This is a genomic window from Mesorhizobium sp. RCAM 05104, assembly GCF_059683645.1.
On record NZ_CM185033.1, the window covers coordinates 999896 to 1055611 of the forward strand.

A 55716-nucleotide genomic window follows, 5' to 3' on the forward strand; every position below is an offset into this window, starting at 1 on the left:
TCGGCCTGCTTCTTCTGCAGCGCGCGATAGCGGGCGACGTTCTCATTGTGCTCGTCCAGTGTGGCGGCAAAGACGTGCCCGCCGGTGCCATCGGCAACGAAATAGAGGTCGTCGGTCTTCGACGGATTGGCGACGGCCTCCAGTGCCGCGCGACCCGGATTGGCGATGGGCGTCGGCGGCAGGCCGTTGATCACATAAGTGTTGTAGGGCGTCGGCTTCTGGATATCCGACTGGTAGATCGGCCGGTCCGCGGGTTTGCCCTTGCCGCCGAACAAGCCGTAGATGATGGTTGGATCGGACTGCAGGCGCATGCCCTTGGCCAACCTGTTCAGGAAGACGGCGGCAACCCGTGAGCGCTCGTCACCCTTGCCCGTTTCCTTCTCGACGATCGAGGCCAGCGTAACGAACTCTTCGATGTTGGCCAGCGGCAGATCCGGCGCGCGTCGCTGCCAGACATCCTCGACCAGCTTCTTCTGATCCGCCAGCAGCTTGTCGATCATCTGCTGGCGAGTCGCGCCGCGCGTGAAGCGCAGCGTGTCGGTGGCGAGACTGCCCTCGGGAAGAGTGGTCGCCGGCATGTCGCCGCTCAACGCGGGCTCGTCGGCGATGCGCTGCAGGGCCTGTTCGACCGTCAGCCCTTCTGGAATGGTCAGCGAATACATCACCGACTTGCCGCTCTTCAAAAGCTCCATGATGTCGCGCATGGAAGCCCTGGGCTTGATCTCGTATTCACCGGCCTTCAGCGCCGAATCGTTGCCGAAGGCACGCACGCCAAGGCGGAATACCCTGGCGTCGCTGATCAGTCCGCGGCGCTCGAGCTGGTCGGCAATATCCTGGACGCCGGTGTTCGGCTTGACCAGGAACGTGTCGCCATTGGCCGAGGGGCCGGGCTCGTTGAACGCCTGCTTGCCCAAATAGAGCGCGACGCCCGCAGCCAGAATCATCAGCATCACCGAGGTGATGACGAAGTTCATGAACACCACGACCTGGCTGCGTGAAGCACGCGAGCGCTTCGGCGGCGGCGTGCCTGCCTCCGGCCGCAGGGCCTCGCTGGCCGTCTTCGGCACGATCGGTCCGGCAGTTGCCGGCCGTTGCGCAAATTCTCCGTTGCCCACCGGATTTGTGTTCATCTTGCCCTACCGTTTGATTGCTCAACGAATCCCCAGCGGCAGAGTAGGGGTGAATATGGCAAAATTGACGGCACGCCCAAGCGTCGCCCGGTAGTCGGACGTTCAGCCATTGTAGCGCTGGAAGACGAGCGAAGCATTGGTGCCGCCAAAACCGAAGGAATTGGACAGCGCCACATCGATCTGGCGGGCCCGCGGCTTGTTCGGCACCAGGTCGATCGCGGTTTCGCGCTCCGGGTTGTCGAGGTTGATGGTCGCCGGTGCGACATTGTCTCTGATAGCGAGGATCGAGAAGATCGCTTCGGCGGCACCCGCCGCTCCCAAGAGATGACCGATGGACGACTTTGTCGACGACATCGAAATCCTGGAAGCGGCATTGCCGACCAGGCGTTCGACGGCGCCGAGTTCTATCGTATCGGCCATGGTCGAGGTGCCATGCGCGTTGATATAGTCGACATCGGCAGGCGTCAGCTTGGCCCGGTTCAATGCCGCCGTCATGCAGCGAAAGGCGCCGTCGCCATCTTCGGCGGGCGCGGTGATGTGATAAGCGTCGCCAGTGAGGCCGTAGCCGGTGACCTCTGCGTAAATCTTCGCGCCGCGCGCCTTGGCGTGCTCCAATTCTTCCAGCACAACGACACCGGCGCCCTCGCCCATGACGAAGCCGTCGCGGTCACGGTCGTAGGGACGCGACGCCGTTTGCGGCGCATCATTGCGATCGGTCGACAGCGCCCGGCACGCGGCGAAGCCGGCGATCGACAGCCGCGTCACCGGCGCTTCGGCGCCACCTGCGACCATCACGTCGGCATCGCCCCACATGATCAGCCGGGCAGCATCGCCAATGGCATGCGCGCCGGTCGAGCAGGCGGTGACGACGGCATGGTTCGGGCCTTTCAGCCCGTGCCGGATCGAAACCTGACCGGAGACGAGATTGATGATCTGACCCGGAATGAAGAAGGGGCTAATGCGGCGCGGGCCGCGTTCCTTGAGGATCATCGCGTTCTCGGCGATGCCCTCTATGCCGCCGATGCCGGAGCCGATCAGGACGCCAGTGGAGCACTGCTCCGCATGCGTCTTGGGTTCCCAGCCGGAATCCGCCAGCGCCTCGTCGGCGGCGGCAATCCCGTACAGGATGAAGTCGCCGATCTTGCGCAATTCCTTCGGCTCGAGCACGGCCTCGGGATTAAAGGTAGCATTGCTGCCGTCGCCACGCGGAACGACGTGGGCGATCTTGCAGGCAAGATCCTCCACCTCGAACTCGGTGATGCGCTTGGCGGCGCTGCGGCCGGTCAGAAGTTCCTTCCAGCTGTGCTCGAAGCCCATGCCGAATGGCGACAGCAACCCAAGGCCCGTGACGACGACACGCCTCATCGCAGGTCCTCCCAGGTGACGACTGCGGAAAGCGTCAGGCCGAAGCCTTGTCGATGTACTTCACCGCGTCGCCGACGGTCAGGATGGTCTCGGCCGCGTCGTCGGGAATCTCGACGCCGAATTCTTCTTCGAACGCCATGACGAGTTCGACCGTGTCGAGGCTGTCGGCGCCCAGATCATCGATGAAGCTCGCTTGCTCCGTCACCTTGTCGGCATCGACGCCAAGGTGCTCGATGACGATCTTCTTGACGCGCTCTGCGGTGTCACTCATTTGGGGCATCCTCGTCTTTTGTTTGTCTGTCTTCGTTAGCGGGCAGAATGCCGCTAATCAAGCTGAAAGATGGTCCTGCCGGAAACGCAACGGCCACGGACCGGTTTTTGCCCGAACCGCCGGGTTGCGGGCCGCATTACACGAAAATCGGCTCAGGTCCAAGGCGAAATGGTCTCTTTTCACAACCCGGCAGCGTTGCCGCCGGACCGCGTTCAGATCATCGCCATGCCGCCGTTTACATGGATGGTCTGGCCGGTTACGTAGGCCGCTTCGTTGGAGGCCAGATAGGCAACGGCAGACGCAACTTCGGCGCTGGTGCCCATGCGGCGCGTCGGAATCGCCGCCATGATCGCCTCTTTCTGCTTGTCGTTGAGCTTGTCGGTCATCGCCGATTCGATGAAGCCCGGGGCGACGCAGTTGACGGTGATGTTGCGGGTGGCGATTTCCTGCGCCAGTGATTTGGAAAAGCCGATCATGCCGGCCTTGGAGGCACAATAGTTGGTCTGGCCGGGATTGCCGGTGACGCCGACCACCGAGGTGATGTTGATGATGCGGCCATGGCGGCGGCGCATCATCGGATGGGTGAGTTCGCGGGTCAGCCTGAACACGGCAGTCAGGTTGACCTCGAGCACGCTATCCCAGTCCGCATCCGACATGCGCACGAACAGGCCGTCCTTGGTGATGCCGGCATTGTTGACCAGAATGTCGACGCCTTCGAGATCGGCTTCCGCCTTCTGGCCAAGCGCCTTGACCTCGTCGCGGTTCGACAGGTTGGCCGGGAACAGCTTGACCCGGTCGCCAAGCTCGGCGGCGAGCGCTTCCAGTTTCTCGACGCGCGTGCCGTGCAGGCCGACGATGGCGCCTTGCGCATGCAGGACCCTGGCGATCGCTTCGCCGATGCCCCCCGATGCGCCGGTGACGAGCGCCTTGCGGCCGTTCAATTCAAACATTTTTGTCTCCTGATTGAGAAGAGAACACCCTCGCACGGGTGAGGTCAAATCGCATCCAACTAGGCAAGCGCTGCCAATGTCGCCTCGACCTCAGCCGCGGTGCCGACCGACGCGGTGGCGATGTCGCGGTTGATGCGTCGCGCCAATCCCGAAAGCACCTTGCCGGCGCCGATTTCGTAAAGCGTGCCGACGCCGTTCGCGCCGAACCATTCAACAGTCTCGCGCCAGCGCACGCGGCCGGTAACCTGGTCGACGAGGCGTCGGGCGATCTGGTCGGGGTCGCTGGAGGGTGTCACCGACACGTTTGAGACGACGGGAACGACGGGCGCATTCCTTGCCACGCCAGCCAGGGCTTCGCGCATCACGTCCGCGGCCGGCGCCATGAGCGCCGAATGGAAGGGCGCCGACACCTGCAGCATCAGCGCGCGCTTGGCACCCTTTTCCGTGCACAGCCTTGCCGCCTGTTCGACCGCGGCCTTGGCGCCGGAAATGACCAGCTGGCCGCCGCCATTGTCGTTGGCGATCTGGCACACCGAGCTTTTGCCAGCCTCGGCGCAGGCGGCTTCGACATCAGCCTGTTCCAGTCCGATGATCGCCGCCATGGCTCCCTCGCCGGCCGGCACCGCCGCCTGCATGGCGTTGCCCCGGATGCGCAGCAGCCGGGCAGCATCGGCAACCGAAACGAAGTTGGCGGCCGCGAGGGCTGAATACTCGCCCAGCGAATGGCCGGCGACATAGGCGACCCTGTCCTTCAGCGAGAAGCCGCGCGATTCCAGCGCCCTGATGGCGGCCAGCGACACCGCCATCAGGGCCGGCTGCGCGTTGGCGGTCAGCGTCAAGGTTTCCTCCGGCCCTTCCCAGATCAGCCTGGACAGGCTTTCGCCGAGCGCGTCGTCAACTTCCTGGAAGACCCTGCGCGCCTCGGGAAAGGCGTCGGCGAGATCCTTGCCCATGCCGACAGCCTGGCTGCCTTGTCCAGGAAAGGTGAATGCAACGGCCATGCGAGGGCTCCCAACGGCTGGTTTTGCTTGCCTGATAGACGAGTTTTTCTTGCCTGTGACGCAAGGCAGGCCGCCAAGTCAAGCCCACTTCGGCCCTGCCCGGCGGCAGCATCGTCGGTCGAGTGCCTGTTCCAAAAGGCTTTTTGGCGATCACTCCTGATGAAAACCGCTCACGAATCGTTTGCTGGCTCTTCTTATTTCCGCCAGAGGCGCTAGCTTTGCGTGACAATTCCATGACAATCGAGTGACGAGTTTGTCGCTGGGCGGGGAAGTTAAAGTGGCAAAGAGTTCAAAACGCGCCGGCAAGGCCGCGCCACAGTTCCTGGAAGACGATCCGTCCACCGGCTACCTGCCGGGCAGGACGTGGCCGGTTGTGCGCTATGGTCTGATCAGCCTGGCGATCGCGGCCGTGCTGGTGTTCGCCATAGAGCTGATCGTGCGCGGCGATTTTGCCGGCACCGTCTCATTCTTCCTGCAACCTCTCAAGCCCGGCTGGACCACCATTGTCGTGTTTGCGCTGATCCTGATCGGCCTCGACGCCGTGCTCGGCCGCAGTCACCAGAGCCTGATGATCGTGGCGCCGCTGACCCTGTCTCTTGCCTTTGTCGGCCACCAGAAGTCGCACTATCTCGGTGATCCGCTCTATCCGACCGATTTCCTCTATGCACGCCAGATCTTCGCGCTGCTGCCGCTGCTCGTGCGTGACCGGCCGATGACCGCGCTCGCCATGGTCGCCGGTATCGTCGCCGGCCTGTCGCTGCTCGTCTATGGCTGGCGGCTGTGGCGCCGCAAGGTTCCATCGCTCAGCCATAAGGGCCGTGTTGCCCGGCTGACGCTGGCGGTGCCGCTGCTCGCCTTCTTCGTTTCGATCATGGACTATGCCACCTTCTCGTGGACCCGCGACCGGCTGCAGATCATCCCGATCATGTGGGACCAGAAGGAAAACTATGCCTCCAACGGCTTTGCACTGGCCTTCGCGCTGAATGTGCCGATGGCGCATGTCTCGGCACCGGCCGGCTATTCCGACAAGGCAATCGCGGCGATCGGCAGGTCCGATGTGACCGCCTCGGTACCCGATGAGAAGCCCGACATCATTGTCGTGATGAGCGAGTCCTTTTGGGATCCGACCAAGCTTCCCGGTGTCACCATCACACCCGACCCGATCCCCAATGTGCGGGCGCTGCGCTCGGGTTCGATGTTCTCGCCCGAATTCGGCGGCATGACCGCCAACATCGAGTTCGAGGCGCTGACCGGCTTTTCCAACGCGTTCCTGCCGGCCGGCAGCATTCCCTATCAGCAATATGTGCGCGCACCGACGCCTTCGTTGGCAACCTTCCTGAAGAGCGAGGGCTACCGGGCGCGCGCCATCCATCCCGGCACCAACTGGTTCTGGAATCGTGGCACGGTCTATGCCGATTTCGGCTTCGACGACTTCAAATCGGAAGAAACGCTGCCGCCGATGGAAAAGCGTGGGCCGCTGGCATCGGACGCGGCGATGACCGACGAGATCATCAGCGAGGCCGACGCCAGCGATCAACCGGTGTTCTTCTTCGCGGTCAGCCTGCAGAACCACGGCCCCTACGAGCCGAACCGCTATTACAATCCGACCCACACGGTGCAGGCGCCGATCAGCCAGTGGGCGCGCGCGTCGCTCCTGTCTTACGCCGAGGGCTCAGCCGACGCGGATCGAGGTCTTGAACGCCTGATCGAATGGGCCAAGAAGCGCGAGCGGCCAACCGTCATCGCCTTCTTCGGCGACCACCTGCCGCCATTGGGACCGGTCTATGTCGAGACCGGCTTCCTCAAGGACAATGTCGCGCCACGCAAGGAACCGACGCCGGAAGCCGCGCTTGAACATCACCAGACGCCGCTGATCATCTGGTCGAACCGCTCCGGTCCGGTCGAGAATCTGGGCGCGGTGAGCCCGGCATTCCTGCCCTATCATATCCTCACCGCCGCACGCATCACCCACCCCTACTACACGGGTTTCCTAGGCGAGGTACGGGAGCGCTACCGCGTTGTCGACCGCAACCTGCTGCTGACCCCGACTGGCGAGGCGACACCCGATTGGTCGCGGCAAAAGGAGATCGACCCGACGATCAACGATTTCCGACTGATCCAGTACGACATGATGTTCGGCAAGCGCGGTGCGGCGCCCGACTTCTTCCCCGAAACGGTCGACAAGGTTGTCGCCCATACGAGTTGAGCCGCTCCCGGGCCACAGGTTCAATTTGTCAATTGCAGCTTGGAGAACTCGTTGGCGATCTGCTGGAACACGTTCGGCAGTTTGGTCGGATCGTTGACGGCATAATAGTCGCTGGGATCCGAAGCGCATGCGCTGTAAAGCGCGCGGTTGGCGGCGGTGTCGGATTGCAGCACCATGGTGTAGATTTGCACGCCCTCGTTCTTCAATTGCGTACAAACGCTCTTGGTCCAGCCGTCGACATTACGCGCCGCCGTGGTCTGGTTGTCCGAACCGAAACGGCCACCCGCCAGATAGCCATAGGATGTGTAGTCGGACTTCGTCGGCTGTTCGCTGGCGCCATAGACGACGTTCTCTCCGTCGGTGAGCAACAGCACGATCTTGCTGATGCCAGGCGTCTTCCATGGCGCGCCATCGGTGTAGGGCGCGGCGGGCGACAGCACCCGCATGCCCCACGACAGGCCTTCCGAGACATTGGTGCCCGAACCGTTCCACTCGGTCATCTCGCTTGCTGCCTTGCGCAGCTTGTCAAAATCGTCGGTCAGGGGGACGACTGGTGTGGGGCAAGCGCGGTTCGGGCCGACGGTGATGGCGGAGCCCGTCTCGGTGATGAGTTCCTTGGCGGGTGCAACATATTTGGCAACCTTCTCCCTGGCGGCCTTGTCGGCCGGTAACACAGCGTCGAGCAGATTGCTGAGATCGATGCCGAGAACGTTGCCTTTCTGCTTGGCGAGCTTGGTCTTGTCGCTGACGTCGTCGAGATAGGAATTGTTGTAGTATTTGTCCGAATTGCCGTAGGAGCCCGACGGCTTCTGGGCGTCTTGCGGATCGTCAGGCGCAAAATAGGGAACGAACAGCGTGTCGGGCTTTGCCGGGTCGGGTGGGGTGTCGGAAACATTGTAAGCCCCGGGCCGCGCCTCGACGCAGCCTTTCCATCCGGTGCCGTTCCATCCAGCCTCTGCCCATCCGGTCGCCTTGAGCTGCTTGAAAAGCGCCATATGATTGGGACGCTTGCCGTCGATGACCGGGAAATTGACGCCGTTGGTGGAGGACTTGCCATCCATGTCGATCCAGGACGGGTCGAATTCATCGCCATCGACGTTGACGGCCGTGACGAATGGAACCAGGGAGGCACGGATCTGACGCGTCGGCGATCTTGCCGCTTCAAGAGTGTCGAGCAACGATTTCGTCGCCGTCCTCAACGCCGTCATGCGCGCCCCGGCCATGGAGCCGGTGTTGTCCAGCACCAGCACGACTTCGAGCTGGTTGTTCGATTCGACGGCCGAGGCATCGACCTCGATGTGCTTGCTGTTGCCGAACAGGAAGGCGAAGTTCAGATTGACGTCCGCTGTGGCAACTGCCTTTGTCTTGATGAAGTTGATGCCCTTGTCAACGGTCAGCGTGGCCTTCGCATTGCCGAGTTCGCCATGGCCGGCGAGGTTGGCCTGGAAATAGCGGTCAAAGGCGTCATTGCGGGTAATGTCGAGATCGCCAAGATGCGAAGAGGCAAGGTTTGCCGCATCGAGGGCATTTTGCAGATTGCTCTTGGCCCGCATGAGTGTCGAGACGTCGGTAGCAAAGGCAATGGCCGTGAGGATGGCCGGCAACCCAAGCCCCAACACAAGCGTGAAGTTGCCGCTCGTCGAGCGCCAGAATTTGTTGAGAAGCATCCTTACCCCCAGAAATGCTTTCCGCTTTTTTGCGCGGATCATCTCTGCGCGTGCCATGATGAATCGACCGTTGAAAGCGGGGGGCAACTCCGCACAATCTGACCACAATCCGACATTGTGGTTAAGGCCTGGTGCCGGAAGCCACAAAGCCTGGCCATTGTTGCTGCTTGATTTTTCCGCCCCTGCGACACAAGAGAGTGCCGCTTGCCCTTGCGTTGCGGCCGGATTGCTGTATAGACGCCCGCAATCTGCCGGTCCCAGCTGGGGGCTGAACGGAGGGCCGGAGGTTTTTTCGAAAGCCTTCGTGTGAAGCCAGAAGTGCTTCCGCCTCCCGTGTCTCCGCTCTCGACCGTCTCGTCATGCTCCTTTCTTCCCCGCCCCTTCGGGATCAGCGGGTCAGAGAAGTTGCAGAGGCTTTTGCCGCCGGGAACCGGGAGAGAAACGAAGAAAGGCACTGATACACCATGGCTCTATACGAACATGTGTTTCTTGCCCGGCAGGACCTCTCGCAGCAGCAGGTCGATGCGCTTGTCGAACAGTACAAGGGCGTCATCTCCGCGAATGGCGGGTCCGTCGGCCGGGTCGAGAACTGGGGACTGAAGTCCCTCACCTACCGGGTCAACAAGAACCGGAAGGCTTACTACACGCTGATGGATCTTACCTGCCCACCGGCCGCGCTCAACGAAATGGAGCGCCAGATGGGCCTGTCCGAGGACGTGCTGCGTTTCCTGACCATCAAGGTCGAAGCGCATGAGGAAGGCCCCTCGGCGATGATGCAGAAGCGCGAAGAGCGTTCGGAACGCGGCGGCTTCGGCGACCGCGACCGTGGCGACCGCGGTCCGCGCTCGTTCGGCGACCGTGATCGCGGCGACCGTGGCGACCGTCCGCCGCGCTCGTTTGGCGACGCCGGTGCCGATCGTGGCCCGCGCCGTCCCCGCGAAGGCTTTGAAGGGGGTGCAGAATAATGGTCGACATCAATCAGATCCCGACCCGGCGCCCGTTCCACCGCCGCCGCAAGACCTGCCCGTTCTCCGGCGCCAACGCGCCCAAGATCGATTACAAGGACGTGCGTCTCTTGCAGCGCTACATTTCCGAGCGTGGCAAGATCGTGCCGTCGCGCATCACCGCCGTCAGCCAGAAGAAGCAGCGCGAACTCGCCAAGGCGATCAAGCGCGCCCGCTTCCTCGGCCTGCTGCCCTACGTGGTCCGCTAGGACTTTCAAGCGGGCGGCTCGCCGCCCGCCTCCTTCCCCACGGCGACGGGCGCCGCAGGGTCGCTTCAAATCCCGAGTTGAGGTCAAGCCTCTAACTGCCCGGACAGGCAGGACAGCGACACCGGCGCCAGGGCGCGCCCAAGCTTCCTGACCTGTTCCAGAGACAATTCGGCGCCGATCCCGACGATTGGCGCTCAACAAAAGGAACAAAACCATGGAAGTCATTCTTCTCGAACGCGTTTCCCGCCTCGGCCAGATGGGCGATACCGTCAAGGTCAAGGACGGCTTTGCCCGCAACTTCCTGCTGCCGCAGGGCAAGGCGCTGCGCGCCAACGAAGCCAACAAAAAGAAGTTCGAAGGCCAGCGCGCGCAGCTCGAAGCCCGCAACCTCGAGCGCAAGTCGGAAGCCGCCCAGGTCGCCGAAAAGCTCGACGGCAAGAGCTTCATCGCCGTGCGTTCGGCCGGCGAAACTGGCCAGCTCTACGGCTCGGTTTCGACCCGCGACATCGCCGATCTGTTGACGGCTGAAGGCTTTTCGGTCAACCGCAACCAGATCCTGCTCAACCAGCCGATCAAGACCATCGGTCTCACCAATGTGGCGATCGCCCTGCATCCGGAAGTCGAGGTCACCATCACGCTCAACATCGCGCGTACGGCTGATGAAGCCGAACGCCAGGCCAAGGGCGAGACGCTGACCACCGCCGAAGCCATCTATGGCGACGACATCAACGACAACGCCCGGCCGGAAAACTTCTTCGACCCGAATTCCGAGTTCGAAGGCGGCGAAGACAACGCCTGATTATGTGAAAAGTGGCGCGCGTCCGGCTGGACGCACGCCGCTTTCATCGACATCCAGACCGTCCAGTCATTCTGGACCAATGCCCGGGCCCCTCGCCCGGGCATTTTTGTGCCAAAAGGAACTTTTCGAAACCCTATATATTGATGCAGAGTAGGACAGCCTGTCTGACCGAGAGGGGGCATTTGGTCATGAATATTCTGTTGAAGCGCGTTCTCGACCGCCTGGTGCGCACCGGCAATCTCAAGGTAACCGGCCCCAGGGGCTCGACAGTGGTTTTCGGCGACGGCAGCGGCGAGCCGGTGCACATGCACATCAAGACCGCGCGTGCCGAGCGCGCCATCACCCTCGATCCGATGTTGGCGGTTCCGGAATCCTACATGGACGGCGAACTCGACATCCTCGAAGGTGGCGTGCTGGGTGTGATGCGCATCGCCTTCCAGAACATGGGCAGCGGCGGTATCGACGCGACCTGGTCCAAGGCGATCGAGGGCCTGCGGCACGCCTTCCGCCGCCTGCAGCAGATCAACACCGCCTCGCGCTCGCGCCGCAACGTCCAGCGCCATTACGACCTGTCGGGTGACCTCTACAGGCTCTTCCTCGACGAGGACATGCAGTATTCCTGCGCCTATTTCGAACAGCCGGACATGACGCTCGACGAGGCCCAGGCCGCCAAGAAACGCCACATCGCCGCCAAGCTCAGGCTGAAGGCCGGGCAGACGGTGCTCGACATCGGTTCCGGTTGGGGCGGGCTCGGCCTCTATCTCGCCAAGGCGTTCGACGTCGACGTGCAAGGGGTGACGCTTTCGACCGAACAGCATGGCGTCGCTACCGACCGCGCCCACGCGCAAGGCCTGGAAAGCCGCGTGCATTTCGAGCTCAAGGACTACCGCGAACTCAACGAACGTTTCGACCGCATCGTCTCGGTCGGCATGTTCGAACATGTCGGCGTCAACCATTTCCGCACCTTCTTCGACAAGAGCGCCACCCTGCTCAAGCCCGATGGCGTCATGCTCTTGCACACGATCGGGCGCTCCGGCGTGCCGTGGGCGACGAGCGCCTTCATCCGCAAATACATTTTCCCGGGCGGCTACATCCCCTCGCTCTCCGAAGTCATGCCGGCGATCGAGAAGTCGGGCCTGGTCGTCACCGACATCGAAATCCTGCGGCTCCACTATGCCGACACGCTGAAGCACTGGGGCGAGCGCTTCGCCGTCAACCGCGACAAGGCCAAGGCGATCTATGACGAGCGCTTCTGCCGGATGTGGGAGTTCTATCTGGCCGCCTCGGAAGCCGCCTTCCGCTGGCAGGACCTGGTCATCTTCCAGATCCAGATCACCAAGAAGAACGACACGCTGCCCATGTCGCGCGACTACATAGCCAAATGCGAGAAGGCGCTTGAGATGCGCGATATGGGGCACCGTGAAGCGGCCCCCATCAAAAAAGGCCCGGCCGCCAAGCCAGCTCGCCGCCGCAAGGTCGCGGGCCAGGAATAGCATTGCCGCTTGCCATTGCTGGCAGCTGCCCTGAAAAAGGTTTCGTGATCGCGAGACCTTTTTCATGACCTACATCCTCTATTTCGCTGCCGCTCTGGCCGAGATCGCCGGCTGCTTCTCGTTCTGGGCCTGGTGGCGGCTGGAAAAGTCGTCGCTGTGGCTGCTTCCCGGCCTCGCCTCGCTCGCCTTGTTCGGCTTCCTGCTGGCACTGGTCGATGCAAGCGCCGCCGGCCGCGCCTATGCCGCCTATGGCGGTATCTACATCGCGGCGTCGCTGGGCTGGCTGTGGCTGGTGGACGGCGTGCGCCCCGACCGCTGGGATTTTGCCGGTGCCGCCCTCTGCATTGTCGGCGCCTCGGTTATCCTCCTCGCGCCAAGGGGCGCTTGAGATGGAACTTCCGGCGCCACTTCGCCAAGGAGTCGAGCGCCTGCTCGAAAACGTTCCGCTGGCGGCGCTCAAGCAAGCGGCAAGAACGCTGTCCGACCGCTACCGTGCCGAGCTGCGCGATGGCCGCCTGCATATGGCGCAGGATGCCGCCGTGAGGGCCTATCTGGCGACGCGGCTGCCGGCGACCTATGCCGCGGTGCGCGCCAGCCTCGACGCGCTGAGCGACGCCAGGCCCGGCTTTACGCCAAAGAGCCTGCTCGATGTCGGCGCCGGCCCTGGCACGGTGCTTTGGGCCACGACCGACCTGTGGCCCGATCTCAAACAGGCTGTGCTGCTCGAAGCCAGTGCCGCGGTGCGCAAGGTTGGCGAGACGCTCGCCGGCGACGCAATTGCCGCTCAAACCACGTGGCTGGCCGGTGACGCCACGGTCGACCTTGCCGACCTCAAGCCAGCCGATTTGGTGAGGTGCGCCTATGTGCTGGACGAAATCGTTCCGGCCTCATTGCCGAAGCTGATCGACCGGCTGTGGCAACTCACTGGCGATACGCTGCTGGTCGTCGAGCCGGGCACGCCGGCCGGCTGGCAGCGTATCCTTGCGGTTCGCGGGCAATTGATAGAGGCCGGTGCGCATGTGCTCGCGCCTTGCCCGCATCAGGCGCCCTGCCCGCTCGCCCCGCCCGACTGGTGCCATTTTTCCCGCCGCGTCGCCCGCTCGCGCCTGCACAGGCTGGCCAAGGACGCCGACGTGCCATGGGAGGACGAGAAATTCATCTATGTCGCCGCCTCGCGACAAGCCGTCCCTTCGCAGCTCGCGCGCGTGATCGCGCCGCCGAAGTCCGGTTCCGGCAAGGTCTTGCTCAAGCTCTGTGAAAACGATGGCCGCGCCGGCGAAAAACTGTTCACCAAACGCGACGGCGATGCCTTCAAGGCCGCGCGGCGGTTGGACTGGGGCGACACTTTGGGCAGGCGATAAAGACGTCGTTTCGCGAAGATGCGCCCTTTCAACCGGAATGCGGGATAGCCAAAATGACCAATCAAGCATCAAGGCTATAGAGCGCCGCAAGCCCAAGCAGAAATAACACCTCGGCGATATTCGGCGAACCTTCTGAGGGCCATAGGAATTCAAAGCCCCATCGACCTGACGGCCGCGTCCACAATTTTCCTGTTTTGTTCTCTTTCGAGAGGCGCTAGGCTCGCAGCTTCGATTCGAGTCAACCGGGATTCTTTCCACTGAATTTTTGCGCTGTGAAAAGCGGGCATCAAAGACGGTTGGACGGGCACTGATGCATATAAGTCAGCATCAAATTTTCCGGTTCTGATATCGAGAAGCCGAGATCGAAATCGGAGATATCATGGTAGAGGCAGCGCGGAAATTCGGCGTCGCGGAAACACCGCTTTATCGGGAAGCGCCAAACAATATCGAGGCCGAGCAGGCGCTGCTCGGCGCCATCCTCGTCAACAACGATGCCTTCTACCGCGTCTCGGACTTCCTGAAGGCCAGCCATTTCTACGAGCCGCTGCACCGCAAGATCTATGAGGTGGCGTCCGAGTTCATACGCATGGGCAAGGTGGCGACGCCGATAACGCTGAAGACCTTCCTGCCGGCCGACGAGAAGGTCGGCGACATGACGATGGCGCAATACGTCGTGCGACTGGCGGTGGAGGCCGTTACCGTCGTCAACGCCACCGATTATGGCCGCGCCATCTATGACCTTGCCACCCGCCGGGCGCTGATCACCGTCGGCGAGGACATGGTCAACATCGCCTACGACGCGCCGGTCGACATGGCGCCCACCGAGCAGATCGAGGACGCCGAGCGACGGCTGTTCGAGCTGGCCGAAAACGGCCGCTACGATGGCGGTTTCGAAAGTTTTTCCGATGCGTTGAAGAACGCCGTCGACATGGCCAGCGCCGCCTACATGCGCGACGGCCACCTCTCGGGAATTGCCACCGGCCTGCGCGATCTCGACAACCGCATGGGCGGCTTGCAACCATCGGATTTGATCATCATCGCCGGCCGCCCGGGCATGGGCAAGACGTCGCTGGCCACCAACATCGCCTACAATATTGCCGCCGCCTATGAGCCCGCCCAGCAGGCCGACGGCTCCGTCAAGGCTGCCAATGGCGGCGTCGTCGGCTTCTTCTCGCTCGAAATGTCGTCGGAGCAGTTGGCCACCCGCATCATCTCCGAGCAGACCGAGATCCCGTCGTCCAAAATCAGGCGTGGCGACTTGACGGAAGCCGATTTCGGCAAGCTTGTCGCGTACACGCAGGAGAACCACAAGCGCCCGCTCTATATCGATCAGACGGGCGGTATTTCGATTGCGCAGCTTGCGGCGCGCGCCCGCCGCCTCAAGCGCCAGCGCGGGCTGGATTTGATGGTCATCGACTATATCCAGTTGATGCAGGGCTCGTCCGCCAAGGCGTCGCAGAACCGCGTCCAGGAAATCACCGAGATCACCACCGGACTGAAGGCGCTCGGCAAGGAACTCGGCGTGCCGATCATCGCACTCTCACAGCTGTCGCGTCAGGTCGAAAGCCGCGACGACAAGCATCCGCAGTTGTCCGACTTGCGCGAATCGGGCTCGATCGAGCAGGACGCCGACGTGGTGCTGTTTGTGTACCGCGAGGAATATTACATCAAGAACAAGGAGCCGGAGAAAGGCACGCCCGAGCATCTCGCCTGGGAAGCGAAGATGATCGAGGTACAAGGCAAGGCCGAAGTGATCATTGCCAAGCAGCGCCATGGGCCGACCGGCACTGTCAGCCTTGCCTTCCAGGGCGAGTTCACCCGATTCTCAGACCTCGCCGAGGAACATCATTTGCCGGAAAGGTTCGAATAATTTCTTGACCTGCCCTCGCCCTTTGTCCCACCCCCCAGGCCATTTTCAAGCGGCATCCATCTGATGGCCAAATCGCGCGTTCAGTTCATCTGCCAGAATTGCGGATCGGTGCATCAGCGCTGGGCCGGCAAATGCGATGCCTGCGGCGAGTGGAACACGCTGGTCGAGGAAGGCACGTCCGGCGGCATCGGCTCGGGTCCGGCCAACACGCGCAACGCCCGCAAGGGCCGTGCCGTCGTGCTGACCACCCTGTCGGGCGACATCGAGGACGCGCCGCGCATCATCTCGGGCATCGGCGAACTCGATCGTGCCACTGGCGGCGGTTTCGTGCGTGGCTCGGCGCTGCTGGTCGGCGGCGACCCCGGCATCGGCAAATCGACGCTGCTCACCCAGGCGGCCGCGGCGCTCGCGTCAAAAGGCCACCGCATCGTCTATGTCTCGGGCGAAGAGGCCGTCGCCCAGATCAGGCTGCGCGCGCAGCGGCTTGGCGTCGCCGCGGCACCGGTGGAACTGGCCGCGGAGACCAATGTCGAGGACATCCTGGCGACGATCGCCGACGGCAAGCGGCCGGACCTCGTCATCCTGGATCTCGATCCAGACGCTGTGGACCGACCTCGCCGACTCGGCGCCAGGCACCGTCACCCAGGTGCGCGCCGCCGCGCAGGCGATGATCCGCTATGCGAAATCAACGGGTGCGGCGATCGTGCTGGTCGGCCATGTCACCAAGGAGGGCCAGATCGCCGGACCACGTGTCGTCGAGCACATGGTCGACGCCGTGCTCTACTTCGAGGGCGAAGGCGGCCATCACTACCGCATCCTGCGCACGGTCAAGAACCGCTTTGGTCCCACCGACGAGATCGGCGTCTTCGAGATGTCGGACAAGGGCTTGCGCGAAGTCGCCAATCCGTCCGAGCTCTTCCTCGGCGAGCGTCATGCGAAATCGCCGGGTGCCGCGGTTTTCGCCGGCATGGAAGGGACGAGGCCGGTTCTGGTCGAGATTCAGGCGCTGGTCGCGCCATCTTCGCTCGGCACGCCGCGCCGCGCCGTCGTCGGCTGGGACGGCGCCCGGCTGTCGATGATCCTGGCGGTCCTCGAAGCCCATTGCGGCGTACGTTTCGGCACCCATGACGTCTATCTCAACGTCGCCGGCGGCTATCGCATCTCTGAGCCCGCCGCGGATCTGGCGGTGGCGGCCGCCCTGGTTTCCTCGCTCACCGGTCTTGCCCTTCCCGCCGATTGCGTCTATTTCGGCGAAATCAGCCTTTCGGGCGCCGTGAGGCCGGTTGCGCATGCGCAACAGCGCCTCAAGGAAGCCGAAAAGCTGGGTTTTGGAAGCGCGGTTCTGCCCATGGGCAGCGGGGAACTTGCCGGGGGGATCGGGGCCGGTGCTTTCCAGCCGACCGAGCTTGCCGACCTCGTGGCGCGTATAGCCGGCTCACGCCGCAGCCGCGCCGACGAAGAAGAGTGACGCGGCTCGTCGACTGGTGAAAGACATGGAGTGGGGCGAAAGACATGCCGATTACGCTGCTTGACGGAATTCTTGTCGGCTTCACCCTGGTCTCGGCGATGCTCGCCATGGTCCGCGGCTTCTCGCGCGAAATCCTGTCCGTCGTCTCCTGGGCCGCGGCAGCAGCGGCGGCTTTCTTCTTTTACAAGCCGGTTCTGCCCTATCTCAAGCCTTACATCGACAATGACAAGATCGCGATGGCGGCCGCCGCCGGCGTCGTCTTCATCATCGCGCTGATCGTCGTCTCGGTCATCACCATGAAGCTCGCCGACTGGATCATCGATTCCAGGATCGGCGCACTCGATCGCACGCTGGGTTTCCTCTATGGCGCGGCGCGCGGCATTCTGGTCGTCGCGGTGGCGCTGTTGTTCTTCAACTGGCTGGCTGGCGCCAAGGCACCGGCCTGGGTCACGGATGCCAAGTCGCGGCCGTTGCTTGAATCGATCGGCGCCAAGCTTGAAAGCCTGCTGCCCGAGGATCCGGAAAACGCCATCCTCAAGAAGCTCAATCCGAATCAGCCGGCTGCCGAGACGCCCGCCGCTCCCGACGCACCGGCGGCCGATGCGCCAGCTGGTGGCGACGATGCCAATGCGCCGGCTCCCGATGACAGTGACGCCGGAACGCCGCCGGCGGACAACGCCCCGGCCAATCCAGCACCGGCAGCGCCGGCGAACTGACGTCGGAAAACCGACGATCATGCGAACGGCTACACGGTGCGCGTTGCTTTCGACGCGCACCCGCCTTATATGGCGATTTTAGCGGAGCTTAAGATGGCAGACGCAGACAACGTGCTTTCCGCCGAGGCCGACGACCATTTCCACGATGAATGCGGCGTGTTCGGCATTTTCGGCCGACAGGACGCGGCAGCCATTGTCACCCTAGGCCTGCATGCGCTGCAGCATCGCGGCCAGGAAGCCGCCGGCATCGTTTCCTATGACGGTACCCAGTTCCATGTCGAACGCCATGTCGGCCTGATCGGCGACACCTTCACCAAGCAGCGCGTGATCGACAGCCTGCAAGGCAACCGCGCCATTGGCCACACACGCTACGCCACGACGGGCGGCGCCGGCATGCGCAACATCCAACCCTTCTTCGCCGAGTTGGCCGATGGCGGCTTTGCCGTTGCCCACAACGGCAATCTCACCAATGCCATGACCGTGCAACGCGCGCTGCAGAAGCAAGGCGCGATCTTCTCGTCCACCTCCGACACCGAGACGATCTTGCACCTTGTCGCCACCAGCAAGGAGCGCGACCTGAACTCGCGTTTCATCGATGCGGTGCGGCAGGTCGAGGGTGCCTTCTCGCTGGTGGCGATGACAGCCAAGAAGATGATCGGCTGCCGCGATCCGCTCGGTATCCGGCCGCTGGTGCTGGGTGATCTCGACGGCGCCTGGATCCTGGCCTCCGAGACCTGTGCGCTCGACATCATCGGCGCGCGTTTCGTGCGCGACCTGAAGCCCGGTGAGATGGTTGTCGTCACGTCCAAGGGCATCGAGAGCCTGTTCCCCTTCGAGCCGCAGAAGACCCGCTTCTGCATCTTCGAGTATGTCTATTTCGCGCGGCCGGATTCGTCGGTCGAAGGCCGCAATGTCTATGAGGTGCGCAAGCGCATCGGCGCCGAGCTGGCACAGGAAAACCCGGTCGAGGCCGACATTGTCGTGCCGGTGCCGGATTCGGGCACGCCGGCGGCGATCGGCTTCAGCCAAGCGGCGGGCATTCCCTTCGAGCTCGGCATCATCCGCAACCACTATGTCGGCCGCACCTTCATCCAGCCCGGCGATTCGATCCGCCACATGGGCGTCAAGCTGAAGCATAACGCCAACCGTCGCATGATCGAGGGCAAGCGCGTGGTGCTGGTCGACGATTCGATCGTACGCGGCACCACCAGCCAGAAGATCGTGCAGATGGTGCGCGACGCCGGTGCCAAGGAAGTGCACATGCGCATCGCCTCGCCGCCGACCAGTGCGTCCTGCTTCTACGGCGTGGACACGCCGGAGAAGTCGAAGCTTCTGGCATCGCGCATGTCGGTGGAAGAGATGGCCGAGTTCATCCGGGTCGATCTCGCTCGGCTTCCTCTCGATCGACGGGCTCTACCGCGCCGTCGGCGAGGCGGGCCGCGACAACGACCAGCCGCAATTCTGCGACGCCTGCTTCACCGGCCAGTATCCGACCCGCCTGCTCGACTTCGAAGGCCACGACAATGTGCGCACGCTGTCGCTGCTGGCGACGAGCGGGACGTAGGATTGTCGGATCGCCATCAGAGCGGTTCGTCGTTTCGCGGAAACGCAGAACCGCTCTATCTCTTTGTTTCGACGCAATTCCGGACGGAAAACCGTTTCACACTTTTCCTGGAATTGCTTTAGCCTTAGCCAGATTTCCGGAATCCATCGCATGACCCTCGACCTTACCGGCCGCGTTGCGGTCGTCACCGGCGCTTCGCGCGGCATCGGCTATTTCATCGCCAAGGAACTGGCCGCCGCCGGCGCCCATGTCATTGCGGTTGCGCGCACTGTCGGCGGCCTGGAGGAACTCGACGACGAGATCAAGGCGGCCGGCGGCCAGGCGACGCTGGTGCCGCTCGACCTCGCCGACATGGCCGGCATCGACCGGCTCGGCGGCGCCATCCACGAGCGCTGGGGCAAGCTCGACATTCTGGTCGCCAATGCCGGCGTGCTCGGCGTCATCTCGCCGATCGGCCATGTCGAGGCAAAGACCTTTGAGAAGGTGATGACCATCAACGTCACCTCGACATGGCGGCTAATCCGCTCGGTCGACCCGCTGCTGCGGCTCTCCGACGCCGGCCGGGCCATTCTGCTTTCCTCCAACGCGGCTCATTCGGCGCGCGCGTTCTGGGCGCCCTACGCGGCGTCCAAGGCGGCGGTCGAGACGATGATGCGCTCCTGGGCGCATGAGACGCAAAGCCTGCCGTTGCGCGTCAACGCGGCCGACCCCGGCGCCACCCGCACCGCCATGCGTGCCCAGGCCGTACCCGGCGAGGATCCGGATACGCTGCCGCACCCTCGGAAATCGCCAAGCGCATCGTGCCGCTGGCAAGCCCGGACCTGAAAGAGACCGGGCTGATCTTCCAGGCCAAGCACAACCGCTTTGTCGCGTATAGGCAGCCGGAATAAAACTTGAGCGCGAAGCGGATTAAATAGGCCTCCAGCAACGTTTCTTCGAATGTAAGCATTCGAAGCCAACCGGAGGACCGACATGCGCAGACTTCTTCTCGTTGCCGCCACCGCCATCACGGCCGCCACTGCCGGCACAGCCCTCTCGCAAGACGCAAAGATGAGTTTCTTCGTCACCAGTGCCGGTTCGGGCAAGGGCGCCGATCTCGGTGGCCTCAAAGGTGCGGACGCGCATTGCGCGTCGCTGGCGGAAGCCGCCGGCGTCACCGGCAAGACCTGGCATGCGTATCTTTCGACAAGCGACACCGATGCGCGCGACCGCATCGGCAAGGGACCATGGGTGAATGCCAAGGGCGTCAAGATAGCCGACGACGTCGCTTCGCTGCACAGCGACGCCAACGGCATCACCAAGCAGACGGCGCTGAACGAGAAGGGCGAAGTGGTCAACGGCCGCGGCGACACGCCAAACCGGCACGACATGCTGACCGGCTCCAAGCCTGACGGCACGAAGATAGCCGACCAGACCTGCGGCGACTGGACGATGAGTGGCGCGGAAGGGGTCGCGATGATGGGTCATCACGATCGCACCGGCCTTGACGATTCGGCTGCCGCCAAGTCCTGGAATTCCTCGCACGCTTCGCGCGGCGGCTGCAGCCAGGAGGCGCTGAAGGGCACCGGTGGCCATGGCCTGTTCTATTGTTTTGCAACCGACTGAGCCGGCCTGGCCTTTAAAAATTCGGCCTCCAAAACCGCGTTGTCATCACGCGGCTGTGATTTGAGGGTGGAAGGCCGCGCAGCGGTCATGCTTTCGTCATTTCCGTGGAGTTGGTAGGATCATAACGACTCCCGCAACAAGCGCCCTGGCTGGGCAGAACAAGGAAAATCCCCATGGCTTCGACTGTAGCGTTGGTCTGGTATCTGGTAATCGCCGGTCCGCAAGGCGGCATGGTCGTGCTGCCCAGCACCTTCGACAAGCGCGAACAGTGCACCGCCGCCATCACCGAATATCAAAAGCAGCCGACACCAGCCGGCTGGTCGGTGCAATGCGTGCCGAGCGCCTCGCCCTTCACCGACGAGGGCGACGCCGAAACGCCGTCAGCGCAGTAAGCACCAGCACGGCGCTGTAAACCGCCTATCTCCCCCAAAGGGGGAGTAGGCATCATCAGCGACGTGCACTCACCGTCAGCTCCGGCTTCTGGTTGATGGTCTGGAATACCACGCAATAGCGCTCGGTCAGTTTCAGCAGCGACTCTATCCGCTCCTGCGGTTCATCCGTGTCGAGACTGAAATTCAGCCGGATGGCGCGAAAGCCGACCGGCGCATCCTTGGCGACACCGAGCGTGCCGCGAAAATCAAGGTCGCCTTCGGCCTCCACCGTGGCGGCGCCGAGCTTGAATTCAAGCGCCGTCGCCACCGCCTTGAGCGTCACCCCGGCGCAAGCCACCAACGCTTCCAGCAACATGTCGCCGGAGCAGAGCTCGAGCCCTGAGCCGCCGGTTGCCGGATGCAGGCCGGCGATGGCGATCGCCCTGCCCGTCTCCACCTTGCAGGCAACCGATTGGTCGTCGACCGACCCTTTGGCGCGCAGCGTGATCAGCGCGCGCGAAGCGTCGTCGCGATATGCCTGCTTCAGCGGCGCCTGCATGGCCTTCAGTTCGGTTGCGTCCATGTGCGCTCCCCCTTTCGCTTTTGTGGCCGACCGTGGGCGTGGCTCTGTCAGATATAAGTGCCGATCGCTTCCTGGAAGCAAGATTGGCATTCCCTGCCCCAACGCAAGCACGGGGGTGGCGTAGCGCCGCGCCTACTTTCACCCGTATAGAGGACGGCATCGTGGTCTGACTTTTCAGAGCCCTCGTGTCGCTCCACACAGCATTTCCGTCACCCTCCGCAACGTCGGTCCCGCGCCTTATGGCCAATATCGCCATTCTCGAAACTCGCGAAAGGGTTCTCGCCGGAATCCTGCTGACCGGCGCGGCCTATTTCCTGTTTTCGACGCAGGACGCCTCGATCAAGCTGCTGGTAGCCGGAATGAGCGTCTGGCAGATCATGTTCTTCCGCAGCATCACCATCCTCGGCGCCTGCGCGGCGATCGGCGGACGACAGCTGTTTGCCGATACAGTGCGCTCGCCGATCGTGCGGCCGATGCTGGTGCGCAGCGCCTTCACGCTCGCCGCCTGGCTCTGCTACTACAACGCTGCCCGCAGCCTGCAGCTCGCCGAACTGACCACCGTCTATTACGCGGCTCCGATCATCGTTACCGTGCTTTCGGTGGCGATGCTCGGCGAAAAGGTGCCCTTGCTGCGCTGGTTCGCCGTGCTGATCGGCTTTGCCGGCGTCTTCGTCGCTTGCGATCCCACCCATCTCGGCCTGTCCGTGCCGGTGCTTCAGGTGCTGGCCGCAGCTGTTTTGTGGGGCATTGCCATCGTGCTGCTGCGCAAGACCGCCCTTGCGGAGCGTTCGCTGATCCAGCTGCTCCTCAACAATTTCTACTTCCTGGTGTTTTCGGCGGTGCCGGGCCTGCTGTGGTGGCACACACCGGACGGGGCCCAGTTGCTGCTCCTTGCAAGCGTCGGCGCGCTCGGCGGCCTCGCGCAATATCTTCTCTTCGAAGGCATGAAGCGAACGCCAGCCTCGATCCTCGCACCCCTCGAATACACCTCGCTGTTGTGGGCGTTCGCGCTCGGCTTTGCGATCTGGGGCGACGTGCCGCGCCGCGAAGTGTTCTTCGGCGCCGCCCTTATCGTCGCCGCCGGCCTGCTGATCGTGGGTGGCGAGCATTTCCGCAAACGGCTTTGATGCGCACGGCCATCACAGCTGACACTACGATGTCAGGACCGAGCGGCGTAGGCTGGCTGTATGACTGACATCGCAGCCACCACCGAAACCGCGGAACGCACGCTCGGCATCATCCTGGTGTCCTCATCGGCGGCTGTGTTCGGCCTGACTGGCGTGCTGACCAAATCGATCCATGCCGACCCGCTGACCATCATCTGCTGGCGCGGCTTTGTCGGCTCGATCCTGATCAGCCTCTATGTGCTGTGGCGACGCCACCGCTCCGGCGGGCGCGAGAGCCTGCGGCTTGGCTGGCGCGGCTGGCTGCTGGCGGTAGAGGGCGCGCTGGCCAGCATTGCCTTCATCTCCGCGTTCAAGTTCACCTTCGTCGCCAATGTCGCGATCATCTACGCCACCGCGCCTTTCGTCACCGCGCTGCTGGCCTGGGTCCTGACACGTGAACCCTTCCGCCTGCAGACGATGGTCGCGGCAGCCGTGTCGCTGTGCGGCGTGGCGATCATGGTCTGGTCCGGCTTCGGCACCGGCAATCTGTTCGGCGACGGGCTGGCACTGCTGATGACCATCGGCAGCGCCCTCTACATGATCATGGTGCGCGCCTTCCGCGACACGCCCGTGGTGTGGGCCGGTGCCGTGTCGGCCTTCCTGCTGTTCGTGCTTGGCTGGTTCGTCACCGATCCGCTGGCGGTTTCACCAAGGGATGCCGTTCTGCTCGTCACCTTCGGCGCGTCCTTCGCGCTGTCCTCGATCCTGTGGACGGAAGGCGCGCGGCTTATCCCGGCGGCTGAATCCGGACTGCTCGGCTCGGCCGAAGTGCCGTTCGCGATCCTGTTTGCCTTCCTGTTTCTGGGCGAGATTGCGCCGGCAGCCGGCATGATCGGCGGCGCCATTGTGCTCGCCGCCGTGTTTGCCCATGCCGGTCGCGACTGGCTGGCGGCGCGCTCGCAACGCATGGGGTCAAATATCTCTTAAATAATGGCGCAGTCACGGAACCATCATCGGGGTCAGGCATTATTAATGCGACGGGCCACCCCAAGTCCCCCCAAACCCCTCGGCCCGTCCTACTTTCAAGCCGACCGCAAGGTCGGCTTTTTCTTTGCCGATGAATCCCGCCGCAGGACCGGACCTGCACCGATTCAACCACGGAGCCCGGGCAGAGCCAGGTTGCCGCTGAGCAGTGCCGCCAGATCACGGGCGGGACCCTCGGCACCAGTGCGCAGCCGAATGGCGAACTCAGCCGTCGGCACCCGCGGCAGGCCAAGCTCGCGCGGGGCCTCGACAATGCCGGAATGGGCAAAGCGTGCCGTGCGCAGCGTCAGCGCAACACCGGCATTCACGGCCGTGCGCAGGCCAGCCAGGCTGGCGCTGCCGGCAGCGATACGGTAACGGCGACCGGCCGCATCGAGCGCGGCGATCGCCGCTTCGCGAAAGCCGCAATACGGATCGAGCAGCGCCAGCGGCAATTCTTCCTGCCGCGAGGCCAGCCCCTTTTGTGAACACAGCCATATCATCGGCTCGCGCAGGATGCCGATTTCGTCCGGCATAGCGGCCTGGCGCATGACGATCGCCAGATCGAGGCTGCCAGACCGCAGTGCCTGTGCCAGCTCGGTGGAGCGGCCGACACGCAATTCGATCCCGACGCGCGGATGACTGACGGCGAAGGCGCGCAACAGGTCGGGCAAGCCACTATCGGCGAAGTCCTGCGTCGTGCCGATGGCGACGCGTCCCGCAGCCCGCGCTCCCTTCATGGCCAGCCACGCCTCGCGATGCGCCGCCAGGATACGCCTGGCATGACCGACAAGGTTCTCGCCGGCGGGCGTCAGGCCGCGCCCTCTGCCTTGCGGCGCCAGAAGCGGCTCGCCGACGATCTCCTCGAGCCGTTGCATCTGTGCGGTCACCGCCGAGGGAGAACGGCCGACGCTCGATGCCGCCTGCGCCAGCGAGCCGCTGTCAACGAAAGCGAGGAAGGTCCTGAGCAGGTCGGGATCAAGGGTTTCCATAATTCGATATTATCGAATCTTTTGTTTTAAACAATTCGATTTTATTGATCCTTTGATGATGGCATGGTCCTCCCGCCGGCCATCGGACGCCGCTCGAGCCAAGGAGAAGAAAAATGCCCATCATCAACGTCAACGTCACCGGCAAGCCCGACGCCGCGCTGTCCGCCAGGATTGCCAGGGAGGTGACCGAGATCACTGCCACTCAGCTGCGCAAGGATCCGACGATCACCGCGGTTGCCATATCCTACATCGATCCACAGCAGTGGTTCGCCGGTGGCAGGTCGCTGGCCGAGCACGGGACCAATACATTCTGGCTGGACATCAAGGTGGTCGACGGCACCAACACCAAGCTCGAACTGGAGGCCTATCTCAAGGAGATCTTCGCCGCCTTCGGCCGCCTGCTGGGCAGCGTGCACGAGGAGAGCTATGCCTTCGTGCATGAAGTGCCGGCCGCCGCCTACGGCTATGGCGGCAAGACACAGGAGTTTCGTTTTATCAGCGGGCGGTTGAAGGCGGCGTGAGCCGCGGTTCTCCTTCTCCCTTCGTGGGAGAAGGAATAAGCTTCGCATTGACCTTGCTCCTACATCGTCTAGGTTCTGGCCAAAGCGGCCGCGAAAGAGCCGCGATGCTAAGATCGTTGGGAGAGATGCGGCATGATCCTGACACTGGCGCTGCTCGCGGGTCTCGTTTTGGCCTGGCTGCTTATCGGCGTGGTGGAAAAGTTCCGCCTCGGCCTGCGCTTCACCCAGGCGCTGCTCTATGTGCCGTTCAAGCTCGCTTACCGGATCGCCGACGACCGCATCGGGATCGCCCGCAAGGCGCAGGTCCCTGTCATCTACGTCATCTCGCATCAATCGCGCTTCGAGCCGGCATTGATGCTGTCGCTGCTGCCGGACGACACGCTGCATATCCTCGACGAGGTCTCGGCGCGCTCGCCTTGGCTCGAACCCTGGCGCGAGCTTGGCCGCACCATCGCCTTCAATGCCGAACATGTCTTCGTCAGCCGCCGGCTGGTGCGGGTACTGAAGGGCAAGGGCCGGCTCGCCGTCTATCTGCCGGATGCGGTCGAGCCTGACGTCAAGACATTCCGGCTATTTCGCGCGGTCACCCGAATCGCCATGCAGGCCGACGCCCGCATCGTGCCGATCTTCGTCGCCGGCGCGCGCAGCCTGCCGGTTTCGCTGACGCCGGCGGACAAGGCACCCAGGCACTGGTTTCCGCAGCTGTCGATCAGCGTGCTTGAGCCGATGACCATCGCCGAACTGGTGGCGCGAAACCCGGACCAGACTTCGAACACCAATGCGCTGTTCGATCGTATCGCCGAGGCCCGGCTTTTCGGCACCGACCTCGATCGTGGCCTGTTTCTGGCCATGCGCGATGCCGCCGACCGCGTGGGAGCCTCGCATCACATCATCGAGGATGTCATCTCGGGCGCGATGAGCTACCGCAAGATGTTCATCGGCGCGCGGGTCCTGGGCAAACGCTTCGAGGCGGTCACGGCGCCGGGTGAAGCGGTCGGGCTGATGCTGCCCAACGCCAATGGCGTCGTGCTGTCACTTACCGGCCTTCTGTCGGCTGGCCGGTTGGCGGCGATGATCAACTACACGGCCGGGCCGGCCAGCGTCACCGCCGCCGTACGCACAACGATGATCCGTACCGTCATCTCCTCCCGCGCCTTCGTCGAGAAGGCAGGCCTCGCCGATATCGTCGCGGCGGCCGAAAAGGGTGGCGCCACGTTCCTATGGCTGGAGGATGTGCGCAAAAGCGTCACCGCGCTGGACAAGCTTGCAGCCGCTTTGCTGTGGCGCTGGCCGCTGCAGCGGCAGGATGCGGCCAAGCCAGCGCTGATCCTGTTCACATCCGGGTCAGAAGGCACACCGAAAGCGGTGGTGCTGTCGCACAGGAACCTGCTCGCGAACGCCATGCAGGCCGAGGCCCGCATCACCATCTCGCCGTCCGACATCCTGCTCAACGTGCTGCCGGTGTTCCACTCTTTCGGCATGACGGGTGGCACCATCCTGCCTTTGGTCACCGGCGTAAAACTGTTCCTCTACCCTTCGCCGCTGCACTACAAGATCATCCCCGAGATCGCGCGCAAGGTGAAACCGACCATCATGTTCGGCACCGACACCTTCCTCGCCAACTACGCGCGCACCGCCAAGGACGGCGACTTTTCCAGCCTGCGTTTCATCGTCGCCGGCGCCGAGGCGGTGAAGCCTGAAACCCGCCGCGTCTATCGCGAGCGCTTCCAGGCCGAGATCATCGAAGGTTTCGGGTTGACCGAAGCCGCACCCGTGGTTGCCGTCAACACCGCGATCCATGGCCGCGACGGCACGGTCGGGCGGCTTTTGCCAGCGATGCGCATGAAGCTGGAGCCAGTCGAAGGCATCAGCGACGCCGGCCAATTGTGGCTCGACGGACCGAATCTGATGATGGGTTACATGACCGCGAACCGCGCCGGTGAGCTGCAGCCATTGACCGGCTGGCTTGACACCGGCGACATCGTGGCCGTCGACCGCGAAGGCTTCATCACCATTCGCGGCCGCGCCAAACGCTTCGCCAAGATCGCTGGCGAGATGGTGTCTCTGGGTGCGGTCGAGATTCTGGTACAGTCGCTATGGCCGGAGGAGCGCCATGCGGCGGTGGCGGTGCCGGACAAGAGGCGTGGCGAGCGCATCGTGCTGGTCACCACCGCCGACGATGCCAATCCAGACGAATTGCGCAAGTTCGGCAAACAGGCGGGTGCCGCCGAGCTGATGGTGCCGAACGACATCATCAAGGTAGAGGAAATCCCGGTGCTGGGGTCCGGCAAGACCGACTATGTCTCGACCCGCAAGCTGGCGATCGACAGGCTGGGGCTGAGCGCGGCAGCCTGAATACGGTCAAATACTTCGCCGCCGTTCTTAACCTATGTCCGAAGGTGGCACCTTCTCGCCCTCCAGCTTGGCGCGCTTCGAATAGGCGCGCACGCTGAACGGCAGGAAGATCAGGTATCCGGCGACCGAGGCGGTCAGCGTGTACCAGGGATAGGTCATCAGAAGCAGGATGTAGAGGACGACACCAAGGATGATCGGCAACACCCTGTCGCCCGGAATTCTCAGGCTCTTGCCGGAATAGACCGGCAGTCGGCTGACCAGCAGGAAGGCGACCAGGATGGTGAAGCCGGTGGCGATGAAGGCCGCTGGACGACTGGGCTCCAGCCCCGTGCGCAGGAAATAGAGATAGAGCGGCAGCATCACCAGCACGGCTCCCGCCGGCGCCGGCACCCCGACGAAATATTCCGACTGCCATAGGGGGCGATCGGCCTTCTCGTCGTCGAGAACGTTGAAACGCGCGAGCCGCAGCCCGCAAGCGATCGCAAACAAAAGCGCCGCGATCCAGCCCGGCGAGCCGGCGCGGTCGAGCAGGAAGGCATAGAGCACCAGAGCTGGCGCAACGCCGAAATTGACGATGTCGGCCAGCGAATCCATCTGGGCGCCGAATTTCGAGGTCGCTTTCAGCATCCGCGCCAGGCGGCCGTCAATGCCGTCGAGGAAGGCGGCCAGCAGCACCATCACCACCGCCGGCTCGAAGCGGCCTTCGAAGCCGAAGCGGATGCCGGACAGGCCCGCGCAGATGGCAAGCACGGTGACGAGGTTGGGCAACACCATGCGCATCGGAATCTCGCGGATGCGCGGACCGCCGCTGGCATGGGCCTCGAACTTCTTGTATTGCGTGCCCACGGCTCAAGAAATCCGCACGAGGGGGTGCCAGCGACACCGCCGAATTCGGCCAGCACGGTTTCGCCGCCGACCGCCGTCTGGCCAACCGCCACGCGCGGCGTGGCGGCCAGGGGTAGGAACACGTCGACGCGCGAGCCGAAGCGGATCAGGCCGAAACGCTCGCCGATGGCGATCGTGCCGCCGGCCTCCGCCCAGCAGACGATGCGGCGCGCCACCAGGCCGGCGATCTGAACGGCGGCGACCGTGCCGTTGGGACTCTCGATGACCAGGCCGTTGCGCTCGTTCTCGGTGCTCGCCTTGTCGAGTTCGGCATTGAGGAACTTTCCCGGCCGATGCTCGATCTTGGCGATGCGGCCACGCACCGGGGCGCGGTTCACATGGCAGGAAAACACGTTCATGAACACCGAGATGCGGGTCATCTCGACATTGCCGAGGCCGAGTTCGCGCGGCGGCACGGCCGGTCCTACCGCCGAGATGATGCCATCGGCGGGGCTGACCACCAGGCGGTCATCGACGGGGGTGACGCGCTCGGGATCGCGGAAGAAGTAGACGCACCAGGCCGTCAGGATAAGGCCGATCCAGAACAGGACCGAGGAGAAATAGCCGAGGAAAAGCGTTGCCGCGCCAAAGGCCGCGATGAAGGGATAGCCTTCGCGATGGATCGGTACGAACGCGTTCTTGACCGTATCGACAAGGCTCATCGGGTATAAACGGGCTCCGTTTCAGGTCGGGCCTCAATAGACCAAAGCCCCCTTCGCCGCAACGCAACAATGGGCCGTGCGGGCCTGCCGTGTCCGGATAGCCGGGCGCTCCGCGTTTCGTGAAGTCGCGCCCGGCTTGCGTGCCCATGCCATTGCCGTCAGAATTCCGGCCTGGGCGGGAAAAAACCTGATGAAAAGCCGGGAATCCGCGGGCCGCGTTCTGTATCCGGCGTTGGTCTTGGCCATTTTGCCGGCACTGCCCGGTCATGCGCTGGCGCAGAGCAAGCCATCCTTCGACTGCGCCAAGGCGGCCAGTGTGGCGGAAAAGGCCATCTGCGCCGACCCTGCTTTGGCGCAGGCCGATGCCGATGTGGCGAAGAACTACGCGGCGGTGCTGAAGACGCTCGACTCACACGCGGGCAAGGCCTTGCGGGACGACCAGAGCGATTTCATCGCATATCGCGACCAGATCGCCGGCTTCAACGAGAACACGCCCAAGGATCAGCAGACTTTCGATCTCGGCGAATTCCTGCGCGACCGCGCCACCTTCCTCACCGGCATCCGCAAACCGGCTGACGCCGGTTTCATTGGCCCATGGAGCAGCGTCCGCGGCGGGGTCGAAATCAAGGCGGCGGGCGCCGGCAAGCTGGACGTGTCGGAAGACGTCGCCAACCCCGTCACCGGCGGCGGCGAGTGCGACATCGACGGCACAGTTAAAATCGGCAAGAATCTGCGGCTGGTCGACACCGACGACAATGATAAGCCGACCGGCTTTGTCTTCGCCTTCCGCCGCGTCGGCGATGCGCTGGTCGTCGAGCAGAGCGGCACCGGCAAGGGCGATATGTCGGAGCCACCATCTTGTGGCGCCAACGGGCATGCCGACGGGATTTTCTTCCTGACCGCGCGACAGTAGAGCGGCTGTAGGAATAACCGCCGCATATGCCTCGGTAGCGGAAAGGTCCTGCCTGCAACGAACAAATGGGTTAAGGCGGGCGGACATGTAAACGCGAACCGGACCTAACCCGCAGCAGCGGAGCGATCAAAGTGCGCGTCGAGTTCAGCAATCGTAGTCTCGGCGAGCTTTTCGTAATCCTCACCACGTAAGAGCGCACTGCCATTCGGCGAAGACAGGGAGAGGAAGGTCCGGTCAGACGCCTGCACCACCCAATTCACCACTGGCCCTTCCGCCGTTTGCACCACTGAGTTAGCTGAAACGACGGCACCCAGCGGATCGACGCCGGCCTTGCGCAGCAGAAGGTCGACAGCGACCGGGGCATGATTTTGTTCAGACAGTTGGATTACCGTCTCAATCTCCGCCTCCTCCGCGCGTCCAAGCCGCATCCCGACCCTCGGTGCATTGGCACCCAACAAGCTGTCACCTGGGCGTGTGACCGGAGGATCGTCAGCGGAGATATATTCGTAAACGGTAACGTGTGCCTTTGTTGCGGCGCATAATCGGGGCTCTTCGGCACTGGTACGCAGATGGAAGACCATTTGCTTTTCGCCTTCGACATCCAGGATTCTTGCCATCCCCAGCGCCAGCTTGATCTCCGATGGCGACGCCTTAGCGCAGGCGAGGCCGGCACCGACGTCACGCTGGCTCAACATCTGGCTCACCAGTTTGCTGACCGACTCATGAAGAAGCCTACTTTCACGCTGGGGGTTGGCCATAACGAGTCGGTCGATCGTATCGTCGTAGTTGTCATCATCGACAATCTGCAGATCGGCCCAAGACGTGATCCAGCGCGCGAGCAAATCCTCCATCGGCGCGGCTTCATCCGCTTCGTAGAATGCGTCATCGAGCGTATCCAGGAAATCGTCGCGGCCACCCTCGAAGCCCGTTTGTTTCGCTGCTTCATCAGGATTCCGGGCAACCCAAGCTGACATCTTTTCCAAGGTCGCCAACTGCCTCGTTGCCCCGCAAGCGCTGAGTCCGGCTCTGGCGTTGGCAATCGTGGTGTCGATTTCCCTGCCCGCATTGTGGATAAACTGACTGTGGCCGCCGTTCTTTACCTCCGAGGAGTACCAGTCCGCATGAAAGACCTGCATCGCCTTGGGGTTGATCTCCGGATGGCGGTAGAGCCCTTTGGAAACGATCGTCACCGCGAATTGCATGACAGCTAAGACGAGATCAAAAGGCTTTTCACTAGCCTTCTCGATCTTCGAACGAGGCACCGTGATTAGAGGTACGAGGAGATTGACCCCTTTATCTTCGGAAGCGGGCGGTGTCTTCTCGGACGCCCCTTTGGACTTGCGCGAGAAAAAGCCAAACATCGAAATGTTTCCGTAATTCAAAAATCGGTTGTTATTGCCTAGACAATATCAGTTGTCGTTGAGGATAAAAGCCCCAGTTCATCTATCGGGATAGAATGGGGGCGCCCGCGCCAGACAGACGCTGGGCGTCGTTGCGCTGAATGAGCGTTAAAGTTCCGGCACGCGCTGATAGTTGGCAATGTCGGCTCGCACCCCGAGCCGGGCGATCGTCTCCTGCGGGTTGAAGGCAACGCGCTCGTGCGCGGCCTTGACGATCGGCACCACCTTGTCGACGGCCGCCTGGCTTTCCCATTCGACTATCGTCACGAGGTTGAACTCGCCCGGGCCAGAGAATTGCTCAAGCAGGAAATCCTGCACGAACCCTTGCTGCACGCGCAGCAATTCATGCGTTGCCCTGACCTTGGCGAGTATCTCTTCGCGGGCGGCGGCGGGGACGACGAACTTGTCCACCCTGAACACGCTGCCGCCATCAACGTTCTGATTTATCTTGCTCATATCGATTGTTCCGTTCTTGAACGATGCTTCTTGCCGGGCTCCAAGAACGGCCTACAATCTCAACTTAAGTTGAGGTCAAGCGGAAAAAATCGGTTTGCCATGCTGAGCCTTCAATTCACCTCGGACGTGCGGCGACGAACGATGACGCCAAGCTCGTCGCCCTCGCGGGCGATGCGCAGCCGCTCCTCGGCCTCGGTCGCCTCGCGCTGGCGGTCCCACATCGAGGCATAGAGGCCATGCCTGCGCATCAGCTCGGCATGGGTGCCGCGCTCGGCGATCTGACCATCCTGCAGCACGATGATCTCGTCGGCGGAAATCACTGTCGACAGCCGGTGGGCGATGACGATGGTGGTGCGGCCGCGGCTGACCAGATCGAGCGCGGCCTGGATCTCCTGCTCGGTGTGGCTGTCCAGCGCCGACGTCGCTTCATCGAGCATCAGGATCGGTGGCGCCTTCAAGATGGTGCGGGCGATCGCCACGCGCTGCTTCTCGCCGCCGGAGAGCTTCAACCCACGTTCGCCGACCATCGACTTGTAGCCATCGGGCAGCCGCTCGATGAACGGGCCGATCTGGGCAAGTTCGGCCGCCTTGCGCATATCCTCCTCGCTGGCGCCGATGCGGCCATAGCGAATGTTGTAGGCGATGGTGTCGTTGAACAGCACGGTGTCCTGCGGCACCATGCCGATCGCTCCGCGCAGGCTTTCCTGTGTCACGTCCCTGATATCCTGGCCGTCGATCAACACCTGGCCGCCCTGGACGTCGTAGAAGCGGAACAGAAGCCGCGAGATCGTCGACTTGCCGGCACCGGACGGCCCGACAATGGCGACCGTCTTGCCGGCCGGCACCTCGAAGCTGATGCCCTTCAGGATCTTGCGGTTCGGGTCATAGGAGAAATGCACGTCGCGGAACTCGACCGTGCCGGCGCTGACGGCGAGCGGCTTGGCATCCGGTTTGTCGACGATCTCCTGCGGCACATCGAGCAGATCGAACATCTGCTCGATATCGGTCAGCCCCTGGCGGATTTCGCGATAGATGAAGCCGATGAAATTGAGTGGCACAGACAGCTGCATCAGCATGGCGTTGATGAAGACGAAGTCGCCGACCGTCTGTGTGCCGGCCTGCACCTCCAGCGCCGACATGCACATGACGATGACAGTGCCGGCGCCGAAGATGATGCCCTGGCCGAAGTTCAGCCAGCCGAGCGAGGTCCAGATCCTGGTCGCGGCAATCTCGTAGCGCGCCATCGAGCGGTCGAAGCGCTCGGCTTCCATGCCTTCGTTGTTGAAGTATTTGACCGTCTCGTAGTTGAGCAACGAGTCGATCGCCTTGGTGTTGGCGTCGGTGTCGCTGTCGTTCATGTCGCGGCGGATCGAGATGCGCCAGTCGCTGGCGCGCACCGTGAACCAGACATAGACCCAGACGGTGACCGCGACGACGACGACATATTTCCAGCCATAGGTGTAGGCGAAGATGCCGGTGGTCAGCGCGAATTCGAGGATGGTCGGCGCCGTGTTGAGCATGATGAAGCGCACGATCGTCTCGATGCCCTTGGTGCCGCGCTCGATGATGCGCGACAGGCCGCCGGTGCGGCGCTCCAGGTGAAAGCGCAGCGACAGTTGATGCATGTGGACGAAGGTGCGGAAGGCAAGCTGGCGCACGGCATATTGGCCGACGCGGGCAAACAGCGCGTCACGCAGTTGGTTGAAGCCAAGCTGCACCAGACGCACGACATTGTAGGCGACGACCAGCATCACCGGCGCCAGCAGGAAGGAAGGCAGCGGCGGCACCGATCTGGCATCGCCAGCCAGCGCGTCGGTCGCCCATTTGAAGAAATAGGGGCCGGCGACGAGCGTCAACTTGGCGACGACCAGCAACAGCGTCGCCCAGGTTACCCGCGCCCTCAGATCGGCGCGATCCGCCGGCCACATGTAGGGCCACAGGTTGAGCAGCGTCTTGAAGGTCGAGGAGTCGGAGACGGTTTTTTCGGCCATTCTTTGTGCCTTCTTCTTATCTTTTAGCGGCCGGAGCAGCAGGACGTGACGAGCGCGCTCAGTGATGCGGAGACATCGGCGAGCGCGGCGCGGTCGACCGCGTAGCGCGAGCGCTGGCGGTCGGGTTCGAAGCGGACCAAGCCGGCCTCGACAAGGATTTTCAGATGCTGGGAAACCGTGGACTGAGCCAGATCGAGACGGTCGACGACCTCGCGGCAGCAGCAGGAGTTGCTGGCCGACAGATGTTTGAGGATTTCGATGCGCGCCGGGTGCGAAAGTGCCGCCAGCCGGGTGGCGATAGCGCGGCTGTCCACGGCGGGGCTTTCCGGCGCGCGCCAGCTTCCGCCTGCTTCAACGAGGGATTCGGTCATCGTCCATCGGCGATAAACGATGACCAGCCCTACGGCAAGCTGCGCTTATGGGCAGCGGCCGAGGGGATTGATACGTCGCATGTCGTTGCGGCAAGAACCGCGGCCCCTCGGATCAAGTCCGAGCGGCTGCTTGCTCAATGCATCAGTTTGTCTTGGCTGGCGCGGTCGTTGCCTGCTCGCCCATCGCCTTGAGGTCGGCGGCTTCGCCTTCCTTCGACTTTTCAGGCACCTTGAACACCTGCCCTGGCCAGATGCGGTCAGGATCGCTGATCTGGTCCTGGTTGGCGAGATAGATGGTCGAATAGCGCACGCCATGGCCGTAGACGCGCCGCGAAATCCGCCACAGCGTGTCGTGGCGGCGGATGATGATGGCGCCGTTGGCATGTTCGAGCTTGGGCGCCACGGTTTCGGGTACATCGCTTGGCGGCGTGGCCGCAGCGACGGCGGGCGCTTCGGCGGCGGGAGCCGGCGTCGCTGATGACGCGGCTGGTGCGGGCTCGGCCGGAGCAGCCGCGACTGCAGGGGCTGGCGCGGCGGGCGCTTCGGCGGCAGCTGGAGCCGCCGCCTTTGCTTCGGCGGGCTTGGGCTCCGCAGGCGCCACGGCGGCGATCGCTTCACCCGGTTCGCGCTCGAACGGTACGGCGGCGCGGGCCACCACCTTCACGCCATCGGCGTCGAGACCATCGACATGGATGGTGTAGCTGCCAACCGGAATGTCGCGCGTCGCCTCGACGAGGAAGTGACCGTCCGGCGACGTCTGCGCATCACCGAGCAGGATATCGTTGGCATAGGCCCGCACCTTGCGGCCGGCATCCGCGAGACCGGCAACAAAGATCTTGTTGCCGTCGATCTCGACCGCCTCGACGACGATCTTGGGCTCGGCAACTGGTGCGGCGGGCGGCGTTGCCGGTGCCGCCGGAGCAGGTGCTGCTTCCGCCACGGCCGGCGCTGGCGCCGCCGGGGCGGCTGGTGCCGGGGCTGTAGCCGCTGGCGCTTCGGCTGCCGGAGCGGCAGCCTGGTCACCGGCGGCCGGTGCGGCCGGCTTTGTCTCGGGCGCCGGAACCGTGAGCAGTTCAGCCGGCTTGCCCGGCTCCTCGACCATGGCCAACACCTGGCCGGCCGCATTCGCGGGGACCGAGACGACAGCGGTCTGCGCCGAGGCGGTCACGACATCGCTGGTGGTCGAGCGCAGCGCAATTGTGTAGTCGCCGGGCTTCAGCGGATCGTCGAGCACGATGACAAAGGCGCCATCGGGACCGGCGACCGTCGAACCGAGCACGGTCGTGCCGTTGAGGATCTCCACCTTCGAGTTGGGCGCCGCATTGCCGGCGACGACGATCGAGCCGTTGCTCTCGACACGCACGACATCGAAAGTCGGTGCAACCGGACCAGTCGTGGCGGGCGCGGCCGGTGCCACCGCCTCCGTTGCCGGTGCGGCCGGGGCCGTCGCCTCGGGTGCGGCGGCGGGAGCGGCCGGCACCGACGCCGGCGGCAGCCGCGCTTCCGTGCCGGGATCAGCCGGTTTCGGCGCCGCGGGCGGCGTCAACGCCGCCACTTCCGCCGGGGGTGTGCGATTGAGATACGGGTCGAGTGCGCCCGATACATAGGCGGTTCCTACGGCCGCGACGGTCCCACCCGCCGCGAACAAGAACGCCTTCAGTGGATTAATTGCCATATTTCCCTACCCCTTAGCCACCTAATGCCGGTCTAACCTGTTTTGCCATGACCGACAAGAAAAAGCCCGCCCTGGGCTTGACCACGCTTTCAGACACAATCACCAATCATCGGCATGAACACGATTCGATCCGTCTGTGTCTATTGCGGCTCGTCTCCGGGCCGCGATGAAATCTACGCCAAGGCCGGACACCTGCTCGGGCGCTCGATTGCGCGAGCCGGCCTCAGGCTGATCTATGGCGGCGGCACCAAAGGCATCATGGGCGCCGTCGCCGAAGGCGCGCTCAAGGCCGGCGGCAAGGTGACGGGCATCATTCCGCGCTTCCTGATCAACAGGGAAGCAACCGAAAGCGCGCTTGATCGGCTCGATGAACTCGTGATCACCGACAACATGCACGAGCGCAAACACAGGATGTTCGAGAAATCCGACGCCTTTGTGGCGTTGCCGGGCGGCATCGGCACGGTCGAGGAGATCGTCGAGATCATGACCTGGGCGCAGCTCGGCCATCACCGCAAACCGATCGTCTTCGGCAATGTTGGTGGATTCTGGGATCCGATGCTGGCTTTGCTCGACCACATGACTGCCGAGGGCTTCATCCATACCGCACAACGGGTCAAGCCGCTGGTCGTCAACGACCCCGAGGCGATCGTCGCCGCCATCATGGTGGCCGGCTCGTCTGTCGACGCGCCGACCGAGGGCGTGCAGTCGGTGATCGACAAGCTCTAAGCCGGATCTGGCTGCGCGGCTCGATTGTCCGCTGCTTGCCGCCGCAAGCCGGCGATCACCGCACGGCGGTCATGGCGCCGCCAGGCGAGATGGATCGAAACCGTGCGTTCGAACCATGGCAGGTCGCGAAACACGATCCGTGGCGGGGCGGCGGCACGCAGGCTGGATTGCACGGTCGCCAGGCCAAGGCCGGCGCTGACCAGACCGAGCGAGGTCAGCGGGTCAGCGGTCTCATAGGCGATGTCGGGGAGAAAGCCGGCCTTGGCACAGGCGGCGAGGAACTGGCCACGGTTGGTATCGTCAGGCTGGCGCACGACAGTGATCCAGGTGCGGCCGTCGAGGTGGCGCGGTCCGATGTCCGACAACAGAGCAAGCGGATCATCCTCGGGGATGGCCAGCACCAGCGGCTCATGGCGCAGCGCCATGGCCGTGACATCAGGATCATCGTCAGCGGGCGGCGAATAGACGAAGCCCAGGTCCAGTGATCGCTGCCGCAGCCCCTCCAACTGCGCCGCCGAACGCAGGCTTCTCAACTGAAGATGAAAATCCGGCCGGTCGCGACGGAACTGGCGCAGCATCCCGGCGACAAGCCCGGCATGCACGGCCCCCTCGACATAGCCGATGGCGAGACGGCCGACGGCGCCGCTGGCCAGGTTGCGGCCGAACTCCTCCAATCGTCGCGCATTGGACAGCAGTGTGCGAGCTTCAGCGAGGAAGGCGCGGCCTTCGGCGTTGAGATGAACCCGTTGCTTCGCCCTTTCAAACAGAGCGACGCCGAGCTGCTCCTCGAGCTGCATGATCTGCCGGCTGAGCGGCGATTGCGAAATATGCAGGATTTCAGCGGCGCGGCCGACACTGCCGGTTTCGGCGACGGTGACGAAATAGCGGAGTTGCCGCAAGTCGAACATTTCTCTCCGAGGCTTCAGCCCTGAAAGGTCTCAACTTTATCCTAATCAGTCTTGGACAGTCTGACCAGCCAAAAGCGATAGTCGGCCATCCCAACCAAAGGAGACCGCCATGCAGTTCTTTGCCCTTCTCACCCGCAACACCGAAAAGTTCAGCGATGCCGATTTCGCCCCGCTGCTGCCTGGCGAGGCCGAGCAACGCCGCACGCTCTACGCCGAAGGCGCGGTGCGCCAGGTCTGGAACCGTGGCGACATTCCGGGCAGCGGCATGATGTTCGAGGCCGGCAGCGATGCCGACGTGCGCGGCCACCTCGGCACTCTGCCGCTGGTCAAGGCCGGCATGATGGACATTGCCGCGATCGTGCCGCTCAACCCCTATCCAGGCTTCGGCCCGAAGCGCTGAGCGGCAAAAGGCGAGTGGCGGCGCATGGCGGTGCCATTCGCATGCTGTTCGACTGACTGTGATCGGCTGTCAAGAAACCGTCACACGAAACCGGCTTCACCCGTGCTAGAAATCGCGGTCAGGCGGGCGCCATGCGGCGTCAGTTCGAAACCTGCATCTGGCACCACGCCCATGAATATCGCTCTCGCCCCGGAAGGCACCGACCTTTCGCCTTACCTGCCCGACGAGCATGGGCTGTTCTTCAGCTATCATTTCACCGCCGAAGGCATGCGAACCAGGGACCCCGCGCAGGCGCGCTGGACATGGCGCAGCTATCAGATCACCGACTTGCATGCCCGTCAGGAGATCGGCGCCGAAAAGGCTATGCCGAGGCCGGTGCGCGAGGCAATCCTTGCCCCAAGTCATGGCTGCCACATCGACTACGAGGACGGCTGGCTCTATGGCGATCTGCCGGACCTCAGGCACGATTTTTCTGAGGCGCGCGGGCTCGTTCATTTCCGCTTCGCCTTCAACGATACGATGCTGATCGGCGCCCGCAAGCAGCCGCTGGAATCTGTCGACGCCGTCCGCAAGGCGGTGGAGAATGGATCGCGGAAATTCCGCTCGCCGGCGGAACTGATCGAGGCGGTCATGGGCCAGTCGCTTGACGGCATGTCGGGCGAACTGGGCAAGCTGGGCGACATGCTCGACGGCATCGAGGACCGTGTCGTGCGCGATGCATGGCACAATGAGCGGCAAGCGCTGGTCGAGGCGCGCCGACAGTTGGTGGTGATCCATCGGCAGATGGCGACACTCACGAACCTGTTTCGCCATCTCGACCATTCGCATCGCGACGAGTTGCCTGACCCGATTAAAGACATGGCGGCCAGGCTCTCGCACCGGGCGCATACTCTCTATCATGACGGCGAGCAGTTGCAGGCGCGCACAAGGCTGTTGCAGGACGAACTGATGGCCAAGCTGACCATGCAGTCGAACCAGTTGCTCTATGTTCTCTCTGTCATGACCGCCGTGCTGCTGCCGATGACCATCATCTCCGGCCTGTTCGGCATGAATGTCGGCGGGCTGCCGCTTGTCGACACGCCAATGGGTTTCTGGGTGGTGACGGCGGTCTCACTTGCTATCGCTGCCATAACCTACCTGTTCGTCCGACGCCTCGGGCGACTATAAGCGGTCAAACGGCGCGAAAATCCTCGACGATGGTGCCCGCTGCCGCGACTTCCGCTTCGTGGTCGGGCTCACGCCAGGTCTCGGCAAGGCCTGCCGCGTACCATTCGCGCATTGCAGGCAAGGCAAGCAATCGCTCCGGATAGGTGGCGGCGGCCCCCTCGAAAGAGAGCCCATAGGACTGGGCCCGAAACGCCACCGGGGCAAAGAAGGCGTCGACGGCGGTGAAATGGGCGCCGGCGAGAAACGGTCCACCGAAACGGGCAAGGCCATCGTTCCACAAATCGCCGAGGCGAAAGAGATCCTGCTTCAGCGCAGCGGACATCGGAAACGGTTTGACGCGCAGGCCGCAACTCATCGGACAGGCGCCGCGCAGCGCGGTGAAACTCGAATGCATTTCGGCGGCGGCCGAGCGCGCCCAGGCGCGCGCCCTGGCCTCGACGGGCCACACACCATGATGGCGCTCCGCCAGATATTCGGCAATGGCAAGCGAATCCCAGACCGCCCAGCCATCGTCGATCAGACACGGCACCCGGCCGCTGGGCGAGAAAGGCCGGTAGAGATCCCAACTCGATCCGGTCGGAAACGGCACCAGCCGCTCCTCGAACGAAATATCTAGGTTTCGCATCAATACCCATGGCCGCAGCGACCACGAGGAATAATTCTTGTTGGCGATATGCAGCAGGTACATCGAAAAATCCTTACCGGGCAGCCGCCCTTCGCGCTGTCGTCAACATCGACCAGGAATAGATCGCCAGTGCCGCCCAGATCAGGGCAAAGGCGACGGCCTGGGTGGTGCCGAAAGGCTCATCGAAAATCAGAACGGCGATCAGGAACACCATGGTCGGCGCGATATACTGCATGATGCCGATGGTGGAGAGGCGCAGCAACTTGGCGCCGAAGGCGAACAACAAAAGCGGCACCGATGTGACCGGACCGCAGCCGATCAGCAGCGCCGTATCGACGCCACTGCTGGATACGATGTGGTCCTGCCCCGTCGCGATTAGGTAGGCGATGTAGCCGAGCGCCGGCACCGAAAGCAAAAGCACTTCGAGCAAAAAGCCCTGGCTCGGGCCGATCGGCAGCGTCTTGCGGAAGAAGCCGTAGGCGGCGAAGGAAAAAGCCAGCGCCAGCGATACCCAGGGCAGCTTGCCGCCTTCGATCGTAAGTACCGTCACAGCGACGGCCGCCAGCACAACCGCCGCGATCTGCAGCCGGTCGAGACGCTCCCCAAGCAGCAGCGCGCCGACGACGACGCTGACCAGCGGATTGATGTAGTAGCCGAGCGCTGTCTCGACCGTGCGGTCGACGGCGATCGCCCAGACATAGATGCCCCAGTTGACCGAAATCAGCGCCGCCGTCAGAGCGGCCATGGCGATGGTGCGCGGTGAGCGCAATGCGGCCTTGAAGTCCGCTGTGCGGCCGGCCCAGACAAGCACGGCGGCGGCGATCGGTACCGACCAGACGATGCGGTGGGCGATGACTTCGGCGAGCGGCAGATGCGCCACGGCTTTCATGTAGAAAGGCAGCAACCCCCACAAGAGATAGGCGCCCAGCGCCAGCAGAAAGCCGCGTCGTGCCTTCGAATCCGCGTCCAGGGTCATTGCTTCAGTGGCCATGGGCCAACGCTATGGCCCAGTCACCTTGGCAAGACCATCGCAAACTTCTGATGGATCAATGGACTTTCGCTGATGGTTCAACCCTACTCGGCGGCAACAAGTCCCGCCATGTCCCGGTTCTTCATCAGCTTGTAGACGATCGAATCCATCAGCGCCTGGAACGAGGCGTCGATGATGTTCTCGGAAACGCCGACCGTCCACCAGCGTGCGCCGGTGCCGTCATGCGATTCGATCAGCACGCGGGTGATCGCCTCGGTGCCGCCATTGAGAATACGCACCTTGAAGTCGGCGAGTTCGAGATCGGCGATCTCGCTCTGGTACTTGCCGAGGTCCTTGCGCAGCGCGATGTCGAGTGCGTTGACCGGGCCATGCCCCTCGGCCACCGACATCTTCTCCTCGCCCTCGACCTGCACTTTCACGATCGCTTCGGACACTGTCTTCAACTGGCCGTTGGCGTCGAAGCGGCGCTCGACCATGCAGCGGAATGAGGTGACATGGAAGAATTCCGGCAGGCCGTGCAGCATCTTGCGCGCCAGGAGCTCGAAGGAAGCGTCCGCACCTTCATAGGCATAACCCTCGGCCTCGCGTTCCTTGACCACGGCAATCAGTGCATCGAGCCTGTGGTCGTCCTTCGGCACGTCGATGCCGCGCCGCTTCAGTTCGGCGAGGAAATTGGCCTTGCCGCCCTGGTCGGAGACCATGACACGGCGGCGATTGCCGACCGTTTCCGGGGGCACGTGCTCATAGGTCGCCGGCTCCTTGGCCAGCGCCGAGGCATGGATGCCGGCCTTGGTGGCGAAGGCCGAGGCGCCGACATAGGGTGCCTGCGCTTCCGGGGCGCGGTTCAGCAGTTCATCGAAGGCGCGCGACAGGCGCGAAATGCCGGTCAGCGCCTCGACCGAAATGCCCGTCTCGAAACGATCCGCAAAAGCCGGCTTCAGCGCCAGCGTCGGCACGATCGAGATCAAATTGGCATTGCCGCAGCGCTCGCCAATGCCGTTCAGCGTGCCCTGGATCTGGCGCACGCCGGCCTCGACCGCGGCCAGCGAATTGGCGACTGCCTGGCCGGTATCGTCATGGGCATGAATGCCGAGATTGTGGCCTGGTATCCCGGAGGCGATCACCTTCTCGACGATGGCGCGGACTTCCGAAGGCTGCGTGCCGCCATTGGTGTCGCACAGCACCACCCAGCGCGCGCCGGCGTCGTAGGCGGTCTTGGCGCAGGCCAGTGCATAGTCTGGATTGGCCTTGAAGCCGTCGAAAAAATGCTCGCAGTCGACCAATGCCTCCTTGCCGGAAGCAATCGCTGCTTCGACGGAGGCCTTTATGGCGTCGAGGTTTTCCTCATTGCTGCAGCCGAGTGCGACGCGGACATGGTAGTCCCAGCTCTTGGCGACGAAACAGATGGCATCCGACTTCGATTGCACGAGCGCTGCCAGGCCGGGGTCGTTGGACGCCGACACCCCCGCCCGCTTGGTCATGCCGAAGGCAACGAACTTGGCGCGCGCCGTGCGCTTCTGCTGGAAGAAGGCGGTATCGGTCGGGTTGGCGCCGGGATAACCGCCCTCGACATAGTCGATGCCGAATTCGTCGAGCAGCCTGGCGATGGCGATCTTGTCCTCGACCGAAAAATCGATGCCCGGCGTCTGCTGGCCATCGCGCAAAGTCGTGTCGAAGAGATAAAGGCGCTGGCGGGTCATGGTCATTTGCCCGCAAACTTGTCCGTCGCCCGGATCAGCCGGTCAAGGATGCCCGGCTCCGAATAAGCGTGGCCGGCACCTTCGATCAGGTGGAAGTCCGCCTTCGGCCAGGCCTTGTGCAGTGCCCAGGCATAGCGCGCCGGACACGGCATGTCGTAGCGGCCATGGACGATGGTGCCGGGGATATCCCCAAGCTTGAAGGCATCGCGCAGCAGCTGCCCCTCTTCCAGCCAGCCGGCATGGACGAAATAATGGTTCTCGATGCGGGCAAAGGCGACGGCGTAGTCGTCCTCACCGAATGGACTGCTGGTTTCAGGCTCCGGCAACAGCGTGATCGTCTCGCCTTCCCACAAGCTCCAGGCGCGAGCAGCCTCGATCTGCGCCTTGCGGTCGCTGCCGACCAGCCGCTTGCGGTAGGCGGCCATCATGTCACCGCGCTCGGCTTGTGGGATCGGCGCGAGGAACCGTTCCCATTTGTCCGGGAACATTTCCGAGACGCCGAACTGATAATACCATTCGAGTTCGGCACGCGTCAGCGTGTAGATGCCGCGCACCACCAGTTCGCTGACGCGATCTGGGTGGGTTTCGGCATAGACCAGCGCCAGCGTCGAACCCCAGGAGCCGCCGAACACCAGCCATTTGTCGAAGCCCGCCATCTCGCGCAAGCGCTCGATGTCGGCAACGAGATGCCAGGTCGTATTGGCCTCGAGCGATGCATTGGGCGTCGATTTCCCGCAGCCGCGCTGGTCGAACAGGATGACATCGTAGAGCTTCGGGTCGAACAGCCGCCGGTGTTTTGGCGAAATGGTGCCGCCCGGCCCGCCATGCAGGAACACCGCCGGCTTGGCGCCCTTGGTGCCGGAACGCTCCCAGTAGACCTGATGGCCGTCGCCGACATCGAGCATGCCGGAATCGAAGGCCTCGATCTCGGGATAGAGGGTACGCAATCGACTGCTCATAGTTGCAAACCCTTGGTCGGCCAGTCCGCTGTTTCATGGTCGGGGTGCTGGAAGGAGATGATCTGCTCCTGCCGGGCGTAATAATCAGGATCCTGGTGGACGGGCTGATCGAAGATCGTCTCCACCCAAGGCAGCCGCGCGGCGTAGTTGACCTGGATTCGTGGGGCGAGATCGGAGCGGTCGTCGAAGGCGCCGATGGCGATCTCGAGCCCGCCGGGCTGCCGGTAGGTCAGCGGCGTGCCGCAGCGGGCGCAGAAGCCACGATCGATGTTGACCGACGACTGGAAATAGCTCGGCTCTTCATGAGTCCATTCGACGCCATCCTTGGGCACCGTCACCAGCGCACCGAAGAACGAGCCGAACTGCTTCTGGCACATGCGGCAATGGCAGATCGAGGGACGGCCTAGCGCCCCGCGAATGCGGAAACGCACGGCACCGCACTGGCAGCCGCCGGTTCGTATTGTCTCGGTCATGACTTTTCCTCTGGCGGCCATTGTTCGGTGTCGTGGTCGGGATGCTGGTAGGAGACGAGATCGGCCAGATAGGGAGCCGACGACATGTCCGCCGTCGTGTCCTCGCCCGGCAATTGCGGGATTGTATCGACGTAGGGCAGTTTTGCCTCGATGCCCCACTGGACCAACGGCGCGATCTCCGCCGGATTGTCGAACGCGCCGATGGCAAGGCCAACACCGTCCGGCGCGGTGAAGGTCAGCGGCGTGCCGCAATTGGCGCAAAAGCCACGATCGACATGGTTGGACGAGCGGAAGTATTTCGGCTCGCCACGCGTCCAGTCGAGCTTTGCGCCGCGCACGGACACCAATGGCGCGTAAAACGAGCCGAACGCCTTCTGGCACATGCGGCAATGGCAGATCGAAGCGTCGCCAAGCGCGCCCTCGACGCGGAAGCGCACCGCACCGCACTGGCAGCCACCGGTGTAGACCGGCCGGTTGTCGAGGCTCATGACCGCTTACTCCGGCACATGGCAGACCGCCTCGACATTGTTGCCGTCGGGATCGAAGACGAAGGCGCCGTAGTAGTTCGGGTGATAGTGCGGGCGCAGGCCCGGCCCGCCATTGTCCTTGCCGCCGGCGGCAAGTGCGGCTGCGTGGAAGGCATCGACCTCGGCGCGGCTGCGCGCCGTGAAAGCGACGTGCTGGTGATCCCTGGGCTTTTCCTTGCCGGCGTGCAGCCAGAACACCGGCCGGTCGCGGCCATAGCCGCCAACCTTGGCGCCGCCGGTGTATTCCTGCGGCACCATGTAGAGGAGTGCTGCCCCCAGCGGCGCCATCGCCTTGTCGTAGAAAGCCTTCGAAGCGTCGAAATCGGCCACGGTGATGCCGAGATGGTCGATCATCTTTTTACCTCCCAGGTGGTGATGCGTTCGCCGGTGGCGGGGTCCTTGCCGTCCTTCAACTGTACACCTTGTGCCAACAGTTCGTCGCGGATGCGGTCGGCCTCGGCCCAGTTCTTCGCCGCGATGAGCGCGAGGCGATTGGCGATCGTTCTGGCGACCTTGTCCTCATCCACCTCCGCCGAGGCGACATCGAAGCCAAGGAACAGCAGCGACGCCTTTAGCGCAGCAGCGGCTTCGTTGCTGTCGGCGGCATCGCCGGCCAACTGCGTCAGGACCTGGAAAGCGGCATAGGTGGCGAGATCGTCCGACAAGGCATCGATGACCTCCACGGGCAACTGCCTTGCCGCCGCCGGCGCCAGGTCCGCCGCCCTTTTCCATTTGCGTAGCGTGTTCTCCGCCTCTTCCAGCTTGCGCACGGAAAAATCGATCGGCTCGCGATAATGCGTCATCAGCATTGCCAGCCGCAGCACCTCGCCCGGCCATTTGCGGCCACCAAAAGTCTCCGTCTCCAGCAGTTCGTTAATCGAATAGAAATTGCCGAGGCTCTTCGACATCTTCTGCCCCTCGACCTGCAGGAAGCCGTTGTGCATCCAGATGTTGGCCATGACATCGGTACCGTGCGCGCAGCGCGACTGGGCGATCTCGTTCTCATGGTGCGGGAAGATCAGGTCGAGCCCGCCGCCATGGATGTCGAACACCTCGCCGAGATAGGCGGCCGACATCGCCGAGCACTCGATGTGCCAGCCCGGACGGCCCCTGCCCCAGGGTGAATTCCAGCCCGGCTCCTCCGGCGACGACAGCTTCCACAGCACGAAATCGCCGGGGCTCTTCTTGTGCGCGTCGACAGCGATGCGAGCACCGGCCTGCTGCTCGTCGAGATTGCGCTTCGACAATTGTCCATAGTCCGGCATCGAGGCCGTGTCGAACAGCACTTCGCCTGCCGCGACATAGGCATGGCCGCGTTGGATCAGGCTTTGAATCAAGGTGATCATGTCGGCCTTGCCGTCAGCGCGGGGCTCGACGAACTCGGTGGCGCGTGGCTCGAATGTCGGCTCCAGGCAGCCGAGCGTCGCCACGTCCCTGTGGAACTGGTCGGCGGTCTTTTCGGTGACCCGCCGGATTGCCTCGTTGAGCGAAAGTGCCCCGGAAGCGATCTCGCCGCCGAAATCACGCAGGGCGCGCGCGTTAATCTTGTCGTCGACATCTGTGATGTTGCGCACATACGTGACGTGCGCTTCGCCGTAGACATGGCGCAGCAAACGGAACAGCACATCGAAGACGATCACCGGCCGCGCATTGCCGATATGGGCAAAATCGTAGACCGTCGGGCCGCAGACATACATGCGCACATTGCGCGGATCGATCGGGACGAAATCCTCCTTGCTCCGCGTTAGCGTGTTGTAGAGGTGCAGGCCCTTCGATGCGTCAGACATTCGTGCCTTCCCGGTCCGTTGATAGTGAAGCCCTGCCTGCGCCGAAGGCGCAAATCGGGCTCCAGCCTGCTGGCCGGGGCGTTTGTCCAATCTAGGGGAAGATGAGGCGAAAACGTCCGGACCAGCGCGAGGCTAGCCAATAATGCAAATGCCACAAATGGCGAACGACGTTTTCATGGGCGGCTTTATCGCCTTGGCCGGTGTTGCCGTCAAGTCGCTGGTTCTGAGAAAAACGTCACGAAGACTGGTAAACGCGTGGTTCGATCACGCGGAATCAGGCAGTGAAACATTTTATTAAACATGTCGGCACAGTCATGAAACATTCGCCGGCTAGATCACCACACGTCACGATTTGGTCGGATTCGGCCAGCAAACGCAGACACTGAAATGTTACCTGGGAAGAGAGACATGGCTCGCAGCAAGCAGGAATCCAACCGCGCCAAGCAACCGGCGCTGGCCAACCACTATCGCGCGATCGGCCCGGCGGCGATCGTCGCCGCCCTTCTCCACACCGCGAAGAAGAAAAAGCCGACGCAGAAGATCGTATCCCCCCGCGCTGCCTGAAGCAGTATTCGGCCGGCGCCAAAGGCGCCGGGCATGATGGCGCTGAATGCGCTTCAAAATAACAGCCTCTGCTAAAACAGCGTCATCTGACTGTCGTCCGCGCCGGGCTTCTGGCGCTTGACCTTCTCGGGCTCCGGCCCGATCTCGCCCCTCTCCTGTATCTCCGGTCCGGTGTTGGCGACCTTGTTGACAAGGACGGAGACCGGAATTGCCTCGAAGAAACCTGTTGGCGCCGGCCGCAGCAGGTCGGCGACATCGCGGGGCTCGAGCGTACGGCAATCCAGCCAGCGGACGAAATCCCTGGGATCGATCACCACCGGCATGCGATCATGGATGTGGGCGATGTCGGCATTGGCGTTGGCGGTCAGGATGGCGCCAGTATCCATTTCCGAACCACCAGGCTCGGCATAGGTCTCGACAAGGCCGGCAAAGGCGACCAACCCGCCATGCCTGGGCCGAACCCAATAGGGCTGCCCTTTCTTGCCGCCGGTCTGCCGCCACTCGTAGAAACCTGACGCCGGCACCAGCGCGCGGCGATGGCGCATGGCGGCCTTGAACGAGGCCTTTTCGGCTGCCCCTTCGGAGCGCGCGTTGAACAGCAGCGGAAACTCCCTGGTGTCCTTGACCCAGGTTGGGATGAGCCCCCAGCGCACCAGCACCGACTGCCGGTCCGGCAGATTCGAGCCCGGTGCCCGCGAGGCGCCGGCGGTCGCCATCAGGATCGGCTGCGTCGGGGCAATGTTGTAGCGCGCCGGGAAATCCTCCAGTTCCGCCAAGCCTAGAAAGGCGGCGGTCTGGTCCGGCGTCGCGGTCAAGGCAAAGCGTCCGCACATGGTCGGTTGGTGCCCTTAAAACGGTTCGGTTTGAAAGTGGCGATGGAACCGGCGTTGCGCAACCGCTAAAGCTTCCCCATGCTGGGCGGTCCACAACAGTCCTGCCTTCAATGAGCCCGATCGGAAATCCATGAGCGAAGCGCGCAGGACACTTCCGGCAGTCTCGGTCGCCGTCGTGCGTGGCCAAACCGTGCTGCTGGTCAAGCGAGCGCGGCAACCGTCACAAGGGCTCTATGCCTTTCCGGGCGGCAAGGTCGAGGCCGGCGAAACGCTGGAGGATGCGGTAAAGCGCGAACTGCTGGAGGAGACCGGCTTGCGGGCCACCAATTACCGCCCGCTTCGGGAAGTCCATATCGATGGCAGGGACGACGACCACCCGGTCGACTATCTCCTGACGGTGTTCGGTGCCGCCTATGCCGGCGGCGAGGCGGTGGCCAGCGACGATGCCGATACAGCGGCCTTCTATACACTCGACGAGATGACGGCGCTGCCGCTCGCCGGCTCGGTGTTCGCGGTCGCCGAAGACTTGCTGGATCCCGGCGGAAACGCTGGGCCGCTGCAGCGGTGAAAATCGCCTTGCGGGCGACAAATTGTTTCGTCACAAAGGCTTATGCTGTTGGCGGCCACAACGGCTTACGCCGTTCGGCAGGGAAGGCTCATGAACCGTCCATCCATGTACCTCGCCATATGTCTTGCCGTCAGTGCGGCTGTCTCGACGCGGCCGGCGCTCAGCGCCGAGTCGCCGTTCGAGCCGGGCCTGATGCGGCTGGCCGAGGTTCTGGGATCGCTGCATTTCCTGCGCAATTTGTGTGGAGAGAAAGGCGATCAGTGGCGCGTCGAAATGCAGAAGCTGCTCGATTCGGAAAATCCGGATGCCGAGCGACGCGCCCGCTTCATCGCCAGCTTCAATCGCGGCTACCGCTCCTTCGGCGGCACCTATACGCAGTGCACGGCCTCGGCAACCGAAGCCATCAGCCGCTACATGAAGGAAGGCGAGACGCTGTCGCGCGACATCGCTTCGCGTTACGGAAACTAGACATTCCGGACTGCTCATCAACAAGTATCCAAGCCACCGCCGGCGCCAGCGGACATATACGGCTTGTGCCGGACGATATGTTGGTGCAATCCTGATGTTGCTCTTGTGCAACAGTATTAACGAAACGTTACCGCGCGAATGCGAAATTAACTCAAACTGAAGGTTTTCGCCCCGCAGGCCTCCCTAATCGGCTAAGTTTGACCCGAGCTGAACGCAGCTTCGCACAAGGCAATCGGGCTCTGTGAAAGACGATCAAAAAAATGTCGTATTTACAGATACTTACTTGACCCTGCGTGTGAAATGAACAGATCAGGCCCGATCCACATCGACGGATTGCTGCTTGAAAGGGTGGACATCGCATATGGAACATGGTGTCAACGACATCGACGCGCTGGTCAGGGAAGAAAAACGCCTGACCGCCGTGGAAAGCCACAGCGAAGCCTGGGCGGAAGGTCTCTCCGCCGGCATAGAGCCCGAAATCATTGCCGAAGCAGCGCTTGAGACGGCGTTCGGCGAGATGCTGCGTGCCAATGGCGAGACCTCGGCCCTTGCCCTGCTCGACCGTATGCGTGAAAAGGTGATTGCTGGCGCCTTCGAACCTGAACGGCTGCGGCACTGAACCGACGTCCGGTTCTTTGACGATATGCCGCTCGGGCATGATGCCCGGAATCAAGGAGAAGCGGGCAGTGAATTTTTCGATGTCAGGCAAGCCGCGTGGCTTGGTCCTTTACATCTGCTTCGCCGCTTGCAGGGCCGCGATTCCCTTGGTTGCATGCCTCGTGAGCAGCCCAGCCTATGCGCTGAGCGAGATCAAGCGCGAAGAGCTCCCCTCCCCGGTCCAGCCTTCGGCCGACGACGACATGTCGCCGCCCGGAAGCGCCGTGCCGATGCCCGACCCGGTCGGAACGCCGCCTTCGACCAGCCAACCGGCTGCGCCGAACGAGGCCGAGCCCGACAGCCCACCCGACGGGGGCGTGACCAGACCGCGCGTCGATCCGGACACGCCGATACCCGAGGTCGTCTACGATCTCGACAAACTGCCCGAGCCGGTGCGGCGCATGCACAATCTGATCGTCGAAGCCTGCAAGAGCGGCGACATCGAAAAACTGCGGCCTTTGATCGGTAAGGGCGACAGCACGACGCAATTGTCGCTGACCGACATAGACGGCGACGCCATTGCCTTCCTCAAGGGCCTCTCCGGCGACCCGGAGGGGCAGGAAATCCTGGCCATCCTGGAGGAAGTGCTCGATGCCGGCTACGTCCACCTCGATGCCGGCACGCCGGAAGAGCTCTATGTGTGGCCGTATTTCTTCGCGCTACCGTTGGACAAGCTCGACGCCAAGCAGCGGGTTGAGCTGTTCAAGATCGTCACCGCGGGCGACTTCGATGACATGAAGCAGTTCGGCGCCTACATCTTCTACCGCGTCGGCATCACGCCCGCCGGGCAATGGACCTTCTTCGTCGCCGGGGACTGATTCTTCCGCCAAGCGGCGTGGTCAAAACAACCCGCTCGTGTCTGAGCCGAATGCCCGTTGATCGCCGGCGATCTTGCGGATCGCCTTTCCAGCGCCGTCGAAACAGCTAACCCGCCAGTGCCTCGGAGAACTCCACCGCCCTGCCCTGGCTTGGCGTGACGATTTCGCCCTCCCACATGACGCGGCGGCCGCGAATGACGGCGCCGACCGGCCAACCGGTGACTTGCTTGCCATCATAGGGTGTCCAACCGGCTTTCGACCCTGCCTGCGCATTGGTGATGGTCTCGCGCCGCTTCATGTCGACAATGGTGAAGTCGGCATCGTAACCGGCGGCGATGCGGCCTTTTCTTGCCATGCCGAAGATACGCTGCGGGCCGTGGCTGGACAGGTCGACGAAGCGCTGCAGGGTCAACCGGCCGGCATTGACGTGGTCGAGCATGATCGGCACCAGCGTCTGCACGCCGGTCATCCCTGACGGCGACGCCGGGTACGGCTTTGCCTTCTCGGCCAACGTGTGTGGCGCGTGGTCGGAGCCGAGCACGTCGACAATGCCTTGCACAATGCCGTGCCAGACGCCGTCGCGATGGCGCGCGGCACGCACAGGCGGATTCATTTGAATGAGCGTGCCCAGCCGCGCGTAGTCGTCCGCCGACAGCGTCAGATGATGCGGTGTCGCCTCGCAGGTCGCGACATCCTTGTGCTGTTCGAGGAACACAATTTCCTCGGCCGTCGAGATGTGCAGCACGTGGATGCGGGCGCGAACGCTTCGTGCGATGCGCACCAGCCGCTCGGTGCAGCGCAAGGCGGCGATCTCGTCGCGCCAGACCGGGTGCGATGAAGGATCCCCCTCGATGCGTTCGCCAAGACGCTCACGCAGCCGGAACTCGTCCTCCGAATGAAAGGCGGCGCGGCGGCGCGTGTTCCTCAGGATCGAAGCGACGCCCTCGTCGTCCTCGACCAGCAGGTCGCCGGTCGACGAGCCCATGAAAACCTTGATCCCCGCAGCGCCCGGCAACCGCTCAAGCTCGCCGACATCCCTGGCGTTCTCACGGGTGCCGCCGACCCAGAAGGCGAAATCGCAATGCATGCGACCATTGCCACGTCGGACCTTGTCGGCAAGCGCTGCCTCGCTGGTGGTAAGCGGATTGGTGTTGGGCATCTCGAACACGGCGGTGACGCCGCCAAGCACCGCCGCGCGCGAGCCCGTTTCCAGGTCTTCCTTGTGCTCCAGTCCCGGTTCGCGAAAGTGCACCTGGCTGTCGATGACACCTGGCAGGATATTCAGGCCGCGGCAGTCGATCGTCTCGCCGGCCGACGCATGTGAGAGATCGCCGATGGTGGCGATGCGCCCGCCCCGAACACCGATGTCGCGAAAACCTTCGCCATCATGGTTGACCACGATGCCGCCTGTCAGGATGAGGTCGTAGGTCGTGGCCATGTGGGTCCAGTCTCTTGCAGGGGGAGTGGCAGCGGCTTACGTAAAGGCCGACTGTTTTGCAAGATCAGGTTCAATTCCCGCCAATGCCCTTTGCCCTGCTGAAAGACCGCGCCCTCATTTCCGTGTCCGGCCCGGATGCCGAGCATTTTCTGCAGAACATAGTGACCACCGATCTCGATGCACTCGGCGCCGGCGAAGCAAAGCCGGGTGCCCTGCTTTCACCGCAAGGCAAGATCCTGTTCGATTTCCTGATCTCGCGCGCCGGCGAGAATACCTTTCGGCTCGAATGCCGCGCCGACACTGCAGGCGATTTCGTGCGCCGGCTGACACTCTACAAACTACGCGCCAAGGCCGAGATAACCAAGGTCGATCAAGCACTTGTCACCGTTGCGTGGGGAAAGGAGTCAACGACCTCGCACTTAGATTCCACGATGGGGGCCGATTCAACGGCGGTGGTCGACCGACGCTTTTCCGGTGATGTCGTTACCCGCTCCTATGGCAATGCCGCGGCGAGCGGCGACCCCACCGCGTGGCAGGCCTTTCGTATCGCCCACGGCATTGCCGAAAGTGGGGCCGACTACGCGCTCGGCGAAGCATTCCCGCATGACGTGCTGCTCGACGAAACGGGCGGTGTCGGCTTCAAGAAGGGCTGCTACATCGGCCAGGAGGTCGTTTCGCGCATGCAGCATCGCGGCACGGCCAGGCGGCGCGTGCTGATCGTCCAGGCCGGGCTTGCCCTGGCCGCCGCGGGCACCGAACTCACCGTCGACGGACGGACGGTCGGCTCGCTCGGCTCGAATGTCGGCAGGACCGGGCTTGCCATTGCCCGCATCGACAGGGTCAAGACGGCGCTCGACGCCGGCCTGCCGATCATGGCGGGAGACGTCCCGGTTACGGTGGCCATTCCCGGCTGGGCGAAGTTCACCTTCCCACAGGAAGCCGTCGGCGCGGAGGAGGCCTGATGGCGGCCGATCGCGTCGGCGCGCCGCCGCGTGCCTGGCAGCGCATGCTGTCCGGCCGCCGGCTCGACCTGCTCGACCCCTCGCCGCTCGACATCGAAATCTCCGACATTGCGCATGGGCTCGCCCGCGTCGCCCGCTGGAACGGCCAGACCAGTGGTGAGCATGCGTTTTCGGTTGCCCAGCACTCACTGCTGGTCGAAGCGCTGTTCTGCGACCTGGTGCCTGCGGCTTCGGCTGACGCCCGGCTGGCGGCACTGCTGCACGACGCACCCGAATATGTCATCGGCGACATGATCTCACCGTTCAAATCGGTGATGGGCGGCAGCTACAAGGACTGCGAGTTAAGATTGCAGCGCGCCATTCATTTGCGCTTCTCGCTGCCGCCAGAACCAACCGCGGCGTTGCGCAAGGAAATCAAGCGCGCCGACCAGATCGCCGCCTATTTCGAGGCAACGCTGCTTGCTGGCTTTTCGACCGCCGAGGCGACCGAGTTCTTTGGCCGCCCGCGCGGTTTCAACGCCGACCGCTTCGATTTCACGCCACGCTCCGTGACCTGGGCACAGAATGCGTTCCTGAAGCGCTTTTCCGCCATCGAGAAGTCACGCGGTCAGGTTCCTGCACCCGCGGTCAGCTGAAAACGCTAAATTAACCGGCTGCGGCCACAGTATCCCGTTCAATCACGAACCGCAGGCGCGCTTCATGCCCGTTGATGTCAAGGATGGTTCGGCCGTCCCGAAACGGGGCGCCGAAGGCGTGGATCGTTCGCGCCATATGGAAGACGAACTGCGCGAACAGAACGAACGTTTTTCGGCCGCGGTCGAGAACATGTCGCACGGGCTGTGCATGTTCGACGCCGACGAGCGGATGATCATCTGCAACCGCAACTACCTCGACATCTTCTGTCTCGACGCCAGCGTGATCCGAACCGGCACCCGGTTCCTCGACATCCTGCGGCACAGCGTAGACATCGGGATTGCTTCGCAAAGCGCTGATGAGCTCTACGCCATCCGCAAGCCCTATATCGACCAGGCCAGACCCTCGACCTACGAGGAGACGCTGTCCGATGGTCGCATCATCAACATCTCGCATCGCCCGCTGGCTTCGGGCGGCTGGGTCTCGATCTACGAGGACATCACCGAGCAGCGGCGCGCCCAACAGGATCTCAAGGAACAGCACCGCCGCTTCGACGCGGCGCTCGCCAACATGTCGCAAGGGCTGCTGATGTACGACGCCGACGGCAGGCTGATCGTGTGCAACGGGCGTTTTCTGGAACTCTACAACGTCACCGCAGCGGACTTCCCGCTCGGAACAACGCACCGCGACGCGCTCGAACGATTGCTGGAACTCGGCATCTATACGAAGATCGACGTAGACAGCGAAGTCGCCAAAACCGAGGCCTGCCTGGTGGCGGGAAAAATGCATTCGACATATCGGCATCTTACCGACGGCAGGACGGTTCTGGTCACGCGTCAGCCGATGAGCGGTGGCGGTTGGGTGGCGACCTTCGACGACGTCACCGAGCGCCGCCGCACCGAAGAGCGCATGACCCATCTTGCGCATCACGATACGCTGACCGGGCTGCCCAACCGCTCGATGTTTCGCGAACGGCTCTACCTTGCGCTGGAGGACGCAGCGGCCACGCCACTGGCGGTCTTCTCGCTCGATCTCGACCGCTTCAAGGCCGTCAACGACACCTGGGGACATCCTGCCGGCGACTGGCTGTTGAAAAGCGTGGCCGAGAGGCTGCAGCGTTGCCTACACAATGAAACAGACATCGTGGCTCGGTTCGGCGGCGACGAATTCGTCATCATCCAGTTCAATTTCAAGGGCATCGCCCATGCTGAAAAACTGGCGAAACGCATCGTCGAGGCAATCGCAAAACCGTTTCGCGACAAGAACCGGGACATGCATGTCGGCATCAGCCTGGGCATCTCCGTTTTCCCCGACGACGGCAGCGACGCCGATACTCTGCTGAAAAACGCCGATACGGCGCTCTATCGGGCGAAGAGCGAAGGGCGCAACCTGTATCGCTTCTTCGAGCCCGGAATGGACGCCATGGTGCAGGCCCGCCGGGCGCTTGAGGTCGATCTCGAGACAGCGCTGCCACGCCAGGAATTCGATCTCGATTTCCAGCCCCTCATGAACATAGAATCCGGCGAGATCATCGGCGCGGAGGCCCTGATGCGCTGGCATTCCCCAGCGCGCGGCACGGTGGCGCCGGACGAGTTCATTCCAGTCGCCGAGGAAACCGGACTGATCGTGCCACTTGGCGAGTGGGCACTGAGGAAGGCCTGCGCGGCGGCGGCAAGCTGGCCTGCTGGCGTGCGCATCGCAGTCAATGTTTCCGCCGTGCAGCTCAAAAGCGGCGGTTTCGCCCGCAGCGTCATCTCGGCGCTGGCCTTTTCCGGCGTGCCGGCCAATCAGCTGGAACTGGAGATCACCGAAACCGTGCTGATGGACGAGAGCGAAACCGTGCTGAAGACGCTGCGTCAATTGCGCGAGCTCGGCATCCGCATCGCGCTGGACGATTTCGGCACCGGCTATTCCTCGCTTGGTTATCTCAGGCGTTTTCCCGTCGACAAGATCAAGATCGATCGTTCTTTCATCCACGACCTGGGCAATCGCGATACCGCGGCGATCGTTCGCACCATCATCGGGCTGGGTGCCGAACTCGGCATCACCGTCACCGCCGAGGGTGTGGAGACCGAGGCGCAGCTCGACTTCCTGCGCGCCAATGGCTGTGTCGAGGCGCAGGGCTATCTGATCGGCGTACCGTCAAAGGCGGCGGACATTCAGCGCCTGCTGAAATCGCGCGTCTTGCACAGCCAGATCGGCTGAGACCGACCTCGTCAGCGCAGTGTCTCGATATACTTGCCGTGGAAGCTCACATAGCCCGGTTCGACGACCTTCAGATGCCGTTCTATCAGCGCATGAAACGCCGGCAGTTGATGAAACGGCACGCCGGGATAGGCATGGTGCTCGGCATGGAAAGGCATGTTCCACGCCAGCTTGCGCACAAACCAGTTCGTCAGCGTGGTCCGTGTGTTCTCCAGCATGTTGGCGACGAACGGACAACGGCCGTGCTCGGCGAGCAGATAGAGCCGCAGAAACGGCTGCCCGAGCAAGGCCGGCACGATCCAGACATAGAGAAGCACGGTGAGC

53 protein-coding genes and 4 pseudogenes (2 of these 57 only partly in view) are annotated in these 55716 nt (G+C 63.2%); 30 read left to right on the forward strand and 27 right to left on the reverse strand.

Annotated elements, in window-relative coordinates; translation table 11 throughout:
* The 5 genes from mltG to fabD form a co-directional block, all read right to left on the reverse strand.
* Window positions 1-1130, reverse strand: the 5' portion of a protein-coding gene (gene mltG, locus AC56QP_RS05345; RefSeq protein ID WP_489860625.1) for an endolytic transglycosylase MltG. Its footprint begins 100 nt before the window's first position; only the first 1130 of its 1230 coding nucleotides appear in the window; it begins with the start codon at window positions 1128-1130; its stop codon lies off the left edge, out of view.
* A 102-nt stretch (window positions 1131-1232) separates the two neighbouring features.
* A complete protein-coding gene (gene fabF, locus AC56QP_RS05350; protein WP_091577201.1) occupies window positions 1233-2495 on the reverse strand; it encodes a beta-ketoacyl-ACP synthase II in 1263 nt (420 codons plus the stop codon).
* A gap of 34 nt (window positions 2496-2529) precedes the next feature.
* Window positions 2530-2766 (reverse strand): acyl carrier protein, encoded by a 237-nt coding sequence (locus tag AC56QP_RS05355; RefSeq protein WP_006203723.1) that lies wholly within the window; start codon window positions 2764-2766, stop codon window positions 2530-2532.
* A 212-nt stretch (window positions 2767-2978) separates the two neighbouring features.
* Window positions 2979-3716, reverse strand: a complete 738-nt coding sequence (fabG, locus tag AC56QP_RS05360) for a 3-oxoacyl-[acyl-carrier-protein] reductase (protein WP_269903907.1) — start codon at window positions 3714-3716, stop codon at window positions 2979-2981.
* A gap of 59 nt (window positions 3717-3775) precedes the next feature.
* Entirely contained in the window at window positions 3776-4717 is a 942-nt protein-coding gene (gene fabD / locus AC56QP_RS05365) for an ACP S-malonyltransferase (RefSeq protein WP_489860624.1), read from the reverse strand.
* Between the two features lie 277 nt (window positions 4718-4994).
* Here fabD and AC56QP_RS05370 point away from each other — a divergent pair, with 277 nt between their 5' ends.
* The gene (locus AC56QP_RS05370; RefSeq protein WP_489860623.1) at window positions 4995-6923 is read left to right on the forward strand and encodes an LTA synthase family protein; all 1929 of its coding nucleotides are present in this window, start codon (window positions 4995-4997) and stop codon (window positions 6921-6923) included.
* 20 nt (window positions 6924-6943) lie between these two features.
* Here the strand turns inward: AC56QP_RS05370 and AC56QP_RS05375 are convergent, their stop codons facing one another.
* Window positions 6944-8590 (reverse strand): pilus assembly protein, encoded by a 1647-nt coding sequence (locus tag AC56QP_RS05375; RefSeq protein WP_489860622.1) that lies wholly within the window; start codon window positions 8588-8590, stop codon window positions 6944-6946.
* Between the two features lie 464 nt (window positions 8591-9054).
* Between AC56QP_RS05375 and rpsF the strand changes: the two genes are divergently transcribed.
* From rpsF to AC56QP_RS05440, 13 genes and pseudogenes are all read left to right on the forward strand, one after another.
* The gene (gene rpsF / locus AC56QP_RS05380) at window positions 9055-9555 is read left to right on the forward strand and encodes a 30S ribosomal protein S6 (RefSeq protein ID WP_489860621.1); all 501 of its coding nucleotides are present in this window, start codon (window positions 9055-9057) and stop codon (window positions 9553-9555) included.
* A complete protein-coding gene (gene rpsR / locus AC56QP_RS05385; protein WP_006203718.1) occupies window positions 9555-9803 on the forward strand; it encodes a 30S ribosomal protein S18 in 249 nt (82 codons plus the stop codon). Before rpsF ends, rpsR begins: the two co-directional genes overlap by 1 nt.
* A gap of 214 nt (window positions 9804-10017) precedes the next feature.
* On the forward strand, window positions 10018-10602 hold the full coding sequence (gene rplI / locus AC56QP_RS05390; protein ID WP_256749637.1) for a 50S ribosomal protein L9: 585 nt from the start codon (window positions 10018-10020) through the stop codon (window positions 10600-10602).
* Window positions 10603-10790: 188 nt separating this feature from the next.
* Complete coding sequence (locus tag AC56QP_RS05395) at window positions 10791-12095, forward strand: cyclopropane fatty acid synthase (protein WP_489860620.1); 1305 nt, start codon at window positions 10791-10793, stop codon at window positions 12093-12095.
* 64 nt (window positions 12096-12159) lie between these two features.
* Complete coding sequence (locus AC56QP_RS05400) at window positions 12160-12483, forward strand: YnfA family protein (protein ID WP_489860619.1); 324 nt, start codon at window positions 12160-12162, stop codon at window positions 12481-12483.
* Between the two features lies 1 nt (window position 12484).
* Window positions 12485-13456, forward strand: a complete 972-nt coding sequence (locus tag AC56QP_RS05405; RefSeq protein ID WP_497100643.1) for a small ribosomal subunit Rsm22 family protein — start codon at window positions 12485-12487, stop codon at window positions 13454-13456.
* A gap of 379 nt (window positions 13457-13835) precedes the next feature.
* Window positions 13836-15326, forward strand: a complete 1491-nt coding sequence (locus tag AC56QP_RS05410; RefSeq protein ID WP_489860617.1) for a replicative DNA helicase — start codon at window positions 13836-13838, stop codon at window positions 15324-15326.
* A 63-nt stretch (window positions 15327-15389) separates the two neighbouring features.
* Window positions 15390-16794: pseudogene (radA, locus tag AC56QP_RS05415) on the forward strand (DNA repair protein RadA).
* A 44-nt stretch (window positions 16795-16838) separates the two neighbouring features.
* Window positions 16839-17510: a CvpA family protein gene (locus tag AC56QP_RS05420; protein ID WP_489860616.1), complete on the forward strand. Its 672-nt coding sequence runs from the start codon at window positions 16839-16841 to the stop codon at window positions 17508-17510.
* Between the two features lie 93 nt (window positions 17511-17603).
* Window positions 17604-19074 (forward strand): annotated as a pseudogene (purF, locus tag AC56QP_RS05425) (amidophosphoribosyltransferase).
* 150 nt (window positions 19075-19224) lie between these two features.
* Window positions 19225-19964, forward strand: a pseudogene (locus AC56QP_RS05430) (SDR family NAD(P)-dependent oxidoreductase).
* 82 nt (window positions 19965-20046) lie between these two features.
* Window positions 20047-20679: a hypothetical protein gene (locus AC56QP_RS05435; protein ID WP_489860614.1), complete on the forward strand. Its 633-nt coding sequence runs from the start codon at window positions 20047-20049 to the stop codon at window positions 20677-20679.
* 173 nt (window positions 20680-20852) lie between these two features.
* Window positions 20853-21071, forward strand: coding sequence for a hypothetical protein (locus AC56QP_RS05440; RefSeq protein WP_091577180.1), 219 nt, complete (start codon window positions 20853-20855; stop codon window positions 21069-21071).
* 55 nt (window positions 21072-21126) lie between these two features.
* Here the strand turns inward: AC56QP_RS05440 and AC56QP_RS05445 are convergent, their stop codons facing one another.
* Window positions 21127-21633 carry an OsmC family protein gene (locus tag AC56QP_RS05445; RefSeq protein ID WP_489860613.1) on the reverse strand — a complete coding sequence of 169 codons (507 nt, stop codon included), beginning with the start codon at window positions 21631-21633 and terminating at the stop codon, window positions 21127-21129.
* Between the two features lie 239 nt (window positions 21634-21872).
* On the opposite strand from AC56QP_RS05445, the gene AC56QP_RS05450 reads away from it, so the two are divergent.
* A complete protein-coding gene (locus AC56QP_RS05450) occupies window positions 21873-22760 on the forward strand; it encodes a DMT family transporter (RefSeq protein ID WP_489860612.1) in 888 nt (295 codons plus the stop codon).
* Window positions 22761-22820: 60 nt separating this feature from the next.
* On the forward strand, window positions 22821-23726 hold the full coding sequence (locus tag AC56QP_RS05455; protein ID WP_489860611.1) for a DMT family transporter: 906 nt from the start codon (window positions 22821-22823) through the stop codon (window positions 23724-23726).
* Between the two features lie 164 nt (window positions 23727-23890).
* On the opposite strand, the gene AC56QP_RS05460 is transcribed toward AC56QP_RS05455, so the two are convergent.
* Window positions 23891-24754, reverse strand: a complete 864-nt coding sequence (locus tag AC56QP_RS05460; protein ID WP_489860610.1) for a LysR substrate-binding domain-containing protein — start codon at window positions 24752-24754, stop codon at window positions 23891-23893.
* 113 nt (window positions 24755-24867) lie between these two features.
* Here AC56QP_RS05460 and AC56QP_RS05465 point away from each other — a divergent pair, with 113 nt between their 5' ends.
* Both AC56QP_RS05465 and AC56QP_RS05470 read left to right on the forward strand, forming a co-directional pair.
* Complete coding sequence (locus tag AC56QP_RS05465) at window positions 24868-25275, forward strand: tautomerase family protein (RefSeq protein ID WP_489860609.1); 408 nt, start codon at window positions 24868-24870, stop codon at window positions 25273-25275.
* A gap of 132 nt (window positions 25276-25407) precedes the next feature.
* Window positions 25408-27630 carry an AMP-binding protein gene (locus tag AC56QP_RS05470; RefSeq protein ID WP_489860608.1) on the forward strand — a complete coding sequence of 741 codons (2223 nt, stop codon included), beginning with the start codon at window positions 25408-25410 and terminating at the stop codon, window positions 27628-27630.
* A gap of 27 nt (window positions 27631-27657) precedes the next feature.
* Here AC56QP_RS05470 and AC56QP_RS05475 read toward each other — a convergent pair whose 3' ends face one another.
* Together AC56QP_RS05475 and AC56QP_RS05480 are read right to left on the reverse strand one after the other, a co-directional pair.
* Entirely contained in the window at window positions 27658-28476 is an 819-nt protein-coding gene (locus AC56QP_RS05475) for a CDP-alcohol phosphatidyltransferase family protein (RefSeq protein WP_489860607.1), read from the reverse strand.
* Between the two features lie 20 nt (window positions 28477-28496).
* A pseudogene (locus AC56QP_RS05480) lies at window positions 28497-29177 on the reverse strand (phosphatidylserine decarboxylase); the annotation flags it as partial.
* A gap of 238 nt (window positions 29178-29415) precedes the next feature.
* On the opposite strand from AC56QP_RS05480, the gene AC56QP_RS05485 reads away from it, so the two are divergent.
* Window positions 29416-30090: a lysozyme inhibitor LprI family protein gene (locus AC56QP_RS05485; protein ID WP_489860606.1), complete on the forward strand. Its 675-nt coding sequence runs from the start codon at window positions 29416-29418 to the stop codon at window positions 30088-30090.
* Between the two features lie 104 nt (window positions 30091-30194).
* Here AC56QP_RS05485 and AC56QP_RS05490 read toward each other — a convergent pair whose 3' ends face one another.
* The 5 genes from AC56QP_RS05490 to AC56QP_RS05510 form a co-directional block, all read right to left on the reverse strand.
* Window positions 30195-31451, reverse strand: a complete 1257-nt coding sequence (locus tag AC56QP_RS05490) for a DMP19 family protein (RefSeq protein ID WP_489860605.1) — start codon at window positions 31449-31451, stop codon at window positions 30195-30197.
* A 147-nt stretch (window positions 31452-31598) separates the two neighbouring features.
* Entirely contained in the window at window positions 31599-31946 is a 348-nt protein-coding gene (locus AC56QP_RS05495) for an antibiotic biosynthesis monooxygenase family protein (protein ID WP_489860604.1), read from the reverse strand.
* A gap of 110 nt (window positions 31947-32056) precedes the next feature.
* A complete protein-coding gene (locus AC56QP_RS05500) occupies window positions 32057-33937 on the reverse strand; it encodes an ABCB family ABC transporter ATP-binding protein/permease (RefSeq protein ID WP_489860603.1) in 1881 nt (626 codons plus the stop codon).
* Window positions 33938-33960: 23 nt separating this feature from the next.
* A complete protein-coding gene (locus tag AC56QP_RS05505; RefSeq protein ID WP_489860602.1) occupies window positions 33961-34308 on the reverse strand; it encodes an ArsR/SmtB family transcription factor in 348 nt (115 codons plus the stop codon).
* A gap of 142 nt (window positions 34309-34450) precedes the next feature.
* A complete protein-coding gene (locus AC56QP_RS05510; RefSeq protein ID WP_497100641.1) occupies window positions 34451-35983 on the reverse strand; it encodes a LysM peptidoglycan-binding domain-containing protein in 1533 nt (510 codons plus the stop codon).
* Between the two features lie 114 nt (window positions 35984-36097).
* Here AC56QP_RS05510 and AC56QP_RS05515 point away from each other — a divergent pair, with 114 nt between their 5' ends.
* Complete coding sequence (locus tag AC56QP_RS05515) at window positions 36098-36709, forward strand: LOG family protein (protein ID WP_489860601.1); 612 nt, start codon at window positions 36098-36100, stop codon at window positions 36707-36709.
* On the opposite strand, the gene AC56QP_RS05520 is transcribed toward AC56QP_RS05515, so the two are convergent.
* Window positions 36706-37617, reverse strand: coding sequence for a LysR substrate-binding domain-containing protein (locus tag AC56QP_RS05520; RefSeq protein ID WP_489860600.1), 912 nt, complete (start codon window positions 37615-37617; stop codon window positions 36706-36708). The genes AC56QP_RS05515 and AC56QP_RS05520 overlap by 4 nt on opposite strands.
* Window positions 37618-37726: 109 nt before the next feature.
* Here AC56QP_RS05520 and AC56QP_RS05525 point away from each other — a divergent pair, with 109 nt between their 5' ends.
* The gene (locus AC56QP_RS05525) at window positions 37727-38017 is read left to right on the forward strand and encodes a hypothetical protein (protein ID WP_489860599.1); all 291 of its coding nucleotides are present in this window, start codon (window positions 37727-37729) and stop codon (window positions 38015-38017) included.
* 171 nt (window positions 38018-38188) lie between these two features.
* Window positions 38189-39184 (forward strand): transporter, encoded by a 996-nt coding sequence (locus AC56QP_RS05530; protein WP_489860598.1) that lies wholly within the window; start codon window positions 38189-38191, stop codon window positions 39182-39184.
* 4 nt (window positions 39185-39188) lie between these two features.
* Here the strand turns inward: AC56QP_RS05530 and AC56QP_RS05535 are convergent, their stop codons facing one another.
* The 8 genes from AC56QP_RS05535 to cysS form a co-directional block, all read right to left on the reverse strand.
* Window positions 39189-39872: a glutathione S-transferase family protein gene (locus AC56QP_RS05535; protein ID WP_489860597.1), complete on the reverse strand. Its 684-nt coding sequence runs from the start codon at window positions 39870-39872 to the stop codon at window positions 39189-39191.
* A 10-nt stretch (window positions 39873-39882) separates the two neighbouring features.
* The gene (gene rarD / locus AC56QP_RS05540; protein WP_489860596.1) at window positions 39883-40800 is read right to left on the reverse strand and encodes an EamA family transporter RarD; all 918 of its coding nucleotides are present in this window, start codon (window positions 40798-40800) and stop codon (window positions 39883-39885) included.
* Between the two features lie 83 nt (window positions 40801-40883).
* Complete coding sequence (cimA, locus tag AC56QP_RS05545; RefSeq protein WP_489860595.1) at window positions 40884-42506, reverse strand: citramalate synthase; 1623 nt, start codon at window positions 42504-42506, stop codon at window positions 40884-40886.
* The gene (gene pip / locus AC56QP_RS05550; RefSeq protein ID WP_489860594.1) at window positions 42503-43459 is read right to left on the reverse strand and encodes a prolyl aminopeptidase; all 957 of its coding nucleotides are present in this window, start codon (window positions 43457-43459) and stop codon (window positions 42503-42505) included. The genes cimA and pip overlap by 4 nt, the downstream gene beginning before the upstream one ends.
* Complete coding sequence (locus AC56QP_RS05555; protein WP_489860593.1) at window positions 43456-43932, reverse strand: GFA family protein; 477 nt, start codon at window positions 43930-43932, stop codon at window positions 43456-43458. Before AC56QP_RS05555 ends, pip begins: the two co-directional genes overlap by 4 nt.
* The gene (locus AC56QP_RS05560; protein ID WP_489860592.1) at window positions 43929-44420 is read right to left on the reverse strand and encodes a GFA family protein; all 492 of its coding nucleotides are present in this window, start codon (window positions 44418-44420) and stop codon (window positions 43929-43931) included. Before AC56QP_RS05560 ends, AC56QP_RS05555 begins: the two co-directional genes overlap by 4 nt.
* A gap of 6 nt (window positions 44421-44426) precedes the next feature.
* On the reverse strand, window positions 44427-44813 hold the full coding sequence (locus AC56QP_RS05565) for a VOC family protein (RefSeq protein WP_489860591.1): 387 nt from the start codon (window positions 44811-44813) through the stop codon (window positions 44427-44429).
* The gene (gene cysS / locus AC56QP_RS05570; protein WP_489860590.1) at window positions 44810-46246 is read right to left on the reverse strand and encodes a cysteine--tRNA ligase; all 1437 of its coding nucleotides are present in this window, start codon (window positions 46244-46246) and stop codon (window positions 44810-44812) included. Before cysS ends, AC56QP_RS05565 begins: the two co-directional genes overlap by 4 nt.
* Window positions 46247-46654: 408 nt before the next feature.
* Between cysS and AC56QP_RS05575 the strand changes: the two genes are divergently transcribed.
* A complete protein-coding gene (locus AC56QP_RS05575) occupies window positions 46655-46810 on the forward strand; it encodes a hypothetical protein (protein WP_497100640.1) in 156 nt (51 codons plus the stop codon).
* Between the two features lie 71 nt (window positions 46811-46881).
* Here the strand turns inward: AC56QP_RS05575 and AC56QP_RS05580 are convergent, their stop codons facing one another.
* Window positions 46882-47643, reverse strand: coding sequence for an SOS response-associated peptidase (locus tag AC56QP_RS05580; RefSeq protein ID WP_489860589.1), 762 nt, complete (start codon window positions 47641-47643; stop codon window positions 46882-46884).
* 130 nt (window positions 47644-47773) lie between these two features.
* Between AC56QP_RS05580 and AC56QP_RS05585 the strand changes: the two genes are divergently transcribed.
* The 4 genes from AC56QP_RS05585 to AC56QP_RS05600 all read left to right on the forward strand — a co-directional run bounded on the left by AC56QP_RS05585 (window position 47774) and on the right by AC56QP_RS05600 (window position 50154).
* Window positions 47774-48211: an NUDIX hydrolase gene (locus AC56QP_RS05585; RefSeq protein ID WP_489860588.1), complete on the forward strand. Its 438-nt coding sequence runs from the start codon at window positions 47774-47776 to the stop codon at window positions 48209-48211.
* Window positions 48212-48301: 90 nt separating this feature from the next.
* Window positions 48302-48679, forward strand: a complete 378-nt coding sequence (locus AC56QP_RS05590; protein WP_489860587.1) for a TIGR02301 family protein — start codon at window positions 48302-48304, stop codon at window positions 48677-48679.
* 361 nt (window positions 48680-49040) lie between these two features.
* On the forward strand, window positions 49041-49298 hold the full coding sequence (locus AC56QP_RS05595) for a hypothetical protein (protein WP_008874920.1): 258 nt from the start codon (window positions 49041-49043) through the stop codon (window positions 49296-49298).
* Between the two features lie 67 nt (window positions 49299-49365).
* Window positions 49366-50154 carry a hypothetical protein gene (locus AC56QP_RS05600; protein WP_489860586.1) on the forward strand — a complete coding sequence of 263 codons (789 nt, stop codon included), beginning with the start codon at window positions 49366-49368 and terminating at the stop codon, window positions 50152-50154.
* Window positions 50155-50260: 106 nt separating this feature from the next.
* Here AC56QP_RS05600 and AC56QP_RS05605 read toward each other — a convergent pair whose 3' ends face one another.
* Window positions 50261-51592, reverse strand: a complete 1332-nt coding sequence (locus AC56QP_RS05605; RefSeq protein ID WP_489860585.1) for a dihydroorotase — start codon at window positions 51590-51592, stop codon at window positions 50261-50263.
* Between the two features lie 83 nt (window positions 51593-51675).
* On the opposite strand from AC56QP_RS05605, the gene ygfZ reads away from it, so the two are divergent.
* The 3 genes from ygfZ to AC56QP_RS05620 all read left to right on the forward strand — a co-directional run bounded on the left by ygfZ (window position 51676) and on the right by AC56QP_RS05620 (window position 55392).
* A complete protein-coding gene (gene ygfZ, locus AC56QP_RS05610; protein WP_489860584.1) occupies window positions 51676-52554 on the forward strand; it encodes a CAF17-like 4Fe-4S cluster assembly/insertion protein YgfZ in 879 nt (292 codons plus the stop codon).
* Complete coding sequence (locus AC56QP_RS05615; protein ID WP_489860583.1) at window positions 52554-53189, forward strand: HD domain-containing protein; 636 nt, start codon at window positions 52554-52556, stop codon at window positions 53187-53189. Before ygfZ ends, AC56QP_RS05615 begins: the two co-directional genes overlap by 1 nt.
* Window positions 53190-53253: 64 nt before the next feature.
* The gene (locus AC56QP_RS05620) at window positions 53254-55392 is read left to right on the forward strand and encodes a putative bifunctional diguanylate cyclase/phosphodiesterase (RefSeq protein ID WP_489860582.1); all 2139 of its coding nucleotides are present in this window, start codon (window positions 53254-53256) and stop codon (window positions 55390-55392) included.
* An 11-nt stretch (window positions 55393-55403) separates the two neighbouring features.
* Here the strand turns inward: AC56QP_RS05620 and AC56QP_RS05625 are convergent, their stop codons facing one another.
* On the reverse strand, window positions 55404-55716 hold the 3' portion of the coding sequence (locus AC56QP_RS05625) for a fatty acid desaturase family protein (protein ID WP_497100639.1). It continues 578 nt past the right edge of the window; only the last 313 of its 891 coding nucleotides appear in the window; the start codon falls outside the window, past its right edge; it ends in the stop codon at window positions 55404-55406.

Bases quoted from the DNA above. Each gene is read 5' to 3' on its own strand.
- fabF (WP_091577201.1), bottom strand. From the start codon at position 2,495: ATGAGGCGTGTCGTCGTCACGGGCCTTGGGTTGCTGTCGCCATTCGGC.
- AC56QP_RS05355 (WP_006203723.1), bottom strand. From the start codon at position 2,766: ATGAGTGACACCGCAGAGCGCGTCAAGAAGATCGTCATCGAGCACCTT.
- fabG (WP_269903907.1), bottom strand. From the start codon at position 3,716: ATGTTTGAATTGAACGGCCGCAAGGCGCTCGTCACCGGCGCATCGGGG.
- fabD (WP_489860624.1), bottom strand. From the start codon at position 4,717: ATGGCCGTTGCATTCACCTTTCCTGGACAAGGCAGCCAGGCTGTCGGC.
- AC56QP_RS05375 (WP_489860622.1), bottom strand. From the start codon at position 8,590: ATGCTTCTCAACAAATTCTGGCGCTCGACGAGCGGCAACTTCACGCTT.
- rpsF (WP_489860621.1), top strand. From the start codon at position 9,055: ATGGCTCTATACGAACATGTGTTTCTTGCCCGGCAGGACCTCTCGCAG.
- rpsR (WP_006203718.1), top strand. From the start codon at position 9,555: ATGGTCGACATCAATCAGATCCCGACCCGGCGCCCGTTCCACCGCCGC.
- rplI (WP_256749637.1), top strand. From the start codon at position 10,018: ATGGAAGTCATTCTTCTCGAACGCGTTTCCCGCCTCGGCCAGATGGGC.
- AC56QP_RS05395 (WP_489860620.1), top strand. From the start codon at position 10,791: ATGAATATTCTGTTGAAGCGCGTTCTCGACCGCCTGGTGCGCACCGGC.
- AC56QP_RS05400 (WP_489860619.1), top strand. From the start codon at position 12,160: ATGACCTACATCCTCTATTTCGCTGCCGCTCTGGCCGAGATCGCCGGC.
- AC56QP_RS05405 (WP_497100643.1), top strand. From the start codon at position 12,485: ATGGAACTTCCGGCGCCACTTCGCCAAGGAGTCGAGCGCCTGCTCGAA.
- AC56QP_RS05410 (WP_489860617.1), top strand. From the start codon at position 13,836: ATGGTAGAGGCAGCGCGGAAATTCGGCGTCGCGGAAACACCGCTTTAT.
- AC56QP_RS05420 (WP_489860616.1), top strand. From the start codon at position 16,839: ATGCCGATTACGCTGCTTGACGGAATTCTTGTCGGCTTCACCCTGGTC.
- AC56QP_RS05435 (WP_489860614.1), top strand. From the start codon at position 20,047: ATGCGCAGACTTCTTCTCGTTGCCGCCACCGCCATCACGGCCGCCACT.
- AC56QP_RS05440 (WP_091577180.1), top strand. From the start codon at position 20,853: ATGGCTTCGACTGTAGCGTTGGTCTGGTATCTGGTAATCGCCGGTCCG.
- AC56QP_RS05445 (WP_489860613.1), bottom strand. From the start codon at position 21,633: ATGGACGCAACCGAACTGAAGGCCATGCAGGCGCCGCTGAAGCAGGCA.
- AC56QP_RS05450 (WP_489860612.1), top strand. From the start codon at position 21,873: ATGGCCAATATCGCCATTCTCGAAACTCGCGAAAGGGTTCTCGCCGGA.
- AC56QP_RS05455 (WP_489860611.1), top strand. From the start codon at position 22,821: ATGACTGACATCGCAGCCACCACCGAAACCGCGGAACGCACGCTCGGC.
- AC56QP_RS05460 (WP_489860610.1), bottom strand. From the start codon at position 24,754: ATGGAAACCCTTGATCCCGACCTGCTCAGGACCTTCCTCGCTTTCGTT.
- AC56QP_RS05465 (WP_489860609.1), top strand. From the start codon at position 24,868: ATGCCCATCATCAACGTCAACGTCACCGGCAAGCCCGACGCCGCGCTG.
- AC56QP_RS05470 (WP_489860608.1), top strand. From the start codon at position 25,408: ATGATCCTGACACTGGCGCTGCTCGCGGGTCTCGTTTTGGCCTGGCTG.
- AC56QP_RS05490 (WP_489860605.1), bottom strand. From the start codon at position 31,451: ATGTTTGGCTTTTTCTCGCGCAAGTCCAAAGGGGCGTCCGAGAAGACA.
- AC56QP_RS05495 (WP_489860604.1), bottom strand. From the start codon at position 31,946: ATGAGCAAGATAAATCAGAACGTTGATGGCGGCAGCGTGTTCAGGGTG.
- AC56QP_RS05500 (WP_489860603.1), bottom strand. From the start codon at position 33,937: ATGGCCGAAAAAACCGTCTCCGACTCCTCGACCTTCAAGACGCTGCTC.
- AC56QP_RS05505 (WP_489860602.1), bottom strand. From the start codon at position 34,308: ATGACCGAATCCCTCGTTGAAGCAGGCGGAAGCTGGCGCGCGCCGGAA.
- AC56QP_RS05510 (WP_497100641.1), bottom strand. From the start codon at position 35,983: ATGGCAATTAATCCACTGAAGGCGTTCTTGTTCGCGGCGGGTGGGACC.
- AC56QP_RS05515 (WP_489860601.1), top strand. From the start codon at position 36,098: ATGAACACGATTCGATCCGTCTGTGTCTATTGCGGCTCGTCTCCGGGC.
- AC56QP_RS05520 (WP_489860600.1), bottom strand. From the start codon at position 37,617: ATGTTCGACTTGCGGCAACTCCGCTATTTCGTCACCGTCGCCGAAACC.
- AC56QP_RS05525 (WP_489860599.1), top strand. From the start codon at position 37,727: ATGCAGTTCTTTGCCCTTCTCACCCGCAACACCGAAAAGTTCAGCGAT.
- AC56QP_RS05530 (WP_489860598.1), top strand. From the start codon at position 38,189: ATGAATATCGCTCTCGCCCCGGAAGGCACCGACCTTTCGCCTTACCTG.
- AC56QP_RS05535 (WP_489860597.1), bottom strand. From the start codon at position 39,872: ATGTACCTGCTGCATATCGCCAACAAGAATTATTCCTCGTGGTCGCTG.
- rarD (WP_489860596.1), bottom strand. From the start codon at position 40,800: ATGGCCACTGAAGCAATGACCCTGGACGCGGATTCGAAGGCACGACGC.
- cimA (WP_489860595.1), bottom strand. From the start codon at position 42,506: ATGACCATGACCCGCCAGCGCCTTTATCTCTTCGACACGACTTTGCGC.
- pip (WP_489860594.1), bottom strand. From the start codon at position 43,459: ATGAGCAGTCGATTGCGTACCCTCTATCCCGAGATCGAGGCCTTCGAT.
- AC56QP_RS05555 (WP_489860593.1), bottom strand. From the start codon at position 43,932: ATGACCGAGACAATACGAACCGGCGGCTGCCAGTGCGGTGCCGTGCGT.
- AC56QP_RS05560 (WP_489860592.1), bottom strand. From the start codon at position 44,420: ATGAGCCTCGACAACCGGCCGGTCTACACCGGTGGCTGCCAGTGCGGT.
- AC56QP_RS05565 (WP_489860591.1), bottom strand. From the start codon at position 44,813: ATGATCGACCATCTCGGCATCACCGTGGCCGATTTCGACGCTTCGAAG.
- cysS (WP_489860590.1), bottom strand. From the start codon at position 46,246: ATGTCTGACGCATCGAAGGGCCTGCACCTCTACAACACGCTAACGCGG.
- AC56QP_RS05575 (WP_497100640.1), top strand. From the start codon at position 46,655: ATGGCTCGCAGCAAGCAGGAATCCAACCGCGCCAAGCAACCGGCGCTG.
- AC56QP_RS05580 (WP_489860589.1), bottom strand. From the start codon at position 47,643: ATGTGCGGACGCTTTGCCTTGACCGCGACGCCGGACCAGACCGCCGCC.
- AC56QP_RS05585 (WP_489860588.1), top strand. From the start codon at position 47,774: ATGAGCGAAGCGCGCAGGACACTTCCGGCAGTCTCGGTCGCCGTCGTG.
- AC56QP_RS05590 (WP_489860587.1), top strand. From the start codon at position 48,302: ATGAACCGTCCATCCATGTACCTCGCCATATGTCTTGCCGTCAGTGCG.
- AC56QP_RS05595 (WP_008874920.1), top strand. From the start codon at position 49,041: ATGGAACATGGTGTCAACGACATCGACGCGCTGGTCAGGGAAGAAAAA.
- AC56QP_RS05605 (WP_489860585.1), bottom strand. From the start codon at position 51,592: ATGGCCACGACCTACGACCTCATCCTGACAGGCGGCATCGTGGTCAAC.
- ygfZ (WP_489860584.1), top strand. From the start codon at position 51,676: ATGCCCTTTGCCCTGCTGAAAGACCGCGCCCTCATTTCCGTGTCCGGC.
- AC56QP_RS05615 (WP_489860583.1), top strand. From the start codon at position 52,554: ATGGCGGCCGATCGCGTCGGCGCGCCGCCGCGTGCCTGGCAGCGCATG.
- AC56QP_RS05620 (WP_489860582.1), top strand. From the start codon at position 53,254: ATGCCCGTTGATGTCAAGGATGGTTCGGCCGTCCCGAAACGGGGCGCC.